The organism is Actinokineospora enzanensis DSM 44649 (genome assembly GCF_000374445.1).
Taxonomy (GTDB): Bacteria; Actinomycetota; Actinomycetes; order Mycobacteriales; family Pseudonocardiaceae; genus Actinokineospora; species Actinokineospora enzanensis.
In genome coordinates this window covers 1-57,671 of record NZ_KB894438.1, presented here as the reverse complement: position 1 = coordinate 57,671, position 57,671 = coordinate 1, and the positions used below count along the sequence as shown (strand labels likewise).

At 71.3% G+C, this 57,671-nt stretch carries 49 protein-coding genes and 2 pseudogenes (1 of these 51 running past the window's edge); 20 read left to right on the top strand and 31 right to left on the bottom strand.

Annotated elements, in window-relative coordinates:
• The 6 genes in view from tkt to pgl are tightly spaced (at most 40 nt apart) and all read left to right on the top strand, a layout consistent with a single transcriptional unit that may run on beyond the window.
• Positions 1–1,883, top strand: the 3' portion of a protein-coding gene (gene tkt / locus C503_RS0130995; protein WP_084477407.1) for a transketolase. It extends 283 nt beyond the left edge of the window; the window shows 1,883 of its 2,166 coding nt (coding positions 284–2,166); its start codon lies off the left edge, out of view; it ends in the stop codon at positions 1,881–1,883.
• A gap of 31 nt (positions 1,884–1,914) precedes the next feature.
• A complete protein-coding gene (gene tal / locus C503_RS0130990; RefSeq protein ID WP_018686121.1) occupies positions 1,915–3,036 on the top strand; it encodes a transaldolase in 1,122 nt (373 codons plus the stop codon).
• Positions 3,037–3,076: 40 nt separating this feature from the next.
• Positions 3,077–4,711 (top strand): hypothetical protein, encoded by a 1,635-nt coding sequence (locus C503_RS0130985; RefSeq protein ID WP_018686120.1) that lies wholly within the window; start codon positions 3,077–3,079, stop codon positions 4,709–4,711.
• Complete coding sequence (zwf, locus tag C503_RS0130980; protein ID WP_018686119.1) at positions 4,708–6,249, top strand: glucose-6-phosphate dehydrogenase; 1,542 nt, start codon at positions 4,708–4,710, stop codon at positions 6,247–6,249. The genes C503_RS0130985 and zwf overlap by 4 nt, the downstream gene beginning before the upstream one ends.
• Entirely contained in the window at positions 6,246–7,454 is a 1,209-nt protein-coding gene (gene opcA, locus C503_RS0130975) for a glucose-6-phosphate dehydrogenase assembly protein OpcA (RefSeq protein WP_018686118.1), read from the top strand. Before zwf ends, opcA begins: the two co-directional genes overlap by 4 nt.
• Positions 7,451–8,170 (top strand): 6-phosphogluconolactonase, encoded by a 720-nt coding sequence (pgl, locus tag C503_RS0130970; protein WP_018686117.1) that lies wholly within the window; start codon positions 7,451–7,453, stop codon positions 8,168–8,170. The genes opcA and pgl overlap by 4 nt, the downstream gene beginning before the upstream one ends.
• Before the next feature lie 47 nt (positions 8,171–8,217).
• Here pgl and C503_RS0130965 read toward each other — a convergent pair whose 3' ends face one another.
• The 5 genes and pseudogenes from C503_RS0130965 to pabB form a co-directional block, all read right to left on the bottom strand.
• Positions 8,218–8,604 (bottom strand): RidA family protein, encoded by a 387-nt coding sequence (locus tag C503_RS0130965; protein WP_018686116.1) that lies wholly within the window; start codon positions 8,602–8,604, stop codon positions 8,218–8,220.
• Positions 8,605–8,664: 60 nt separating this feature from the next.
• Positions 8,665–9,855, bottom strand: a complete 1,191-nt coding sequence (locus tag C503_RS0130960) for an esterase-like activity of phytase family protein (RefSeq protein WP_026316875.1) — start codon at positions 9,853–9,855, stop codon at positions 8,665–8,667.
• A gap of 202 nt (positions 9,856–10,057) precedes the next feature.
• A complete protein-coding gene (locus C503_RS48205; RefSeq protein ID WP_281170546.1) occupies positions 10,058–11,041 on the bottom strand; it encodes a glycerophosphodiester phosphodiesterase family protein in 984 nt (327 codons plus the stop codon).
• Positions 11,042–11,056: 15 nt separating this feature from the next.
• Positions 11,057–12,103: pseudogene (locus tag C503_RS48200) on the bottom strand (glycerophosphodiester phosphodiesterase family protein); the annotation flags it as partial.
• Positions 12,104–12,171: 68 nt separating this feature from the next.
• Positions 12,172–14,466 carry an aminodeoxychorismate synthase component I gene (pabB, locus tag C503_RS41480; protein WP_018686113.1) on the bottom strand — a complete coding sequence of 765 codons (2,295 nt, stop codon included), beginning with the start codon at positions 14,464–14,466 and terminating at the stop codon, positions 12,172–12,174.
• Between the two features lie 251 nt (positions 14,467–14,717).
• Between pabB and C503_RS0130945 the strand changes: the two genes are divergently transcribed.
• Together C503_RS0130945 and C503_RS0130940 are read left to right on the top strand one after the other, a co-directional pair.
• A complete protein-coding gene (locus tag C503_RS0130945; protein WP_018686112.1) occupies positions 14,718–15,917 on the top strand; it encodes a sensor histidine kinase in 1,200 nt (399 codons plus the stop codon).
• Between the two features lie 425 nt (positions 15,918–16,342).
• On the top strand, positions 16,343–17,956 hold the full coding sequence (locus C503_RS0130940) for a methyl-accepting chemotaxis protein (protein WP_026316874.1): 1,614 nt from the start codon (positions 16,343–16,345) through the stop codon (positions 17,954–17,956).
• 131 nt (positions 17,957–18,087) lie between these two features.
• Here the strand turns inward: C503_RS0130940 and C503_RS0130935 are convergent, their stop codons facing one another.
• The 17 genes from C503_RS0130935 to rpe form a co-directional block, all read right to left on the bottom strand.
• On the bottom strand, positions 18,088–18,429 hold the full coding sequence (locus tag C503_RS0130935; RefSeq protein ID WP_026316873.1) for an RNA polymerase-binding protein RbpA: 342 nt from the start codon (positions 18,427–18,429) through the stop codon (positions 18,088–18,090).
• Positions 18,430–18,512: 83 nt separating this feature from the next.
• On the bottom strand, positions 18,513–18,746 hold the full coding sequence (gene secG / locus C503_RS0130925; protein WP_018686109.1) for a preprotein translocase subunit SecG: 234 nt from the start codon (positions 18,744–18,746) through the stop codon (positions 18,513–18,515).
• 220 nt (positions 18,747–18,966) lie between these two features.
• Entirely contained in the window at positions 18,967–19,752 is a 786-nt protein-coding gene (gene tpiA / locus C503_RS0130920) for a triose-phosphate isomerase (RefSeq protein ID WP_018686108.1), read from the bottom strand.
• Positions 19,753–19,755: 3 nt separating this feature from the next.
• Positions 19,756–20,955, bottom strand: coding sequence for a phosphoglycerate kinase (locus tag C503_RS0130915; RefSeq protein WP_018686107.1), 1,200 nt, complete (start codon positions 20,953–20,955; stop codon positions 19,756–19,758).
• A 34-nt stretch (positions 20,956–20,989) separates the two neighbouring features.
• Positions 20,990–21,994, bottom strand: coding sequence for a type I glyceraldehyde-3-phosphate dehydrogenase (gene gap, locus C503_RS0130910; protein WP_018686106.1), 1,005 nt, complete (start codon positions 21,992–21,994; stop codon positions 20,990–20,992).
• Between the two features lie 526 nt (positions 21,995–22,520).
• On the bottom strand, positions 22,521–23,507 hold the full coding sequence (gene whiA, locus C503_RS0130905; RefSeq protein WP_018686105.1) for a DNA-binding protein WhiA: 987 nt from the start codon (positions 23,505–23,507) through the stop codon (positions 22,521–22,523).
• Positions 23,508–23,597: 90 nt separating this feature from the next.
• Positions 23,598–24,581 (bottom strand): gluconeogenesis factor YvcK family protein, encoded by a 984-nt coding sequence (locus tag C503_RS0130900; protein WP_018686104.1) that lies wholly within the window; start codon positions 24,579–24,581, stop codon positions 23,598–23,600.
• Positions 24,578–25,462, bottom strand: coding sequence for an RNase adapter RapZ (gene rapZ, locus C503_RS0130895; protein WP_018686103.1), 885 nt, complete (start codon positions 25,460–25,462; stop codon positions 24,578–24,580). The genes C503_RS0130900 and rapZ overlap by 4 nt, the downstream gene beginning before the upstream one ends.
• Positions 25,459–27,750, bottom strand: a complete 2,292-nt coding sequence (gene uvrC / locus C503_RS41475; protein WP_018686102.1) for an excinuclease ABC subunit UvrC — start codon at positions 27,748–27,750, stop codon at positions 25,459–25,461. The genes rapZ and uvrC overlap by 4 nt, the downstream gene beginning before the upstream one ends.
• Positions 27,751–27,845: 95 nt before the next feature.
• Positions 27,846–28,880, bottom strand: coding sequence for a GDSL-type esterase/lipase family protein (locus C503_RS0130885; RefSeq protein ID WP_033401231.1), 1,035 nt, complete (start codon positions 28,878–28,880; stop codon positions 27,846–27,848).
• 125 nt (positions 28,881–29,005) lie between these two features.
• Positions 29,006–29,533, bottom strand: coding sequence for a Rieske (2Fe-2S) protein (locus C503_RS0130880; RefSeq protein ID WP_245572626.1), 528 nt, complete (start codon positions 29,531–29,533; stop codon positions 29,006–29,008).
• 226 nt (positions 29,534–29,759) lie between these two features.
• On the bottom strand, positions 29,760–30,242 hold the full coding sequence (locus C503_RS0130875) for a PH domain-containing protein (protein WP_018686099.1): 483 nt from the start codon (positions 30,240–30,242) through the stop codon (positions 29,760–29,762).
• On the bottom strand, positions 30,239–30,736 hold the full coding sequence (gene ribH / locus C503_RS0130870) for a 6,7-dimethyl-8-ribityllumazine synthase (protein ID WP_018686098.1): 498 nt from the start codon (positions 30,734–30,736) through the stop codon (positions 30,239–30,241). The genes C503_RS0130875 and ribH overlap by 4 nt, the downstream gene beginning before the upstream one ends.
• Positions 30,733–32,010 (bottom strand): bifunctional 3,4-dihydroxy-2-butanone-4-phosphate synthase/GTP cyclohydrolase II, encoded by a 1,278-nt coding sequence (locus tag C503_RS0130865; protein ID WP_018686097.1) that lies wholly within the window; start codon positions 32,008–32,010, stop codon positions 30,733–30,735. The genes ribH and C503_RS0130865 overlap by 4 nt, the downstream gene beginning before the upstream one ends.
• On the bottom strand, positions 32,003–32,623 hold the full coding sequence (locus tag C503_RS0130860) for a riboflavin synthase (protein WP_018686096.1): 621 nt from the start codon (positions 32,621–32,623) through the stop codon (positions 32,003–32,005). Before C503_RS0130860 ends, C503_RS0130865 begins: the two co-directional genes overlap by 8 nt.
• Before the next feature lie 14 nt (positions 32,624–32,637).
• On the bottom strand, positions 32,638–33,633 hold the full coding sequence (gene ribD, locus C503_RS0130855) for a bifunctional diaminohydroxyphosphoribosylaminopyrimidine deaminase/5-amino-6-(5-phosphoribosylamino)uracil reductase RibD (protein ID WP_051114981.1): 996 nt from the start codon (positions 33,631–33,633) through the stop codon (positions 32,638–32,640).
• 165 nt (positions 33,634–33,798) lie between these two features.
• On the bottom strand, positions 33,799–34,461 hold the full coding sequence (rpe, locus tag C503_RS0130850) for a ribulose-phosphate 3-epimerase (protein WP_211222494.1): 663 nt from the start codon (positions 34,459–34,461) through the stop codon (positions 33,799–33,801).
• Between the two features lie 127 nt (positions 34,462–34,588).
• Between rpe and C503_RS0130845 the strand changes: the two genes are divergently transcribed.
• From C503_RS0130845 to C503_RS0130835, 3 genes are all read left to right on the top strand, one after another.
• The gene (locus C503_RS0130845; protein ID WP_018686093.1) at positions 34,589–35,065 is read left to right on the top strand and encodes an NUDIX hydrolase; all 477 of its coding nucleotides are present in this window, start codon (positions 34,589–34,591) and stop codon (positions 35,063–35,065) included.
• A 191-nt stretch (positions 35,066–35,256) separates the two neighbouring features.
• Positions 35,257–36,903 (top strand): peroxidase family protein, encoded by a 1,647-nt coding sequence (locus C503_RS0130840; RefSeq protein ID WP_018686092.1) that lies wholly within the window; start codon positions 35,257–35,259, stop codon positions 36,901–36,903.
• Positions 36,904–37,046: 143 nt separating this feature from the next.
• On the top strand, positions 37,047–37,730 hold the full coding sequence (locus tag C503_RS0130835; protein ID WP_018686091.1) for a DNA alkylation repair protein: 684 nt from the start codon (positions 37,047–37,049) through the stop codon (positions 37,728–37,730).
• 80 nt (positions 37,731–37,810) lie between these two features.
• On the opposite strand, the gene C503_RS0130830 is transcribed toward C503_RS0130835, so the two are convergent.
• From C503_RS0130830 to pheS, 5 genes are all read right to left on the bottom strand, one after another.
• Complete coding sequence (locus tag C503_RS0130830; protein ID WP_026316872.1) at positions 37,811–39,454, bottom strand: alpha/beta hydrolase; 1,644 nt, start codon at positions 39,452–39,454, stop codon at positions 37,811–37,813.
• Between the two features lie 298 nt (positions 39,455–39,752).
• The gene (locus tag C503_RS41470; RefSeq protein ID WP_169514630.1) at positions 39,753–41,051 is read right to left on the bottom strand and encodes an Rv3212 family protein; all 1,299 of its coding nucleotides are present in this window, start codon (positions 41,049–41,051) and stop codon (positions 39,753–39,755) included.
• 39 nt (positions 41,052–41,090) lie between these two features.
• Positions 41,091–41,621, bottom strand: a complete 531-nt coding sequence (locus tag C503_RS41465) for a MauE/DoxX family redox-associated membrane protein (protein ID WP_156893637.1) — start codon at positions 41,619–41,621, stop codon at positions 41,091–41,093.
• A 544-nt stretch (positions 41,622–42,165) separates the two neighbouring features.
• Entirely contained in the window at positions 42,166–44,679 is a 2,514-nt protein-coding gene (pheT, locus tag C503_RS0130815; protein WP_018686087.1) for a phenylalanine--tRNA ligase subunit beta, read from the bottom strand.
• A complete protein-coding gene (gene pheS, locus C503_RS0130810) occupies positions 44,679–45,746 on the bottom strand; it encodes a phenylalanine--tRNA ligase subunit alpha (protein ID WP_018686086.1) in 1,068 nt (355 codons plus the stop codon). The genes pheT and pheS overlap by 1 nt, the downstream gene beginning before the upstream one ends.
• A gap of 301 nt (positions 45,747–46,047) precedes the next feature.
• Between pheS and C503_RS0130805 the strand changes: the two genes are divergently transcribed.
• Entirely contained in the window at positions 46,048–47,871 is a 1,824-nt protein-coding gene (locus tag C503_RS0130805; RefSeq protein ID WP_026316871.1) for an HSP90 family protein, read from the top strand.
• Positions 47,872–47,884: 13 nt separating this feature from the next.
• The gene (locus tag C503_RS0130800; protein ID WP_018686084.1) at positions 47,885–50,734 is read left to right on the top strand and encodes a hypothetical protein; all 2,850 of its coding nucleotides are present in this window, start codon (positions 47,885–47,887) and stop codon (positions 50,732–50,734) included.
• Here C503_RS0130800 and C503_RS0130795 read toward each other — a convergent pair whose 3' ends face one another.
• Positions 50,735–51,406: an SDR family NAD(P)-dependent oxidoreductase gene (locus C503_RS0130795; RefSeq protein WP_018686083.1), complete on the bottom strand. Its 672-nt coding sequence runs from the start codon at positions 51,404–51,406 to the stop codon at positions 50,735–50,737.
• Positions 51,407–51,480: 74 nt separating this feature from the next.
• Between C503_RS0130795 and C503_RS0130790 the strand changes: the two genes are divergently transcribed.
• Positions 51,481–52,089 (top strand): TetR/AcrR family transcriptional regulator, encoded by a 609-nt coding sequence (locus C503_RS0130790; RefSeq protein ID WP_033401232.1) that lies wholly within the window; start codon positions 51,481–51,483, stop codon positions 52,087–52,089.
• A gap of 266 nt (positions 52,090–52,355) precedes the next feature.
• Here C503_RS0130790 and C503_RS0130785 read toward each other — a convergent pair whose 3' ends face one another.
• Positions 52,356–52,730, bottom strand: a complete 375-nt coding sequence (locus C503_RS0130785) for a DUF1844 domain-containing protein (RefSeq protein ID WP_018686081.1) — start codon at positions 52,728–52,730, stop codon at positions 52,356–52,358.
• Positions 52,731–53,073: 343 nt separating this feature from the next.
• Here C503_RS0130785 and infC point away from each other — a divergent pair, with 343 nt between their 5' ends.
• From infC to C503_RS48195, 6 genes and pseudogenes are all read left to right on the top strand, one after another.
• A complete protein-coding gene (gene infC, locus C503_RS0130780) occupies positions 53,074–53,622 on the top strand; it encodes a translation initiation factor IF-3 (RefSeq protein WP_425393542.1) in 549 nt (182 codons plus the stop codon).
• An 84-nt stretch (positions 53,623–53,706) separates the two neighbouring features.
• Positions 53,707–53,901 carry a 50S ribosomal protein L35 gene (rpmI, locus tag C503_RS0130775; protein WP_018686079.1) on the top strand — a complete coding sequence of 65 codons (195 nt, stop codon included), beginning with the start codon at positions 53,707–53,709 and terminating at the stop codon, positions 53,899–53,901.
• Between the two features lie 70 nt (positions 53,902–53,971).
• Positions 53,972–54,349, top strand: coding sequence for a 50S ribosomal protein L20 (gene rplT / locus C503_RS0130770; RefSeq protein ID WP_018686078.1), 378 nt, complete (start codon positions 53,972–53,974; stop codon positions 54,347–54,349).
• Positions 54,346–55,170: a TrmH family RNA methyltransferase gene (locus C503_RS0130765; protein WP_026316870.1), complete on the top strand. Its 825-nt coding sequence runs from the start codon at positions 54,346–54,348 to the stop codon at positions 55,168–55,170. Before rplT ends, C503_RS0130765 begins: the two co-directional genes overlap by 4 nt.
• Positions 55,171–55,319: 149 nt before the next feature.
• Positions 55,320–55,454 (top strand): helix-turn-helix domain-containing protein, encoded by a 135-nt coding sequence (locus C503_RS48970; RefSeq protein ID WP_425393541.1) that lies wholly within the window; start codon positions 55,320–55,322, stop codon positions 55,452–55,454.
• A 52-nt stretch (positions 55,455–55,506) separates the two neighbouring features.
• Positions 55,507–55,887: pseudogene (locus C503_RS48195) on the top strand (transposase); the annotation flags it as partial.
• 489 nt (positions 55,888–56,376) lie between these two features.
• Here C503_RS48195 and C503_RS45120 read toward each other — a convergent pair.
• Together C503_RS45120 and C503_RS48185 are read right to left on the bottom strand one after the other, a co-directional pair.
• Positions 56,377–56,769, bottom strand: a complete 393-nt coding sequence (locus C503_RS45120; RefSeq protein WP_169514629.1) for a Hint domain-containing protein — start codon at positions 56,767–56,769, stop codon at positions 56,377–56,379.
• 258 nt (positions 56,770–57,027) lie between these two features.
• Positions 57,028–57,339 (bottom strand): RHS repeat-associated core domain-containing protein, encoded by a 312-nt coding sequence (locus C503_RS48185; protein WP_245572625.1) that lies wholly within the window; start codon positions 57,337–57,339, stop codon positions 57,028–57,030.
• Positions 57,340–57,671: the final 332 nt, after the last annotated feature.

Below are 57,671 nucleotides of genomic sequence, written 5' to 3'. Positions count from 1 at the left end.
ACTGGATCGGCCGCGACCGGTTCGTGCTGTCCGCGGGCCACTCCAGCCTGACCCAGTACCTGCAGCTGTTCTTCTCCGGCTACGGCCTGGAGATCGAGGACATCCAGGCACTGCGCACCTGGGGCTCCAAGACCCCCGGCCACCCCGAGGTGAACCACACCAAGGGCGTGGAGATCACCACCGGCCCGCTTGGCCAGGGCCTGGCGTCCGCGGTGGGCATGGCCATGGCCGCCCGGCGCGAGCGCGGGCTGTTCGACCCGGACGCCGCCCCCGGGCAGAGCGTGTTCGACCACCACGTGTTCGTGATCGCCTCCGACGGCGACATCGAGGAGGGCGTCACCTCCGAGGCCTCGTCCCTGGCGGGCCGCCAGGAGCTGGGCAACCTCGTGGTGGTCTACGACGACAACAAGATCTCCATCGAGGACGACACCACGGTCGCCCTGTCCGAGGACACCGCCAAGCGCTACGAGGCGTACGGCTGGCACGTGCAGACCGTCGAGGGCGGCGAGAACGTGGCGGGCATCCTGGCCGCGCTGGAAGCGGCCAAGGCCGAGACCTCGCGCCCGTCGTTCATCCTGCTGCGCACCGTGATCGGCTTCCCGGCGCCGAACCTGATGAACACCGGCAAGGCGCACGGCGCCGCGCTGGGCAAGGACGAGATCGTCGCGGTCAAGAAGATCCTGGGCTTCGACCCGGAGCAGGACTTCGCCGTCGAGCCCGAGGTGCTCGCGCACGCCCGCGAGGTCGGCAAGCGCGGCGAGGCGGCGCACGCCGAGTGGCAGCAGGCGTTCGACGCCTGGAAGGCCGCCAACCCGGAGCGCGACGCGCTGCTGGAGCGCGCGCAGGCCTACCGGCTGCCCGAGGGCTTCGACGACGCGCTGCCCACCTGGGAGCCGGACGCCAAGGGCGTGGCCACCCGCAAGGCCTCCGGTGATGTGCTCAACGCCATCGGCGGGCTGCTGCCGGAGCTGTGGGGCGGCTCGGCCGACCTGGCCGAGAGCAACAACACCACGATCAAGGGCGCGGACTCGTTCGGCCCGCCGTCGGCCAGGACGGCGCACTGGAACACCACCCCGTACGGGCGGACCCTCCACTTCGGCGTGCGCGAGCACGCGATGGGCTCGATCCTGAACGGCATCGTGCTGCACGGCCCCACCCGCCCCTACGGCGGCACCTTCCTGGTGTTCAGCGACTACATGCGCCCCGCGGTCCGGCTGGCGGCGCTGAGCAAGCTGCCGGTGACCTACGTCTGGACGCACGACTCCATCGGCCTGGGCGAGGACGGCCCGACGCACCAGCCGATCGAGCACCTGGCCGCGCTGCGTGCCATCCCGGGCCTGATCGTGCTGCGCCCGGGTGACGCCAACGAGACCGCGGCCGCGTGGCGGGCCACCCTGACCCAGTCCACGGCGCCGGTCGCGCTGGCGCTGACCCGGCAGAACCTGCCGGTCCTGGCGGGCACCAAGGAGAAGGCGCGCGAGGGCGTGGCCAAGGGCGGCTACGTGCTGGCCGACGCCGAGGGCGACCCGCAGGTCGTGCTCATCGGCACCGGCTCCGAGCTGCAGATCGCGGTCGAGGCCCGTGAGGTGCTGGCCAAGGACGGGATCTCCGCGCGGGTGGTGTCGATGCCGTCGGTCGAGCTGTTCGACGCGCAGGACAAGTCCTACCGCGACTCGGTGATCCCGCCGTCGGTCAAGGCGCGCGTGGTCGTGGAGGCGGGCATCGCCCAGCCGTGGCACCGGTTCGCTGGCGACGCGGGCGAGATCGTGTCCATCGAGCACTTCGGCGCGTCCGCCGACTACCAGACCCTGTACCGCGAGTTCGGCATCACCACCGAGGCGGTCGTGGCGGCGGCCCGCCGCTCGGTCGGCGCCGCCGAATAGCCGCCAAGCAACCGCAGCAGGAGGTATCCCCGTGAGCGACATCCTCAAGACCCTCTCCGACGCGGGCGTCTCGATCTGGCTGGACGACCTGTCCCGCGAGCGCCTGACCTCTGGCAACCTGGCGGACCTGATCCGTGACAAGCACGTGGTCGGGGTGACCACCAACCCGACGATCTTCGCGGGCGCGCTGTCCGACGGCGCCGCCTACGACGAGCAGGTGCGCGGCCTGGCCGCGCGCGGCGCGTCCGTCGAGGCGGCCGTGCGCGAGCTGACCACCACCGACGTGCGCAACGCCTGCGACCTGTTCCGCGACGTGTACGAGCAGTCCGGGCACGTGGACGGCCGGGTGTCCATCGAGGTCGACCCGCGGCTGGCAGCCGACACCGAGGCCACCGCGGCCGAGGCGCTCGACCTGTGGAAGACCGTGGACCGGCCGAACCTGCTGGTGAAGATCCCGGCCACGGTCGAGGGCCTGCCCGCGATCACCCGCACCATCGCCGAGGGCGTCAGCGTGAACGTGACGCTGATCTTCTCGGTGCAGCGCTACCGCGCCGTCATGGACGCCTACCTCGCCGGCCTTGAGCAGGCCAAGGCGAACGGGCACGACCTCGCCGGGATTCACTCGGTCGCGTCGTTCTTCGTGTCCCGTGTGGACAGCGAGGTGGACAGGCGGCTGGCTGCCATCGACACCGACGAGGCCACGGGTCTGCGCGGCAAGGCGGCGGTGGCCAACGCCCGACTCGCCTACGCCGCCTTCCAGGAGACCTTCGCCGGTGAACGCTGGGAAGCCCTGCGTGGCGCAGGGGCGAACGCGCAGCGTCCACTGTGGGCGTCCACCGGGGTGAAGAACCCGGACTACCCGGACACCCTGTACGTGGACGACCTCGTGGTCGCCGACACGGTCAACACGATGCCGGAAAAGACCCTGCACGCGGTCGCCGACCACGGCAGGATTACCGGCGACACCGTCACCGGGCGGGCGGGCGAGGCGCAGGAGGTCTACGACCGGCTCGCCGCCGCCGGGATCGATGTCGACGACGTGTACCGCGTCCTGGAGACCGAGGGCGTGGAGAAGTTCGAGAAGTCCTGGTCGGAATTGCTGGAGACGGTTCGCGGCCAGCTCGACGGCGCCGACGACGGCGACCGCGGCTGAGCGGCCCAAGACGGGATACCAGGAGAGGCTGACGCCACACATGGCCGAGCACCCCGGAGAAGTCGCAGTAACCATCGTCGACGAGCGGCTCGCCCAGGAGGCGGCGCCGCTCGTCGGCCGACTGGTCGAGGAACAGGTCGCGTCCAAGCTCACCGCCGGTGACCCCACCCTGTGGGGGCCCGCGGCGGAGTCCGAGGCGGCCATCCGGCTGTCCTGGACCACGCTCGCGGAGACCTCCCGCCCGCTGTTGGCCGAGATCGACGCCCTGCGCGCGGAGCTGCGCGCCGACGGCGTCGACCGGGTCGTGCTGGCGGGCATGGGCGGGTCGTCGCTGGCCCCCGAGGTGATCACCGCCACGGCAGGCGTGCCGCTGGTGGTGCTGGACACCACCGACCCCGGCCAGGTGGCCGACGCGCTGGCGGGCGAGCTGTCCCGCACGGTGCTGGTGGTGTCCTCCAAGTCGGGGTCCACTGTGGAGACCGACAGCCACCGCAGGCTCTTCGCCGCCGCGTTCGCGGCCGAGGGCATCGACGCGGCGGCCCGGATCGTGGTGGTGACCGACCCCGGCTCGCCGCTGGAGCGGCTGGCGACCGAGGCGGGCTACCGCCGGGTGTTCCAGGCCGACCCGGACGTGGGCGGCCGGTACTCGGCGCTCACCGCGTTCGGCCTGGTGCCCGCCGGGCTGGCGGGCGCGGACGTGGCCGCGCTGCTGGACGAGGCAGCCGCGGCCGCCGCCGTGCTGTCCCAGGACAGCACGGAGAACCCGGGCCTGCGGCTGGCCGCGGCGCTCGGCGCGGCACACGCCACCGGCGCGGAGAAGGTCGTGCTGGCCGACACCGGCTCCGGCATCAAGGGCTTCGGCGACTGGGCCGAGCAGCTGGTGGCCGAGTCGACCGGCAAGGAGGGCACCGGCTTGCTGCCGGTGGTCGTGGAGAACCCGGACGCCCCCGGCTTCGCCGACGCGGGCGACGACGCCACCGCCGTGGCGATCGGCCCGGCGGGCGGCGGCGCGCAGGTGTCCACCGCGGGCACGCTGGGCGGCCTGATCCTGTTGTGGGAGTACGCCACCGCGGTGGCCGGGCGCCTGCTCGGGATCAACCCGTTCGACCAGCCGGACGTGGAGGCGGCGAAGAAGGCGGCGCGCGCGCTGCTGGACTCCCCCGGCGGCGACGAGGCCGCGCCCGCGTTCGTCGTGGGTCCGGTGGAGGTTCACCCGTCCGAGGGCCTGCTGCACTCCGGGATCGACTCGCTGGCCGGGGCGCTGCACTCGTTGCTCGCCGCCGCGCCCGCGGCAGGCTACCTGTCCGTGCAGGTCTACCTGGACCGCCTGGACGACGCCTCGGCCGTGCTCCTGCGGCCGGAGCTGGCCCGCCGGTCCGGCCTGCAGACCACCTTCGGGTGGGGGCCGCGGTTCCTGCACTCGACCGGCCAGTACCACAAGGGCGGTCACCAGAACGGGGTGTTCCTGCAGGTCACCGGCGGCGCCGAGGAGGACCTGCAGGTGCCCGACCGCCCCTACACGCTCGGCGTGCTCCAGCACGCGCAGGCGCTGGGCGACGGCCAGGTGCTGATCGACCACGGCAGGCCGCTGCTGCGGCTGCACTTCACCGACCGCGCGGCGGGCCTGGCCCGGCTGGTCGAGGCCATCGCCGAGGTCACCGAGGTGACCAGGTGAACACGCTGGCCTCGGACTGGCACAACCCGCTGCGGGACCCCAGGGACAAGCGGCTGCCGCGGATCGCGGGCCCGTGCGGCCTGGTGATCTTCGGCGTGACCGGTGACCTGTCCCGCAAGAAGCTCATGCCCGCCATCTACGACCTGGCCAACCGCGGCCTGCTGCCGCCGGGCTTCTCGCTCGTCGGCTTCGCCCGCCGGGACTGGGAGGACCAGGACTTCGGGCAGGTCGTCTACGAGGCGGTCAAGCAGCACGCGCGCACCCCGTTCCGGGAGGCGGTGTGGGACCGGCTGGCCGAGGGCTTCCGGTTCGTGCAGGGCACCTTCGACGACGACGACTCGTTCGACCGGCTCGCCGAGACCGTGCGCGACCTGGACGAGCAGCGCGGCACCAGCGGCAACCACGCGTTCTACCTGTCCATCCCGCCCGGCGCGTTCCCGGTGGTCACCAAGCAGCTGGCGCGCTGCGGCCTGGCCGAGCCCGCGGGCCCGGACGAGTGGCGGCGGGTGGTCATCGAGAAGCCGTTCGGGCACGACCTGGCCAGCGCCAAGCAGCTCAACGGCATTCTCAACGACGTCTTCCCCGAGGAGTCGGTGTTCCGCATCGACCACTACCTCGGCAAGGAGACGGTGCAGAACCTGTTGGCGCTGCGTTTCGCCAACCAGCTGTTCGAGCCGATCTGGAACGCCAACTACGTCGACCACGTGCAGATCACCATGGCCGAGGACATCGGCCTCGGCGGGCGCGCGGGTTACTACGACGGCATCGGCGCGGCCCGCGACGTGATCCAGAACCACCTGATCCAGCTGCTGGCGCTGACCGCGATGGAGGAGCCGGTCTCCTTCCAGCCGCGGGCGCTGCGCACCGAGAAGATCAAGGTGCTGGAGGCGACCAAGGCCGTCGGCCCGTTCGGCGAGACCACCGCGCGCGGCCAGTACACCGGCGGCTGGCAGGGCGGCCAGAAGGTGTCCGGCCTGCTGGAGGAGGAGGGCTTCGCCAAGACCTCCACCACCGAGACCTACGCCGCGATCACCCTGGAGGTGAACACCCGGCGCTGGGCGGGCGTGCCGTTCTACCTGCGCACCGGCAAGCGGCTGGGCAGGCGGGTCACCGAGATCGCGGTGGTGTTCAAGCGCGCCCCGCACCTGCCCTTCGACGACACCGCGACCGAGGAGCTCGGGCAGAACGCCCTGGTGGTGCGGGTACAGCCGGACGAGGGCGTGACCATGCGGTTCGGCTCCAAGGTGCCGGGCAACTCCATGGAGGTCCGGGACGTGTCCATGGACTTCAGCTACGGCCACGCGTTCACCGAGTCCTCCCCCGAGGCCTACGAGCGGCTGCTGCTGGACGTGCTGCTCGGCGAGCCGTCGCTGTTCCCGGTGAACGAGGAGGTCGAGCTGTCCTGGGAGATCCTGGAGCCGGTGCTCAAGCACTGGACCCAGTCCGGCAAGCCGGAGGGCTACCCCGCGGGCACCTGGGGACCCGACTCCGCCGACAAGATGCTGTCCCGAACCGGCAGGCACTGGAGGCGGCCGTGATCATCGATCTCCCTTCGACCACCACCTCGCAGGTCAACTCGAAGCTGGTGCACCTGCGCGAACAGGGTGGCGCGACCGCCCTGGGCCGGGTGCTCACCCTGGTGATCGTCACCGACGACGGGGCGCGCACCGAGGACGCCATCGACGCGGCCAACGACGCCAGCCGCGAGCACCCCTGCCGGGTGATCGTGGTGGCCCGCGGCGCGCGCAAGGCCGCCGCCCGGCTGGACGCCCAGATCCGCGTCGGCGGTGACGCGGGCGCCAGCGAGGTCGTGGTGCTGCGGCTCTACGGCGCGCTCGCCGACGAGGGGGCGGGCTGCGTCATCCCGTTGCTGCTGCCGGACGCGCCGGTGGTGGCCTGGTGGCCGTTCGAAGCGCCCGCCCGGCCCGCGGACGACCCGATCGGGCGACTGGCCCAGCGCCGGATCACCGACTCGGCCGCCGAGCGCAACCCGATCAAGGCGCTGGAGGTGCGGCAGAAGAACTACGCCGCCGGGGACACCGACCTCGCCTGGACCCGCCTCACCCTGTGGCGCGCGGTCCTGGCGGCGGCCCTCGACCTGCCGCCGCACGAGAAGGTCACCGCGGCGACGGTGCTCGGCGAGTCCGACTCGCCCTCCACCGACCTGCTGGCGGGCTGGCTGGCGGCCCGGCTGCGGATCCCGGTGAAGCGCGCCAAGGCGGCCTCCGGGCAGGGGATAGTGTCGGTGGAGCTGGAGCGCCGGTCCGGCGCGGTGCAGCTGGTCCGGCCGGACGGCAAGGTCGGCACGCTCACCCAGCCGGGGCAGCCGTCCCGCCGGGTGGCCCTGCAGCGCCGGGAGATCCGCGACTGCCTGGCCGAGGAGCTGCGTCGACTGGACCCGGACGAGCCGTTCGAGGAGACGCTCAAGGGCCTGGGCAAGGTCACCCGGGGGCGCACCCCGGTGAAGGCGCCGAGCAGGCCCGCGCCGACCTCGAACGACCAGCCGGTGGTGTCGGCGGCGGAGGCCGCGGCCTCCTTCAACGAGGCGGAGGCGGCCGAGGCGGCGGCGAAGCCCGCGGCGGGATCGGCCAAGTCGACCGGCACGGCCACCAAGACCCGCCAGGCCAAGCCGAAGTCGACGCCTGCCAAGACCACGGCGGACAAGACGGCGGCGAACAAGACGGCGGCGAACAAGACGGCGACCGCCAAGACCGCGGCGAAGACCGCCAAGGGGAAATCATGACCGACCCCATGGTGGTCGTCTACCGCGACGCCGCCCTGGTCGCGTCCGCCACCGCCGCCCGCCTGATCACGGCCGTCACCGACCTGCAGGCGGCCCGGCGCCCGGTCTCGATCGCCCTCACCGGCGGTCGGACCGGCACGGCGGTGCTGGAGCAGATCCGCGCCAGCCCGGCCGGGGCCGCGGTCGACTGGTCCACAGTGGACTTCTACTGGGGCGACGAGCGGTTCCTGCCCGGCGGCGACCCGGAGCGCAACGAGACCCAGGCACGCGCGGCGTTACTCGACCACATCCCGGTCACCGAGTCCCGCGTCCACCCGATCCCCGCCTCGGACGGCGAGTTCGGCGACGACCCGGACGCGGCGGCGAAGGCCTACGCGGACCGGATCGCCGGGGTGACGCTGGACATCCTGCTCGCGGGCGTCGGCGAGGAGGGGCACACGCTGTCGGTGTTCCCCGACTCCCCGGCCGTGCACGACTCCCGGGCCACGGTGATCGCGGTCCGGGACTGCCCGAAGCCACCGCCGACCCGGGTCTCGCTGACCCTCGCGGCGGCCCGCAAGGCGACCCAGACCTGGCTGATCACCGCAGGCGAGTCGAAGGCGGAGGCCGTGACCGCGGCCCTGTCCGACGCCGCCGAGACCGACATCCCGGCGGCGGGCCTGCGCGGCAGGCAGGCCACCCTGTGGCTGCTCGACAAGGCGGCCGCCGGACGCTGACCGACCAGGCCCCCTCCCGGACTCCGTTCGGGAGGGGGCCTTCGTCGTCAGTCGGCGGCCAGTACCTCGATCTCCACCAACCAGTCCGACTCCAGCGTCTCCACGACGAGGGCGGTGGTCGGCACGACCCGCCCGCCCAGCGCGGCCTTGCGGGCCTCGGCATTGGCCGCCGCGTACTCGCGGTCACGCAGATAGCTGGTAACCCGGACGATGTTGTCCACGGTCATCCCGGCCGAACCGAGAATCGCCCGAACGTTGCCCCACACCAGCTCCAACTGCTCCCCGAGATCCGCACCCGGCTTGCCTACGGGGTCGAGCCCCATCGTCCCGGCCACGAACAGCAGCCGCCGGGGCTCCCGTACTTCCAGTGCGTGCAGATAGTCCCCACTGGCCGGATAGACGCCTGCTACCGACTCGTGTGCGACAAGTTCCATTGTGTTCCCTCCCAGTCAGCGCTGTGCATACCAGCTCGGGACCGTTGTGGGAACCGGGTTTCAGTCGTGCAGGGAGCGCGGGTCCGGGTGCAGGCTCTGGCTCAGGCGGACGGTGATGAACTCGTCGTTGTCCGGCTTGCCGGGGTTGCGGCCCGAGGAGAACGGGAAGTTGTTGTCGTTCAGGATCGCCAGCGTGCGGTCGTCGAGCACGGCGACGTCCTCGATGGTCTGGAACGGGAAGCGGAACGTCTCGTCGAAGCCGCCCAGGTGCCGGGGGTTGGCCAGGTCGAGCAGGTCGGCGACGAGGGTCTTGTCGAGCTTCCCGTCGTGGTCGCGGTCGCGCTTGTCGACCAGATACACCTTCTTGACCTTGGCATCGGCACCCTGGAACCCGTCGCGCTCGATGACGAGCAGCCGGTCTCGGTCCACTGTGGTCAGATCGCCGATGGCGTGCGAGGGGTCGTCGAGCTGGTAGGTCCAGCGCTTGCCGGTGTAGGAGTCGCGGGCGATATCGAACTCGTTGAGCCGCAACGATCCTGCCGGATCACCCGCCACCGTCCCTTCGAGCAGCGCGTTCAGGGTTCGGCGGTCCGGGGAGATCGCCAAACCCTCGAAGCCCTTGCTGGAGGGGAGGTTGGGGGTTCCCGAGGGGTTCTCCGGGGCGAAGACACCGGGGAGCGGGACCGGGGCGGCGAGGAGGCGGCCGGTGCGGTCGAAGTGCAGCAGGTACGGGCCGAACTCGTCGCCTACCCAGTAGGTGTTGTCCTTTGCCCGGACGATGGACTCCACATCGAAGTCGGCGCCGGTGAGGACTCGGTCGGGGCGGGTGAGGGGGAACGGGACCTTGTGGTCCGGGTCGGTGAAGTCGATGCCGCCCAGGACGTCGATGTCCGTGCCGTTGGGGGCTATGCGGTGGAGTCCGAGGGCGAAGTCGGCGCTGTTGGCCTTGGTGCCGTAGCCGTTGTCGGAGAGCACTTCGAAGGTGCCGTCCTGGTTGCGGACTATGCCGCTGAAGCCTTGGACGGGTTGGTCGGCGAAGGGGAGCTGGATGCCGTTGACGGGGGTGGTGCCCAGGGCCGCGCCTGACGGTTCGCTTGCCGGGACGTAGGTTTCCGCAGGCAGAGCGGCGAAGGTGGTGAGTGTTGCCCTGCCGAAGCCGCGCTCTGTCTGCTGGGCCGGTTCGGCCGCGCCGGGCAGGGTGAGGGTCGTGATGGCCAGGGCGGTCACGGCTATGGCGAGTGGTCTTCTCATGGCTCCCCTTGTGCTCGTGTCTGGTACGGCGCACGGTAGGGGTGGGAGGTGAACGGCGAGTGGATCATGGGCGGTCGGCGGGATGGAATGACCGGGGGCTGCCCTCGGGGGCAGCGAAGTTCGCCCGGTCGGCTCAGCAAGGCCCCGACGCCCGCGCGGAAGACGCCGACGTCGGGGCCACTGTCCGAGGAACGCGAGCAGATCAGCGCAGCCCGTTCCGCTTGGCCACGGCGACCAACAGGTCCGGATCGTCCGAGATCAACCCGTCCACCCCGAGATCCATCACCCGCTGCATCGTCGCCTCGTCATCCACCGTGTACGGCACGACCTTGAGCCCGTCCCGATGCAGCCCACCGACGTCAGGCCCGTGGAAGTAGGCGGGATCCTGCCGCAGATACCAGTCCGCGGAGGCGACCACGCCCTGCCGAGGATCGTGCACCTGCCAGTTGGCCGACACCGTCCCAGCCCCGGACTGCCGCACAAGCCGCCCCAGGTCGCGGGTTCGCCACCAGTCCAGGCCGCCGGTCCACGGTGACTTCACCGAGGGATCCCCGTACACGGCCTCCAACGAGCACTCGTCCGCGACGGTCTTGCACTCCTCCGGTCCGTACTGCCACACCAACGCCACGGTCTCCAACCGAGGCTGCAAGCGCTTCGACAGCTGGATCGTGCGCCAGTCGAACGACTGCAAAGTGGCCCGTCGGGTGAACCCGGCCCGATCGATCTCGCCGACGACCTTGCGGGTGAACACGTCATACGGTGCGGTATCGGCGACCGTCGGACTGATCTTGGTCTCGATGTCGAGCCGGATGTCCTCCCGCCCGCCTGCTCGCACGGTCGCGAACACCTCGGCCAGCGTCGGGATCCGCTCGCCCGGCTGGGCCACCTGACGCGGGAACTCCGGCAGGGTCTTGCTGCCGCAGTCGATCGTCTTGATCTGGGCCAACGTCAGGTCGTGCACCAGCTTGCCCACATACGGGAACTGCGGATCCCCCGCCCGCACCGGCGCCGTGTCGACGCAGTGGCTGCCGTTGATGGCCCGGTCGTGCAGCACCACGACCTGCCCGTCCCGGGTGATCCCGGTGTCGAGCTCCAAAGTGGACACCGCGGGGTTCGCCAGCGAGTATCGGAACGCGGCCAGCGTGTTCTCCGGCCGGACCGCGCGAGCGCCGCGGTGGCCCTGGATGTCGAACGGGGACGCGTAGGCCTTCGGCAGCCGGAAGCCGCGCTGGGCCAGCAGGTCGCGGAGCCGGTCCGGGTAGTCGGTGATCAGGCCGTCCACGCCGTCGTCGATGAGCTTGTTCATGGTGGGCAGGTCGTCCACGGTCCACGGGATGACCTTGATGCCCTCGTGGTGCGCGTGCCGGACCATCTCGGCTGTCACGTACGGCTTATAGCCGGGGTCATTGACGCTGCCGCCCTGTGGGAAACCGTGCACGGGCGAGAAAGCCGAGGCGCCGAAGGACTTGATGGCGGCGATCGGGTCGCCGCCGAAGTCGTCGATGTCCAGGCCGCCGAGCCAGGGGGACTTGCCCGGTTGGCCGGTCTGGAGGAAGTCGTAGTTGGTCAGCGCGACCAGTGGCAGCCGGGGCGCCACCTGGTGCATGCGCATGAGCGAGCCCCAGTCGAAGCTCTGGATGGTGACCTGGCGGCTCACCCCCGCCGCGGCGATCTCGCGGGCTGTGATCTGCACGAACTCCTCGCGCGGGGCGGTCTCGCTCGGCGCGCCCGCCTCGACCTTGGTTTCGACGTTGAACTTCACCTCGGTCGCGCCGTAGCGCTTGGCGAGCGCGAAGACCTCGCTCAGCAGTGGCATCCGCTGGCCGGGCGTCAGTTCCTGCTGTGGAAAGTCCGGCAGGCGCTGGGAGCCGCAGTCGAGGGTGCGGACCTGGGCGAGGGTCAGCGTGTTGACGAACCTGCCGACGTACGGGAACGCCGGATCGCCGGGGGTGACCGGGGCGGTGTCGCGGCACTTGCGGCCGTCGAGCTTGCGGTCGTGGGTGACCACGGCTTGGTGGTCCTTGGTGATCTGGACGTCGAGCTCCAGCGTGCTCACGCCGAGCCGGAGCGCGTTGCCGAAGGAGCTGAGGGTGTTCTCCACGCGGAGACCGATGCCGCCGCGGTGGGCCTGGAGATCGAACTCGCGCGGCCACGGCGGGTGCGCTGCAGCCGTACCGGGAATGGCGACCAGACAGGCGAGCGCGGCGGCCGCCGCGACACCTGCGCGCAGGGACGCTGATGGGGTCATGGCGGGGATCGTGGCCCTCGGAAAGGGCATTCCAGTGACCACCGCATTGCGCGGAGTCGAACCTGTGCTCATTTACTCCCGCCACCCACCCCCTCTTCCCCGCCCGGCATCGTTCCCGACCTGGTGAGCACGCCGTCACCAATGCGTCGAGCAGCTTTTGCGCAACTAGGTGCCTCGGTGACCGAAACCCGCCCGGGGAACTCGGCGCCGAGCAGGTCCAGGAACGCGGTGGCCTTCACGGCGGTCTCCTCGAACTCCTCGTCCGGGTCCGACAACGCGATCACCGCGCCGCCCACGCCGAAGGTCAGCTCACCCGGCCGCAGTACCAGGGTCCGGATCACCACGCTCAGGTCGGCCGCGCCGGTGAGCGAGAAGTAGCCGATGGCGCCCGAGTAGACGCCGCGTGGTCCGCGTTCCAACCGGTCCAGGATCGACATGGTGCGGATCTTCGGCGCGCCGGTCATCGAGCCCGGCGGAAAAGCCGCGCGCACGCACCTGACCGTCGTGGCGTCAGGCGCGAGGCGGGCGCGCACGGTGCTGACCATCTGGTGCACGGTCGCGTACGTCTCCACCTCGAACAGGCCGGGCACGCTCACCGAGCCGATCTCGGCGTGCACCCCGAGGTCGTTGCGCACCAGGTCGACGATCATCAGGTTCTCCGCGCGGTCCTTCTCCCCCGTGGCCAGCTGGTGCCGGAGTAGCACGTCCTCCTCGGGGGTGCGCCCGCGCGGCCGGGTGCCCTTGATCGGGCGGGACTCGACCTCACCCGCGGCCGACACGGACAGGAACCGCTCCGGCGACGTGCTCAGCACCGACAGCCCGTCGAACCGCAGCAGCGCGCCGAACGGGGCCGGGCTGGCGCGGCGCAGGTGCCGGTAGGTCTCCCAGACGTCGACCTCGGCCACCGCCGCGGTGACCTCGTTGGTCAGGCACACCTCGTAGGTCTCGCCGTCGGTGATGGCGACCTGGCAGGCGGCGATCATGTCGAGATAGCTCGCGCGGTCGTGCCGGGCGACGAGCTGTCCGGCCTGGACGGCGGGCGTCGTCGATCGGGACGGCGCGGGGTCGTCGGCCAGCGACTCCAGGCGGGCGAGGGTCTCGGCCTGCCACGCCTCGTCTCCGGCGAACGCGAGCAGGTGCACCTCGCCGGTCTCATGGTCGAACGCGAGCGCGCGGTCGGCGAACACGAGCCGCGCGTCCGGGTCGGTGGCGTGGTGCGCGCGTGTGCCGCCGCACTCGGCCTTCAGCTCGTAGCCGAGGTAGCCGACCCAGCCGAGCGCGAAGCCGAACGGCAGTTCCGGCGCGGTCACCGGGTGCGCGGCGAGATCCGCGTCCAACCAGTCGAGGAACCCGCTCGCCACCACGCTCGTCCCGGCCGCGGACTCGACGGTGACCGTGCCCGCCCGCACGTCGGCGGTGGCGACCCTGGCCAGCGGACCGCTCGCGTCGCCCAGGAACGAGAACCGCCCGCGTACCGCGCTGTCGAGCCAGAACGCGTGCGGCGAGTCCCGGTACAGCGCGGCGAACGCCTCCTCCGCGGTCACCGCCAGGGTCCGCCGCACGGCCACGACACGCCGGGCAGGCATGGCAGGCATGGTCACCGGGACGGACACAATGGACGAAGTGGACCGGTCCGGCGCACTCGGCGCAGGCGGTGTGACGACGATCTCCCGGGGATGTTTTTCCCACCAGCGCCGGGCCAGATCCGCGAAGTTGGCCAGCAGCGCGGTGCCGTGCTCGGTGGCGACCGACTCCGGGTGGAACTGCACGCCCCAGACGGGCCGTTCGCGGTGGCGCACCCCCATGAGCACCCCGTCCTCGCTCCACGCCGTCGCCACCAGCTCGTCCGGCAGCCCGGTCACGGCCAGCGAGTGGTAGCGCACCACGCGCAGCGGCGATGGCAGTCCGGCGAACAGGTCGCGGCCGTCGTGGCGGATCGCGGAAAGCCTGCCGTGGCGCGGTCGCGGCGCGTGCGCGACCCGGGCGCCCGCCGCCAGGCACAGGCCCTGGTGTCCGAGGCAGACGCCCAGCAGCGGCACCCGCGCGGCGGCCAGAACCGCGCGCCCGAGCCGGAAGTCGCCCGGTACGCCCGGATGCCCCGGGCCGGGCGAGAGCACCACGGCGTCGAACCCGCGCAGCCACACCGGGTCGGGCGCGCCGTCGGCGTCGAAGTCGAGGTCACCGTCGCGCACCACGGTGGGCCGCACGCCCGTGACCCCCGCCAGCGCCTGGTGGAGGTTGTAGGTGAACGAGTCGTGGTTGTCGACGATCAGCGTGCGCAGCGGCGTGCTTCCTCTCGGTGCTCCGAACGGGGCCGGTCCGTTTGCTCCAGCAATGTTGTTGCCCGGGTCGCGTCCGGGCACCGGCGTTGTCTGGGTTGATGGAGGTCGACAGCCGACAACGCTGCCGGGTCGTCCGGTCACCCTCGGGAACCGGCGGCCACCCCGACTCCGAGCCGCCGCGGCGGGAAGGCCGTTCCATGCCACTGCGCCCGCGCGGCCCGGCCCGCGACCGGGAGAATGCTACAACCCGTGCGCCGGTCCCGGTCCGCCGATCGGGAGCGCACGACCAGGTCGAGATCGGTCCCCCGGTCCCCCGCGAAGGAGGTGGCACCGTGGCCACGCCCATGCTCACCCCGGACGCGGTGGTCCCGGCCCGGCCGGTGCACCCGCCCCGGCCGTCCCGGGTGCGGCTGCCGCGCGCGCTGGCCGCGCTGTGGGCGCACCGGCGGTTCCGGGAGATCGGCTCGGACGTGCTGGCGCTCGTGGTGGCGACGCTGGACGTGTGGCTGGTGGTGCCCGAGCACGTGCCCGGCTACTCGATCTACCTGTCCTGGCTGGCGCTGCCCGCCATGCTGCTGCGCAGGCACCTGCCGTTCGTCGCGGTGCTGGTCACCATCCCCGGCTTCTTCGCTGGCTGGGCGCAGCTGGCCGCGATGATCGCGCTGGGCACCCTGGCCAGGCGCCGGATGCTGGGTTGGCGCACGATCACCGCCGCGCTGCTGGTGGCGCTGAGCCGGGCGGTGCTGTGGCCGTGGTCGGACTTCCTGGCGCAGACCTGGGAGGAACACGTCCTGGACGCGATCTACGGGGTCGCCGTCGCCGGGATGCCGATGACCATCGGGATGCTCATCACCATGCGGCAGGAGCTCGCCGCCCGCATCCGCGAGCTGGCCCGCAGCCGCGAACGGGAGAAACGGCTCTACGCGGCCACCGTCCGCTCCGCCGAGCGGGCCAAACTGGCCAGGGAGATGCACGACGTGGTCTCCCACCAGGTCACCCTGATCGCCATGCAGGCGGGCGCCATGCAGGTCGACCTGGCCGACCCGGAGGCCACCCGCCAGGCCGCCGAGACCATCCGCGCCCTGAGCACCAAGACCCTGGAAGAGCTACGCGAGCTGGTCGGCGTACTGCGGTCCGGCGTGGACGACGAGGACACCCAACCCGGCCTGGAACACATCGCCGACCTGGTCGACGGCGACGAGGTCCACCTGGCCATGGACGCCTGCCCCCTGGACCTCCCCGGCCCGATCTCCCGCGCCGCCTACCGCACCGTCCAGGAAGCACTGACCAACGTCCGCAAACACGCCGCAGGCTCCCCCACCTCGGTCCGCGTCCAAGCCGCCGACGGCACCCTGGTCATCGAGGTCCACAACGACCCACCCCGCCTACGGCAACCACGCAACCTCCCCTCCGGCGGCCACGGCCTCCTAGGACTAAGGGAACGTGCAGGCCTCCTAGGCGGCAGCCTCCAAGCAGGCCCCACCTCAGAAGGCGGCTTCTCAGTCCGCGCCAGCTACCCCCTCCCCCGCTAGCCTCCTTCCCTCCTTCACGCCTCCCGCCCCCCTTGCTCTCCACCACGCCCTCCCCCCTCTACCTCCATCCCCCCTCTCCACCTCACACCCCCCACCTCGACCACCCCCACCCCAGCCACCCCAAACCCGACCACCCCAAACCAGCCACCCCTAACTCAGCCGCCCCTAACTGGACCACCACGCGGGATCGCGCCGGTCTCTTCCCACCCGATCCCAGGAGGCCCCCAGGGCCGAGTGGGATCGGGTGGGAAGAGACCGGCTAAAGGCGATCCCGCCGCCTCGGCGAAGCCGAGGCCAATTAACACAGCCGGGTGATTCTCCGCCCCATACATGGCTGACCTCGCCCGGAAGCCGCAGGTTCAACTCAAGCCGCGTCGAAGCCCGAGGTGGCGTACATCACCGACCGCGGACGGGAATGGTGTCGGATGCTGAGGCGAATCAGGGATCTCCGGGTCGGCGCGCGAGTGGGCGCCTCGATGGCGGTACTGCTGGTGCTGCTCTGCGCGCTGGCCGTGGTCGCGGTGTCCAGCATGTCCCGCGAGCGCGACTCGGCCGACCAGATCTCCCGCTCGCGAGAGCTCACCCAGCTCGCCATGCAGGTCAAGTTCCGCTCCGCCGACTTCAACGGCTGGCAGACCGCGTATGCGTTCGACGTGCAGCGCGGTGTCCAGGGCGCCACCGCCGACACCGCATCGGCGCGCGCGGCCTTCCTCAAGTCCTCCGACGCCTTCCGCGCCGAGCTGGCCACTCTGGAGGCCTTCAGCCTGGACGGTGACCAGGCGAACTACGCCACCGAGATCGGCGCCCAGTTCGACGAGTTCATGAAGCTGGACGGGACGATCATCGGCGAGTACCGGACCGGCACGCCGCAGACCATCGACGCGGCCAACCAGTTGGTCGCGGTGGACGAGATCGCCCTGTTCAACAAGATCGCCGCGCAGATCGACAACCTGGTGAACGACACCCAGGTGGAGGCGCGCGCCGCCACCGACCTGGCGCGGGAGCGCGCCGACAGCGGCCAGTTGACCACCCTGGTGCTGGCCATCGCCGCGTTCGCGCTTGGCGCGGTGCTGACCCTGCTGCTGGTCCGTTCCATCACCCGCCCGCTGCGCGCGCTGAGCGCGGGCCTGACCGATATCGCGGCAGGCGACCTGACCCGCCGGGTGCCCGCCGACCGCGGGGACGAGCTGGGCACGGTGGCGGCGGGCTTCAACCGGCTGGCCGAGCGCACCCAGGAGCTGATCAGCCGGGTGGCCGACCGGGCCCAGGAGGTAGCGGGCGCCTCGCGCGAGCTGAGCGAGGTCAGCGGCAAGCTGGCCGAGACGGCGGGCGACACCAGTGCCGAGGCGTCCACCATCAACGGCACCGCCGAGGAGGTCTCGGCCATGGTCACCGCGATGTCCGGGGCGGCCGAGCAGATGCGCGCCGCCATCGACGAGATCACCCAGAACGCCAGCCGGGCCGCCGACGTGGCGGGCGAGGGCGTGCGGGACACCGAGGTGGCCAACGCCGCGGTCGCCGCCCTCGGCGAGGCCACCGCGGAGATCGGCACGGTGGTGAAGCTGATCAGCTCGATCGCCGAGCAGACCAACCTGCTGGCGCTCAACGCGACCATCGAGGCCGCCCGCGCGGGCGCCGCGGGCCGCGGCTTCGCGGTGGTGGCGGGCGAGGTCAAGGAGCTGGCCCAGCAGACGGCCACGGCCACCGAGGACATCACCAACCGGATCAAGGCCATCGAGGCGGGCAGCGCGGACGCCACCGCGGCCATCCACCAGATCGCCTCGGTCGTCGGCTCCATCTGCGACACCCAGACGGTCATCGCAGCCGCGGTCGAGGAGCAGACGGCCACCACCGGCGAGATGAGCCGCAACGTGCGCGAGACGGCGGGCTCGGTGGTGCAGATCGGCTCCGGCATCGCGGGCCTGGCCCGCGCCACCGAGGACACCAGCGCCGCCGCCTCCGCCGCCCAGCGCACCGCGGCGACCCTCAGCGGCGCCGCCGCGGACCTGCGCACGCTGATCAGCGAGTTCCGCTACTGACGAGAGCGCTCGCCGGCGGGCGCGGTGACCCAGTGTCACCGAGGACACCAACGCCGCCGGACAGCCGGGACCGTGCGAACACCCGCGTCCCCTCGGGAACGCGGGTGGCGCCGGGGTCGGCCGCGGCGGGCTCAGCCCTCGCGCTTGGCGCGGAGCTTGGCCAGGGCCTCGGCCAGGATGGCCTCGCCGTCGGCGTCGGAGCGGCGCTCCTTCACGTAGGCGAGGTGGGTCTTGTACGGCTCGTTGCGCGGCGCCTTCGGCGGCGCCTGCTCGTCCAGGCCCGCCGGGAGACCGCAGCGCGGGCAGTCCCAGGACTCGGGCTTCTCCGCGTCCAGCGCGAAGGACGGGCGCGACTCGTGCCCGTTGGCGCACCAGTAGGACACCCGCTGGCGCGGCGCGGACTCGCCGCGCTCGGACTCTCCCATGGGACCAGCACCGACCCGGGTACCCCGGATCGCGTTACCACCGGCCATCGATGTTCACACCCCCACCACGTGGTTCGACGCGGTCGGCGCCGCGTCGTCCTTGTCGTTCAGGCGCACGACGAGCGCGCACGTCAACCGATCTTCGCCATCAGCCCGAGGCCGACGACGCAGATGAGCCAGATCGCGCCGACGAACAGCGTGACCCGGTCGAGGTTCTTCTCGACCACGCTGGAGCCGGACAGGCTGGACTGCATACCGCCGCCGAACAGCGAGGACAGGCCGCCACCACGGCCCCGGTGCAGCAGCACCAACAGGATCAGCAGAAGGCTGGTCACGATCAGAGCGATCTGCAGGGTCAGAATCATGTGGTCCTCGCGGTCGTCGGTTGAGGCCTCAGATTACCTGGTGATGTTGGCCGGTTCGACCACCGGCCCGACTTGGCGTGCCGGGTCGGTTACCGGTTTTACCGGCATCGCGGGCGATGATCGCGTCCGCACGTGCATTCGCATGATCAGCACCCGGCCGATTATCCGCGAAAGCGCCGGAGAGAATATCTCTCCGGCGCCTCCACCAGCGGAAACGCGGTTACGGGAGCGGTCCGCCCGCGGCCATCGCACACAGTTTGGTGAACTCGTCCGCCTGCAGGCTGGCACCGCCGACGAGCGCGCCGTCGATGTCGGCCTGGGCGACCAACTCGCCGATGTTGCCGGATTTCACCGACCCGCCGTACAGCACGCGCACGGTGTTCGCGATCTCCTCGCCGTACTTCTCGGCGAGAGCCGCGCGCAGCGCCTTGCACACCTCCTGCGCGTCGGCGGCGGTGGCGACCTTGCCGGTGCCGATGGCCCACACCGGCTCGTAGGCCACGACCACCTTGGCCACCTGCTCGGTCTTGAGCCCCTTGAGCCCGGCGATCAGCTGGGCGACGCAGTGCTCCACGTGCGTGCCCGCCTCGCGCACCTCGACCCGCTCGCCGAGGCACAGGATCGGGGTGACCTCGTGCTTGAGCGCCGCGCGGACCTTGGCGTTGACCAGCTCGTCGGTCTCCTCGTGGTACTCGCGCCGCTCGGAGTGCCCCACGGTGACGTAGGAGCAGCCGAGCTTGGCCAGCATCGGGCCGGAGATCTCGCCGGTGTAGGCGCCGGAGTCGTAGCGGGAGATGTCCTGGGCGCCGTAGCGCAGCAGGAGCTTGTCGCCGTCGACCATGGTCTGGATCGACCGGATGTCGGTGAACGGCGGCAGCACCGCCACCTCGACCTTGGCGTAGTACTTCTCCGGCAGCGAGAAGGCGATCTTCTGCACCAGGGCGATGGCCTCCAGGTGGTTCAGGTTCATCTTCCAGTTGCCCGCGATCAGCGTCTGGCGCGCCATGGGTCAGCCCTCCCGCGCGGTGTCGAGGACGGTGACGCCGGGGAGGTCCTTGCCCTCAAGGAACTCCAGGGACGCGCCGCCGCCGGTCGAGATGTGCGAGAAGCCGTCCTCGGGCAGGCCGAGCAGCCGCACGGCCGCCGCCGAGTCGCCGCCGCCGACCACGGAGAACGCGGACGAGTCCACGATCGCCGCGGCCACGCCGCGGGTGCCCTCGGCGAACGGGGCCAGCTCGAACACGCCCATCGGGCCGTTCCAGAAGACCGTGCCCGCCGCCTTGAGCACGTCGGCGTAGCGCTCGACCGTGATCGGGCCGATGTCCAGACCCTTCCAGCCCTCACGGATCTGCGCCGCCAGGACCGTGGACGTGTTCGCCTCGGCGGAGAAGTCGTCGGCGATGACGACGTCCTCCGGCAGGGCGATCTTGCCCGGGTTCTCGGCCAGCAGCCGCTTGCAGGTGTCGATCATGTCGGCTTCCAGCAGCGAGTCGCCGACGCCGTGCCCCTCGGCGGCCAGGAACGTGAAGCACATGCCCCCGCCGACCAGCAGCGCGTCGACCTTGGGCAGCAGCGACTCGATCACCGCCAGCTTGTCGGACACCTTCGAGCCGCCCAGCGCCACCACGTACGGGCGGGCCGGGTCGGTGGTCAGCCTGCGCAGCACCTCGACCTCGGCGAGCACCAGCCCGCCCGCGTAGGCGGGCAGCCGGGTGGCCACGTCGTAGACCGAGGCCTGCTTGCGGTGCACCACGCCGAAACCGTCGGAGACGAACGCGTCGGCCAGCGCGGCCAGCTCGTCGGCCAGCGCGCCGCGCTCGGCGGCGTCCTTCGAGGTCTCGCGGGCGTCGAAGCGCACGTTCTCCAGCAGCGCCACGCCGCCGTCGGCCAGCCCGGCCACGGTGGCCTTCGCCGAGTCACCGACCAGGTCGGCGGCCAGCGGCACCTCCCGGCCGAGCAGCTCGGACAGCCGCGCGGCGACCGGGGCGAGGGAGTACTTGGCCTCCGGGGCGCCCTTGGGGCGGCCAAGGTGCGCGGCCACCACGACCCGGGCGCCCGCCTCGGCGAGCCGGGTGATCGTGGGCAGCGACGCGCGGACCCGGCCGTCGTCGGTGATGGTCGCGCCGTCGAGCGGGACGTTGAGGTCGGCGCGCACCAGTACGCGCCGACCCGTCACGCCCTCGGCGATCAGGTCGTCGAGAGTCTTCACGGGGTTTCCCTGTACCGGCCCTGTTCCCCGGGCCTCAGAGCTTCGAGGCGACGAGCGCGGTCAGGTCGGCGAGGCGGTTGGAGTAGCCCCACTCGTTGTCGTACCAGCCGACGACCTTGACCTGGTCGCCGTTGACCTTGGTCAGCGGCGCGTCGTAGATGCACGACGCCGGGTCGGTGACGATGTCGGCGGAGACGATCGGGTCGGTGTTGTAGCGCAGGATGCCCTTGAGCGGGCCCTCGGCGGCGGCCTGGTAGGCGGCCTGCACCTCGTCCAGGGTGACCTCGCGGCCCAGGCTCACGGTCAGGTCGGTGGCCGAACCGGTGGGCACGGGCACGCGCAGCGCGTAGCCGTCGAGCTTGCCGTTGAGCTCCGGCAGCACCAGGCCGATCGCCTTGGCGGCGCCGGTCGAGGTGGGCACGATGTTCAGCGCGGCGGCGCGGGCGCGGCGCAGGTCCTTGTGCGGCGCGTCCTGCAGGTTCTGGTCCTGGGTGTACGCGTGGATGGTGGTCATCAGGCCGCGCTCGATGGTGAACGCGTCGTGCAGCACCTTGGCCAGCGGGGCCAGGCAGTTGGTGGTGCAGGAGGCGTTCGAGATGACGGTCTGCGAGCCGTCGTACTGGTTCTCGTTGGCGCCGAGCACCACGGTGAGGTCCTCGCCCTTGGCCGGCGCGGAGATGATGACCTTCTTGGCGCCGCCCTCGTCCACGTGCTTGCGCGCGTCGCCCGCGTTGGTGAAGAAGCCGGTCGACTCGACCACGACGTCCACGCCGAGGTCCTTCCAGGGCAGCTTGCCCGGGTCGCGCTCGGCCAGCGCCTTGATGGTGGTGTCGCCGACCTTGATGCCCTCGGCGGTCACCGACACGTCCTGGGGCAGCCGACCCAGGATGCTGTCGTACTTGAGCAGGTGGGCCATGGTCGAGACGTCACCGAGGTCGTTGAAGGCCACGATCTCGATGTCGTGGTCGCTCGCCTGCACGGCGCGCCAGAAGTTGCGACCGATCCGACCGAAGCCGTTGACGCCAACGCGAACCGTCACCTGAATATCTCCTCGTTCTCGCCAGTGCCGCGCGTCACCGCGCGCCGTATGTCCGAAACGTCTTCCAAGTACAAACCGAGCCCTCATAGAACCCTAGCGTTCACCCGGTCGGCCGCAGGTCAGGAGGTCAGCGGTGTCTCTTTATCGAATCAGACCGGAGGGCACCCGGACAACTGTTCGACGGACACACAGTCGGAAGCCGGAGAACCCCGGACGACGGCCGCGACGCGAGAACCGGTCATAACGGCCAGGAAAACAATTAACGGAGTGAAGTCCGCCAGCCCCCACGCCGGGCGGACTCCACTCCGTCACCCCCTCGATCCCCCCTTCACGGGATGCCCCTCCCCCAAGCGGCATCCCGCGCTTTCACCAGAGAAGAGCGGCCCGCGGCGCCGCAGATACGTGGAGAGACCCAGATCACAACGACTGTTTGGTGGGTTATTCGCCAACGATCACCAAGAGACGCGAGGACCATTCGCGATATCGCCCGCGCTACCGGGACCTCGCGATATCCCGAGGAGCCGGATCACGCATCCGCTTCGAGCATGTCCGGGGTGACGGCGGATTCGGTGTCGGGCAGGCCCATGTCCTTGGCGCGTTTGTCGGCCATGGCCAGGAGTCTGCGGATGCGGCCCGCGACCGCGTCCTTGGTCATCGGCGGGTCCGACAGCTGGCCCAGCTCCTCCAGCGAGGCCTGCTTGTTCTTCAGCCGCAGCTCCCCCGCCGCGGTCAGGTGCTCTGGCGCGTCCGGGCCGAGTATCTCCATCGCCCGCTGCACCCGGGCGGCCGCGGCCACCGCGGCGCGCGCGGAGCGGCGCAGGTTCGCGTCGTCGAAGTTGGCCAGCCGGTTGGCGGTGGCGCGGACCTCGCGCCGCATCCGCCGTTCCTCCCAGTTGAGCACGCTGGCGTGCGCGCCAAGGCGGGTCAGCAGCGCGCCGATGGCGTCACCGTCGCGGACCACCACCCGGTCGGCGCCGCGCACCTCGCGGGACTTGGCCTGGATGCCCATCCGCCGGGCGGCGCCGACGATGGCCAGCGCGGCCTCCGGTCCGGGGCAGGTGATCTCCAGCGAGGACGAGCGGCCGGGCTCGGTGAGCGAGCCGTGCGCCAGGAACGCGCCGCGCCAGGCGGCCTCGGCGTCGCACACCCCGCCGGACACCACCGGCGCGGGCAGCCCGCGCACCGGGCGGCCGCGCGGGTCGAGCAGGCCGGTCTGCCTGGCCAGGCCGTCGCCGTCCTTGACCACGCGCACCACGTACCTGGTGCCCTTGCGCAGCCCGCCGGAGGTGATCACGTGCACGTCCGCGTGGTGCCCGTACAGCTCGTGGATCTCCTTGCGCAGCCTGCGCGCCGCCGAGCCGGTATCCAGCTCGGCCTCCACCACGACCCGGCCCGCGACGATGTGCAGCCCGCCCGCGAAGCGCAGCAGCGAGGACACCTCGGCGCGACGGCAACAGGTCTTGGACACGGCCAGCCTGCTCAGCTCGTCCTTCACGGCGGCGGTCATCGCCACAGGGTCCTCCTCTCCCGGCCCGGGTGGTGCGGGCGGGTCGATCCCGTCCGGTGCGGGCGGGGTACATCCCATCACGTCGGCCGCGCGGCTTCAGCGTCCCCTCACCGAGGTGATCGCCCGGCGCAGGGCGGCCGCCAGTGCCGCCGGGTCGTGCCTGCCCGGCCGCCGCGCCGACCCGACCGAGTCCAGCCACATGTCCGCGCCCAGCGCCGACGCCGCACGTCGGAGCCGGTCCGGGGTGGGCACCGAGTCGGCGTCGGCGATGACCGCGTCGACCCGCAGCCGGGGTGCGTGCTCGCAGAGTACGTCGAGGTGGCGCTCCGGCGAGAACCCCTCGGTTTCGCCCGGTTGGGGGACGAGATTGAGCACCACGACCCTGGCGGCGGCCGTCGCCACGAGTGCCTCGTGCAGTTCGGGGACCAACAGGTGCGGCAGCACGCTGGTGAACCAGGAGCCGGGGCCGAGCAGCACGACGTCCGCGCCCAGCACCGCGTCCACTGCCTGCGGGCAGGCCGTGGGCGGTTCGAGCCGTCGGACGGCCGGGCGGCCCGCGCCATGCAGGCGGATCCGTTGCACGTGCCCCGGAGTCGTGGCCACGGCGACCTGGCCGCGGATGCGGCGGACCGTGGTCGGGTCCTCCTCCAGGCCGGTCACGTCGGCCTCGATGTCCAGCGGCTCGGTGGACATCGGCAGCACCCGGCCGGTGACGCCGAGCAGCCGGGCCGCCTCGGCCAGCACCTCGACCGGGTCGCCGAGCACCTCCAGCAGCCCGGCCAGCACCAGGTTGCCGACCGCGTGCCCGGCAAGCGCGCCGGTGCCGCCGAACCGGTGCTCGAACACCTCGCGCCACGGGCCGTCCGGGCCCGCGAGCGCGGTCAATGCCTTGCGCAGGTCGCCGGGCGGCAGCAGACCGAGCTCGCGGCGCAGCCTGCCGGAGGAGCCGCCGTCGTCGGCCACGGTGACCACGGCGGTGACGTCCGGGGTGATCAGCCGCAGCGCGCTGAGCGTGACGAACAGGCCGCGGCCGCCGCCGAGCGCGACCGCCTTGACCGGTACGGGTTCGGGTTCGCTCACTCGCGCCCCAGGTCGCGGTGCACGACCTTGACCGCCAGCCCGTCCTCGTCGGCGAGCCTGCGGGACAGCTCCTCGGAGATGGCCACGCTGCGGTGCTTGCCGCCGGTGCAGCCGACCGCCAGCGTCAGGTACCGCTTGCCCTCGCGCCGGTAACCGGCGCCGATCAGCCGCAGCAGCTCGTGGTAGCGGTCCAGGAACTCGTCCGCGCCCTCCTGGCTGAGCACGTAGTTGCGCACGTCGGTGTCCCGGCCGGTCTGGTCCTTCAGCTCCGGGATCCAGAACGGGTTGGGCAGGAACCGCACGTCCATCACCAGGTCGGCGTCCATCGGCAGGCCGTACTTGTAGCCGAAGGACAGCACGGTGACCCGGGTGGCGGCGGCCGCGTCCGAGCCGAACGCGTCCTCGATCTTGGCGCGCAGCTGGTGCACGGACAGCGTGGAGGTGTCCAGGATCAGGTCGGCCTCCTCGCGCAGCGGGCGCAGCAGGTCACGCTCGGCGCCGATGCCGTCGATCAGCCTGCCCTCGCCCTGCATCGGGTGGCCGCGCCGGACGTGCTCGAACCGGCGCACCAGCACGTCCGTGGTGGCCTCCAGGAACAGCACCCTGGGCCGGTAGCCGCGCGCGTCCAGGTCCTTGATGATCGACGACAGGTCCTCGGTGAAGGCCCGGCTGCGCACGTCCATCACCACCGCGACCTTGGTGATCGCGCCGCGGGCCCGGGAGCCCAGCTCGACCATGGTGGAGATCAGCTCGGGCGGCAGGTTGTCCACCACGAACCAGCCGAGGTCCTCCAGGCACTTGGCGGCGGTGCTGCGGCCCGCGCCGGAGAGTCCGGTGACGACGGCGACCTCGATGCCGGGTCCGCCCTGTTCGGTGTTCACTGCTGCGGTTCCTCCGCGTTCGCTGTGCTTGCGGTGCCTGCCGGTGCGGCGGCGTTGTCCGCGCTGCCCGCGTTGTCCGTACTGCCCGGCCCCGGCAGGCGCGTCGTGTCGGTATCGACCGTGCTGTCCGTGTTGTCTTTGCCGGCAGCGCTGTCGATGTCGGTGGCGCTATCGGTTTCCGTGACGCTGTCCGCCTCGCCTGCGCTATCGGTAGTGCTGTCGGTCCGAGTGGCGTCGTCGGTGTCGCCTGGATTCTCGGGGGCGTCCGGTCCGGCCGCCGCGCGGGGTGCCTGGGCCGCCCCGGACAGCGCGGCGTGCACGGCCCGCGCGGTGGCCGGGCCGATGCCGGGCACGGTCGCGATTTCCTCGACGCCCGCCGCGCGCAGCCGCTTCAGCGAGCCGAAGTGCTTGATGAGCACGGCCTTGCGGGTCTGGCCGAGACCGGGCACGTCGTCGAGCACCGAGGTGATCAGGCTCTTGGACCGCTTCTGCCGGTGGTAGGCGATGGCGAACCGGTGCGCCTCGTCGCGCACCCGCTGCAACAGGTACAGCGCCTCGCTGGTGCGCGGCAGGATCGCCGGGTCCGGGTCGGCGGGCAGCCAGACCTCCTCCAGCCGCTTGGCCAGCCCGACCACGGCCACGTCGGTGACGCCGAGATCGGCCAGCACGTCCGCGGCGGCATTGGCCTGCGGGCCCGCGCCGTCGACCACGAGCAGGTTGGGCGGGTAGGCGAAGCGCTTGGGCCTGCCGGTGTCCGGGTCGATGCCCGGCCGGGGGTCCTGGCCGCCGGACTCCCCCGCGTACTTGGCGAACCGGCGCCGCACCACCTCGGCGATCGAGGCCACGTCGCCCTCGGTGGCGGCCTCGCGCAGCGCGAACCGGCGGTACTCGGACTTGCGCGCCAGCCCGTCCTCGAACACCACCAATGAGGCGACCACGTCGGCACCCTGGTTGTGGCTGATGTCGACGCACTCGATGCGCAGCGGCGCGGTGTCCAGCCCGAGCGCGTCCTGCAGTTCCTGGAGTGCGGCCGAGCGGGCCGTGAGATCGCCCGCGCGGCGCAGCTTGTGCTGGGTGAACGCCTCCTTGGCGTTGCGCTCCACGGTCTCCATCAGCGCCCGCTTGTCGCCGCGCTGGGGCACCCGCAGCGCCACCTTGCCGCCGCGCAGCCCGCCCAGCCAGACGGCCACCGCGTCGGCGTCGTCGGGCAGCTCGGGCACCAGCACCTCGCGCGGCACCGGCGAGGTCTCCGCGTCCGGCGCGGACGTGCCGGTGCCACCATCCGATCCGCCCGACCCGGTCGATCCGTCCGGCTCGGCGTCGAAGGTGGCCTGGTCGCCGTAGAACTGGCTGAGGAAGCGGTCGACCAGCCCGGCCACCGGGCTCTGTCCTTCCTCGACCGTGCCGTCCTCGATGCGGTCGATCACCCATCCGCGCTGGCCGCGAACCCGCCCGCCGCGCACGTGGAAGACCTGGACGGCGGCTTCCAGCTCGTCGAAGGCGAAGGCGACGACGTCCGCATCGGTGCCGTCGCCGAGCACCACCGCCTGCTTCTCCATCGCCCGGCGCAGTGCCCCGATGTCGTCGCGCAGCCGGGCGGCCCGCTCGAACTCCAGGTCCTCGGAGGCGGCGGCCATCTCCTTCTCCAACCGACGCACCATGGCGTCGGTCTTGCCGGAGAGGAAGTCGCAGAAGTCCTCGACGATGGCCAGGTGCTCGTCCGCGCTGACCCGGCCGACGCACGGCGCCGAGCACTTGCCGATGTAGCCGAGCAGGCAGGGGCGGCCCATCTGGCCGTGCCGCTGGAACACGCCCTTGGAGCAGGTGCGCGCCGGGAACACGCGCAGCAGCAGGTCGAGCGTCTCGCGGATGGCCCAGGCGTGCGCGTACGGGCCGAAGTAGCGCACGCCCTTCCGGCGCGGACCGCGGTAGACGTGCAGCCGCGGGTAGTCCTCGTGCATGGTGGCGGCGAGGACCGGGTAGGACTTGTCGTCCCGGTAGCGGACGTTGAACCTCGGGTCGAACTCCTTGATCCAGTTGTACTCCAGCTGCAGCGCCTCGACCTCGGTGGACACCACGGTCCACTCGACGCCGCCCGCGGTGGTCACCATCTGCCTGGTGCGCGGGTGCAGCGAGGAGATGTCGGCGAAGTACGAGTTCAGCCTGGAGCGCAGGCTCTTCGCCTTGCCGACGTAGATGACCCGGCCACCAGGATCGCGGAACTTGTACACGCCAGGCGCGTCCGGGATGGTGCCGGGAGAGGGTCGGTAGGTGGACGGGTCGGCCACGTGGACAACCCTACGGCCGCCCACCGACAACCCCGCCCACCGGGCTCCGCCACCCCCCGGACCCGCGCCGTCGGCACGGCTCGGGACAGATCAGCTCAGGACACGGCGTGCAGGTTCCCGTCGGCGCCGACCAGGCAGCGCGCGGAGGTCGCCGAGCCGGTCAGGAACTCGGTGACGCAGCGGCCGAGCTGGGCGTGGCCGCGGGCGTTCGGGTGGAAGGACTGCTGTGCCATGTGGATGCCGAACGCGTCCAGCCCGCCGAACACCCAGGCGTACGGGTCGACGGTGACCCGGTTCTGCCACTCGCTCGCGGTGCTCCCGCCGCCGCTGCACGCCTCGTGGCCCTCGGTGGCGCGCGAGAAGTCCAAGTAGGACAGTCCGGCACGGGCGGCGATGCCGCGGAAGGCGTCGGCGAACTGGGGCACGGCCTCGGTGCGGCCGTAGGCGGCGTCGGGCAGGCGCAGCGGACAGCCCTGCGGACCGTGCTGGATCGGGTCCATCTTCTCGGTCACCGGCGAGGCGTAGGAGGTGATCACGAACCGGTAGTCCCCGTCGGCGTACCCCGCCTGGCGCATGGCCGAGCGCACGTCGGCGACCGCCGCCTCCACCTTGGGTGCCATCGCGGTCAGCCGCTGCGGCCACTGCCTGCGCAGGTCGCTCGCGCAGCCGGAACCGAACGGGTTGAACCAGCGTTTGATGCAGTCCAGGACGGTGTTCGCGAACTGGGGGTCGTCGTTGGCACCGATCTGGAGCACGACGGCGGTGACCCGGTTGGCGCGGGCGACGTCGATGAGCCTGCGGGCCTGCGAGCCCTCGGTGTAGTGGGTGGTGTCGGCTAGGGACACGTTGGATGCGTCCGCGCCGGAACAGGCGAGGTTGATCGTGCGCTGCGCGACGTGCGTCCGGTGGATGAGCGCGTTGGCCGACCGGTGGCACCAGTCGCCGTTCTCGCCGCGGGTGCCGGGTTCGTAGTCGCCCGCGCCCTCACCGGAGATGGCGCTGTCGCCGAGCGAGACGACGGCGGTGGGCCGGTCGTCGGCGGGGGCCGCGGCGGCGGGGAGGGCGAGCGCGATGGCGGATAACGCGCCGAGGGCCAGGCCCACTACGCGTCGGGACGTCCTGGACGGCATGGCGGCCTCCCGGATCGGTGGCGGTTGACCTTGACTCAACCACCACCGATCCGGTGAATCCATAACCCGAACGGCCGCAGTCGGACCGGGGTCCGCTCGGCCGGGCCAACTCAGGCGAGCAGGACTCAGGCGAGCACGACGTTGTCGCCCTGGACCTTGACGTTCACCGTCTTGAGGCCGGTCTGGGCCGGGCCGCCGGTGCGCGCCCCGGTCGACGCGTTGAAGGTGCTGCCGTGCCGGGGGCAGGTGATCACGCCGCTCTTCGGCGGGTCGACCGTGGCGCCCTGGTGCGGGCAGCTCGGGTCGAAGCCGGTGACCGTGCTGCCCGAGCGGACCAGCAGGATCTGGTTGCCGGACGGGCCCGCCACGAGCACGCCGCCGCCGTCCGGGATGGCCGAGACCGTGCTCAACGCCCCGCTGGTGCCACCTGACGAGCCCCCCGTCGTGGCACCGGAACCGCCGGTACTGCCCGAACCGCCGGTCGTGGTGGTCGTGGCCGGTTTGTCGGTGTCGGACGACCCGCACGCGGCGAGCACGCCCGGGGCGACCAAAGCGACCATGAGTCCGCACAGGACCTGCCGCCTGCTGCGTCCCGCCGGGCCTGGCTCGGCTGGGAATTGCGCGGTGGACTGGGTGGTGGGCTCCACTGTCACGCCGTTGCCTCCTCGGGTATCAGTTCAGGGATACACCGGGGGCTACGTGATCGCCTGCCAGCGGGTTCAAGCAGACCGGACACTCACAGCCCATACACAGAATCCACTCTCTCCCGCCGCCTGCCCCCTCATCCCCACCCGGCACGGTCCCCGACCTGGCACCGTCACTGCCTGCCCCGATACCGGCGGCCGCATCGAACAGAAGGCATCAGCCTCCGAAACGGACCTACACCGCCCCGCTGTCCTGGTCGGTATCACCCGGGCGGGTGGCGGCGGCGTGCAGGGCGCGGAGGTCGCGGATGGCGGAGACCGCGCGCGGGCCGTCCACCGCCTGCACGGCCATGATCGGCACGTACTCGTCGTCCGGCAGCTCCAGCCGGGCCCAGGCGGCGCCATCCGGGAAGCTGATCCGCTCGACCGACGCCCACGGGTAGCGGGTGCCGCCGAGCAGGTTGCGCACGGTCACCCCGCCCTCGTCCGCGCTCACCTTGGGCCAGGTCAGCCACAGCACGCCGCAGGCCAGCAGTACGCCGATGCCGACCATGGCGACCTGGTCGGACACCTGGAACACCGCGCCCGTGTCGCTGCCCCGCAGCAGCACCGCCACCACGGAGAACACCGCGACGAACACCACCGCGAACGCGCCGGAGACGAGCCGGACCCGGCGCGGCCGGGCGGTCACCCGGGCGGCGGCGGTGCGGGCGTTCACTGGAAGTCCCGTTCGGTCCACGGCTGGCGCAGGCCGCGCAGCACGAGCGCGGTCTCCAACGCGGCCGCGCACGCCTCGTAGCCCTTGTCCTCGACCGACTCCGGCAGCCCGGCCCGGTCCAGCGCCTGCTCGTCGGAGTTCACGGTGAGCACGCCGTTGCCCACCGGGGTGCCCTCGTCCAGCGCCACCCTGGTCAGGCCCGCGGTGACCGCGTCGCACACGTACTCGAAGTGCGGGGTGCCGCCGCGCACGACCACGCCGAGCGCCACCACGGCGTCGTGGTGCTTGGCCAGCTCCTGGCAGACCACCGGCAGCTCGACCGCGCCCGGCACGTGCACCACGGTCGGCTCCTCGACCCCGGCCTCCACGGCCGCGGCGAGCGCCCGGTCCAGCAGCTGCTCGGTGATCTTGCCGTGCCACCGGGTGGCCGCGATGCCCAGCCGGATGCCCTCGCAGCGCGGCACGGAGGTGCCCGGCCTGCCCGTCCCGCTCACGCGTCGCCCTCCTCGGTGCCCGCGGCCACCGCGCCGACCTCGTACTGCTCCAGGTTGCCCAGGTCGTGGCCCATCCGGTCGCGCTTGGTGCGCAGGTAGCGCAGGTTCTCCGGATTCGGCCACACCGACAGCGGCACCCGGTCGACCACGGTCAGCCCGTAGCCCTCCAGGCCGACCCGCTTGGCCGGATTGTTGGTCAGCAGCCGCATCGACTGCACGCCGAGGTCGACCAGGATCTGCGCGCCGGTGCCGTAGTCGCGGGCGTCGGCGGGCACGCCAAGCGCCAGGTTGGCGTCGACGGTGTCGGCGCCGTCGTCCTGCAGCTGGTAGGCCTGCAGCTTGTGCAGCAGGCCGATGCCGCGGCCCTCGTGGCCGCGCATGTAGAGCACGATGCCGCGGCCCTCGGCGGCCACCGCCTCCAGCGCGGCGTCCAGCTGCGGGCCGCAGTCGCAGCGCAGCGAGCCGAACACGTCGCCGGTGAGGCACTCGGAGTGCACCCGGACCAGCACGTCCCGGCCGTCGCCGAGGTCACCGTAGACCAGCGCCACGTGCTCGATGCCGTCCAGCAGGCTGTCGTAGCCGACCGCGCGGAACACGCCGTGCGCGGTCGGGATGCGCGCCTCGGCGACCTTGGCCACCTGCTGCTCGGTGCGCCGCCGGTAGGCGATCAGGTCGGCGATGGTGATGATCGTCAGGTCGTGCTCGGCGGCGAACACCTTCAGCTCGTCGTAGCGGGCCATGTCGCCCTCGTCCTTCTGCGAGACGATCTCGCAGAGCACGCCCGCGGGCCGCAGCCCGGCCATCCTGGCCAGGTCGATGGCGGCCTCGGTGTGCCCGGGTCGGCGCAGCACGCCGCCCTCCTTGGCGCGCAGCGGGACCACGTGCCCGGGGCGGTTGAAGTCCTTGGCCGTGGAGTCCTCGTCGGCGAGCATCCGGATCGTGTGCGCGCGGTCGGCGGCGGAGATACCGGTGCTCACGCCCTCGGCCGCGTCCACGGTGACCGTGTAGGCGGTGCCGCGCGCGTCCTGGTTGGTGTGGAACATCGGCGGCAGATCGAGCCGGAGGCAGTCGGCCTCGGTCAGCGGCACGCAGATGTAGCCGGAGGTGTAGCGCACCATGAACGCCAGCAGCTCCGGCGTGCACTTCTCGGCGGCGAAGATGAGGTCGCCCTCGTTCTCGCGGTCCTCGTCGTCCACCACGACGACCGCCTTGCCATCGGCGATGTCGGCGATGGCTCTCTCGATGGCTGCGGCACCAGTGTCGACGTCACTCACCCGCGGTCTCCTTCCCGGCCGCCAGGTGCGGTCCGACCAGCTTCTCCACGTACTTGGCGACCACGTCCACCTCCAGGTTCACCTTCTCCCCCGGCTGCCGCACGCCCAGCGTGGTGGCGCGCAGCGTCTCCGGGATGAGACTGACGGTGAACCAGTCCCGGCCGACTTCGACGACGGTCAGCGACACCCCGTCGACGGTGATCGAGCCCTTCTCCACCACGTACCTGGCCAGCTCGGCTGGCAGGCCGAAGCGGACCACGTCCCAGTGCTCGGAGGGGTCGCGGGACAGCACGACCCCGGTGCCGTCCACGTGCCCCTGCACGATGTGCCCACCGAGGCGGCCGCCCACCGCGGCGGCGCGTTCGAGGTTGACCGGGTCGCCTGCGGCGATCCCGGCCAGGCTGGAGCGGGTCAGCGTCTCGCGCATCACGTCGGCGGTGAAGGTGCCGTCGGCCAGCTCGACCACGGTCAGGCAGACGCCGTTGACCGCGATCGAGTCGCCGTGCCCGGCGTCGCTGGTGACCAGCGGCGCGGCGATGGTGACGCGCGCGGCGTCGGCGAGATCACGCACCGCGACGACCTCGCCGCGTTCTTCCACGATCCCGGTGAACACCGGTGGTTTCCTCCCTAGTTCCGCGCCGGGACGGCGGAGATCCGCACATCCGGTCCGCTCATGGTGACCCCCTCGACCACCAGCCGGTGGGCCGCGGTGATGGTCGACACGCCGGATGCGCCCAACGCCACAGGACCGGCCCCGAGGAGGGTCGGCGCCACGTAGGCGAGCACCCGGTCGACCAGCCCCGCCGCGGCGAACGCGCCCGCGAGCGTGGGGCCCCCTTCCAACAGCACGTCGACCACGCCGCGGGCGCGCAGCACGGCCAGCACCTCGGCCGGGTCGTGCGTCCGGACCCGCAACGTCTCGGCGCTGTCGTCCAGCACCCTCGCCCCCTCGGGCAGGTCTCCGCGTCCCACGACTACCCGCAACGGTTGACGGGCCGCCGCTGTTCCGTCCGCGGCGCGCGCGGTCAGGGCCGGGTCGTCGGCGAGCACGGTACCGCGCCCCACCACGATCGCGTCGGCCTTTCCGCGCAGCTCGTGCACCTCCGCGCGGGAGTTCGCGGAGCTGATCCACCGACTGGTCCCGTCGGCTGCGGCCACCCGGCCGTCCAGACTGGCGGCGTACTTCCAGGTCACGTGTGGCCGGTCACACCGGACGTGGTGCAGCCAGGCGCGCAGTGGCCCGCGCGCCACCTCGTCGGCCAGCAATCCGCTCGCGACGTCGATTCCCGCGCCGGCGAGCACCTCGGCACCCCCGGCGGCCACCGGGTTCGGATCGGACACCGCGTGCACGACCCGGACGATCCCGGCCGCCCGCAGCGCGTCGGTGCAGGGTGGGGTGCGGCCGTGGTGCGCGCAGGGTTCCAGCGTGACTACGGCGGTGCCGCCGCGCGCCCGTTCGCCCGCGTCGGCCAGCGCCATCACCTCGGCGTGCGGGCCGCCCGGCGGCTGGGTGGCGCCACGGCCGACGAGCACGCCGTCGGCGTCCAGTACGACGCACCCGACCGGCGGATTGGGACTGGTGGTGCCCCGAACCCCTTCGGCCAACGCCACCGCGGACCGCATCGCCGCGGCCAGGCTGTCCTCCACCCGCCCAGTCTGGCAGCCCCACCCGACAGTCCGGCGCCGGGGCGAGCCGCACCGGCCGGAACCCGACACTCCACAATGGACTGTGATGATCGGACGTGTGCCGACCGTCCGCCCGGACCGCGGGACAGTGTCCGGGTTCGGTCAGGCGAAGCGGTGGTTGGCGTTGCGGGCCTGGTCGCGCAGCGCGGCCACCGCCCTGGCCGGATCCGCCGCCCCGTACACCGCCGAGCCTGCGACGAAGCAGTCCACACCGGCCTCCGCCGCCTGGTCGATCGTGTCGGCGTTGATCCCGCCGTCGATCTCCACGAGCAGCCGCAGGTGCCCGGTGTCGACCAGGTTCCGCGCCGTGCGGACCTTGTCCAGCACCTCGGCGATGAAGCCCTGCCCGCCGAACCCCGGCTCCACCGACATCACCAGCAGCGTGTCGTACTCCTTGAGCACCTCGACATACGGCTCAAGCGGCGTCCCCGGCTTGATCGACAGCCCCGCCTTGGCACCCGCGGCGCGCAGGTCACGGGCGATCTTGACCGGGTCGGTGGCGGCCTCCACGTGCACCGTGACGTTGTGCGCGCCCGCCTCCGCGTAGCCGACCGCCCAGCGGTCCGGGTCGGAGATCATCAGGTGGCAGTCGAGCGGGATGTCGGTGGCCTTGAGCAGCGACCGCACCACCGGCAGGCCCAGGGTCAGGTTGGGCACGAAGTGGGCGTCCATCACGTCCACGTGCACCCAGTCCGCGCCCGCGACGGCGGTGAGCTCGTCGGCGAGCCGGGCGAAGTCGGCGGACAGGATGCTGGGCGCGATCATCGGCTGGGTCGACACGGGTCACCAGCCTAGGACAAGGGCAGGAAGACGCCGAAACGTGCTCGGAATGACGCACCGGAGTGGGTTAGGTTCGTCGGGTGATGGCTTTACCGGACCGCGCGAGTGCGGCATGAGACAGAGCACCAGGATCGCGGCCTACGTCGTGTGTGTGGAAGAGGAGCGGATGCTGCTCGCCCGCTGGGTCGCGCGCGACGGTACTAAGAAGTGGACACTGCCCGGCGGCGGTATCAACCACGGCGAGGACCCGTTGGACGCCGCCATGCGCGAGGTGACCGAGGAGACCGGTTACACCGTCCACATCGATTCGTTGCTCGGCATCGATTCGATCCGCCGCACATTCCCCGCCCGTGGCCTGCGGAAGGCATTGCAGCGTAACGGCGCGGCTACGGACTGGCACGGCGTGCGCGTCGTCTACGCGGGCCGGATCGACGGTGGCGAGCTGCGGTTCGAGGAGAACGGCTCCACCGACATGGCCGCGTGGATCGAGCTGGCCGAGGTGTCCACCCTGGACCGCACGGACCTGGTGGACCTCGCGCTCGACCTGGCCACGCGTCGCCCGCCGAATGGCCGCGCCGAACGGCGGTAATTATTAATAAAACGCGGGAATTCGCCATGCGGCAAATTCCGCCGACCCCGCGCGCCCGGTTCCGGTAGCCTCGGTCGCGGGGAGGAATCGTTGGGGGGCACCGGTTCTCTGGGGAGGGAACTCGGTACGGTGCGCGCACACGGTCCTTCCGCGTCATTCGATGTGCGGAAACGGATTGTGGGGGTTCAGCCATGCAGAGCCATGCCCGGAACAGCTTCTTCGTCGTTGGCGAGGGGGTGCTTGAGGCCGACGCCGACGGCGAGCCGATCACCCGGGAGCCGTCCACCACCGAGGAGCTGCGCCGCTTCCGCTTCTCCCGGCTGGGCCCCAAGGGCCCGCGCGTCGACGAGGAGCTGCGGATCGCGCTGGCGGGCGCGATCACCGACCAGTCCGCCGCGCAGCCCGACGGCGACCTGCCCGCCGGGTTCACCTACCTGGGCCAGTTCGTCGACCACGACCTGACCATGGACCGCACCCAGACGCAGCTGGGCACCGATGTCAACATCGACGACCTGCTGCAGGGCCGCTCGCCCGCGCTCGACCTGGACTCGCTCTACGGCCGCGGCCCGCTCGACCGCGACGACCGCGTGTTCTACGCCGACGACCGGGTCAAGCTCAAGGTCGGCAGCACCGCGGGCGTACCGGTCCCGGACGACCGCACCAACGTCGACCTGGCCGGGTTCGACCTGGCCCGCAAGGGCGGCACCGGCACGCTCGCCGACCAGCGCTCGCCGCTGGTCCCGGACCCGCGCAACGACGAGAACCTCGCCGTGGCGCAGACGCACGGGGCGTTCCTGCGCTTCCACAACCGGGTGGTCGACCAGCTCGCGCTCACCGGCATCCACGAGCGCAGGCTGTTCGATGCGGCCCGCGACACCGTGGTGCGGCACTACCAGTGGCTGCTGCGCACCGACTTCCTGCCGCGGATCGTCGACCCCACGATCGTCACCGACGTGTTCACCAACGGCAGGCGGTTCTTCGAGCCGCACGCGCACGGCGGCCAGGTGCTGCGGCCGACCATGCCGATCGAGTTCGCGGTGGCCAGCTACCGGCTGGGCCACAGCATGGTGCGCGACCATTACCAGTGGAACCGGGTGTTCAACAGCGCCTCGCCGCTGGGGATCGCCAGTCTGCTGCAGCTGTTCACCTTCACCGGGGTGGCGGGCAACTTCCAGCCCGGCTCCACGGTCGAGCAGCTCGACGACCCCAACTCGCCGGGTCTGCTGCGGCTGCCCACGAACTGGATCGTGGACTTCCGCAGGCTCTACGACTTCACCGAGGCGGGCCGCGGCGACCTGGTGGCGCCGGAGGGGCACCCCAACCGGGCCAAGCGGATCGACTCGCTGCTGGTCGACCCGCTCGCCCAGCTGCCTGCGGGCACGTTCGCCGGTCGGGGCAGCACGTTCCCGCCGGTGCAGCGCAACCTCGCGTTCCGCAACCTGACCAGGGCGAGCATGATGCGGCTGGCCACCGGCCAACAGCTGGCGGCCAAGTTCGGCGCCGCGCCGCTCACCAGGGACCAGGTGCTCGACGGGGCGGGCGGGGCGAACCTGTCCGGCCTCGCCGACGCCCAGCGCGACGAGGTGGCCGCGAACACGCCGCTGTGGTTCTACATCCTGCGCGAGGCGGAGCTGGGCGGCGGCAGGCTCGGCGCCGTCGGCGGCCGCATCACCGCCGAGGTGTTCCACCGCGCGATGGAGGGCTCCCGCACCTCGATCGTGCGCGAACCGGCCTGGCGCCCCACCCTTGGCCCGGACGCGAACACCTTCCGGATGACCGACCTGCTGCTGTTCGCCTTCGAGGGCAAGCTGGACCTGCTCAACCCCCTGGGCGACTGACCGCTCACCGACGGCCGGGCGTCCTCTCCGGGGAGGCACCCCGGCCGTCGGCGCGCCTGTGGACAACCGTTTGAACAGGTGTTCGGTCACTGCTTGAATGGCGCCCAGACGCGATGGGACGGGCGACGGGTGGTGAGGCCGGAATGGACGGAGCGGGGTTGGTCGCGGCGGCGCGGTCGGGGCTGGCCGAGGTGGCCGACCCGCGGCGGGCGCCGGAGATGCAGCGGTACATGAAGTCCGACATGCCGTTCCGGGGCGTGCCGAAACCGGCCCGCGCCAAGCTGGTGCGCGCGGTGTTCACCGACCACCCGGTGACCACGCGCGACGAGTGGGCGGCCGCGGCCGCCGAGCTGTGGCGGGAAGCGGAGTACCGCGAGGAGCGCTACGTCGCACTGGACCTGTTGGGCCACAAGCCGTACACGCGGTGGCGGGACGTGGCGCTGCTGCCGCTGTACGAGGAGTTCGTGCTCACCGGGGCCTGGTGGGACTTCGTCGACGAGCTGGCCAACCGGCACATCGGGGCGCTGCTGGCGGCGCACCCGGACGAGCTGACGCCGATCATGCGGGCCTGGGCCACGGATCCCGACCGGTGGAAGCGCCGGGTCGCGGTGATCTGTCAGCTGAGCGCCAAGGACGACACCGACCTTGACCTGCTGACCCACGCCATCGAGTCCACGACGGACGATCCGGACTTCTTCCTGCGCAAGGGCATCGGCTGGGCGCTGCGCCAGTACGCGCGGGTGGACCCCGGCTGGGTCCGGCACTTCGTCGACACGCACCCGGACCTGTCCCCGCTGTCCCGCCGGGAGGCGCTCAAACACCTGTGACCCCGGAGAACGACACCGGGGCGGATGTCCACCATGTACTTCCACAGTGGACACCCGCCCCGGTGGGCCGGGGCAGGAGCCTAGCCTCGGACGCCGAGGATCAGCTTCTGCAGGTCGGCCCGGCTGAGGTCGGAACCGGCACCCGGGGCGGGAGCCGCCGCCGCGCGCGCCGTCGGAGCCGCCGCCGGGGCCGGGACGGGCTGCGGCACGCCGGTGCACTTGACGTCCGACTGCCTGCCCGACTTCCGAGCAGGCAGCTTGCCGGTGCTCAGGTAGTCGGCGATCAGGTCGTCCGTGCAGGCCACGCCGTTGAGCGAACCGGCGTGCGTGGTGCCGCCGACACCCTCGATCAGCGCCGACTTCGGGAACCGGCTGCGCAGCTCAAGGCTGCCCTCGAACGGGGTGGCGGCGTCCAGGGACTCGCTGATCAGCAGCATCGGCGGGGCCTTCGAGCCGTCCACCTTCACCGGCGTGCCCGGCTTGGCGCCCCAGTACACGCAGGGGGCGTTGAACCAGGCGTTGCCCCAGGTCTCGAACGGGGCGCGGATGAAGGTGATCCAGTTGTCGATCTGCCACCGGGTCCACTGGGTCGGCCACTGGACGTCGGTGCACTGGGTGGCCAGGTACATGGCGAAGCTGTTGTCCGCGCCGGGGCCCTGGGCGTTGGAGGCGTCGTAAAGGTCCTTGAGACCGCTGTAGTCGCCGTTGTTGATCCAGGCGGAGAACGCGTTGGCCACGTCCTCCCAGCCGAACACGTAGTACCCGGCCTGCAGGAAGATGTCGGTCCACTCGTCCGGACCGATGATCCCGCCCGCGGGCTTGGCGTTGAACTTGAGCTGCTCGCGGTAGAACAGCGCCTCGACGTCCTTGCCGGTCTTGCCGAGGTGGTACACGCTGTCGTACTTGGCGACCCAGTCGAAGTAGATCTTGATGTTGCGGTCGAAGGCCACGTCCTGGTCCAGGTTGGCCTGGTACCAGACCTTGCGCGGGTCGACGTTGCCGTCCAGCACCATGCGCCGCACCCGGTTCGGGTAGAGCGTGGCGTAGACCTGCCCGAGGTAGGTGCCGTAGGAGAAGCCGTAGAAGTTCAGCTTGTCCTGGCCCAGCGCCTTGCGCAGGACGTCCATGTCGCTGACCGTGTCGGTGGTCTTGACGTGGTCGAGCAGATCGCCGCCCGCGGTGGTGCAGGCCTTGGCGTAGCCCTTCGTCCGGTCCAGCCAGGTCTTCTCCAGCTTGGACGTGATCGGCACGTAGTTCGGCCGGTTGTAACCGAAGTACGACCCGTCGCAGGACAGCGACGGCTGGCTGGAGCCGACGCCGCGCGGGTCGAACCCGATCCAGTCGTAGGCCGCCCCGGCGTTGTTGGGTACATACTCACCCAGCACCGAGAGGGTCAGGCCGGAACCGCCGGGGCCGCCCGGGTTGGTCAGCATGATCCCCTGGTACTGCTCGGCCGGGACCTTCGCCTTGATCCGCGAGACCGCCAGCTTGATCTTGGTGCCGGTCGGTTTCGCGTAGTCGAGCGGGACCTCAAGGAACCCGCACTGGGCGCCCCGTCGCGCCAGTCCGGGGCTGGCGCAGGTGCCCCACGCGATCGGCGCGGGGTCGTAGCTCACCTGGGCGGGCGCGGGCTGGGCGGCGGGGGCGGCCTGCGCGCCCGGAGCGAGCACCGCGCCCCCCACCACGAACCCCGCCGCGGCGAGCGCCGCCACGATTTTCTTCACATTGCCCCATTTCATCACGCGATGTCCGGAACGGGTTGTCGTTCGCGGACCGCACGATGCTGCCCCGAAACCGTCCGATTGGGAACACCGACCGGCCGGTCTTTGCGAACGCGAAACGGATCCCCGGGGCCAACGGCGGAATCGACCAGGAATCACTCGGCAGGCACCGACGATCGTCGTGGCCCGTTCGTGGCTCCGTCGACTGTGGATCGAGAAGGGCCGCACCCCCGGTCACGAACGGGGCGAAAGTCCCCCGGTCGGGTGGAAAGTCGTGAGTGGATCTTTCCAGGACCGGGATTCAGCGCAGCGCGACCAGGGTGGGGCCGCGCTGTTCGAGCACGATCGGCCCGAGCGCGGACAACGCCACCGGCCCGGTGTAGTCGCCGCGGTCGACCGGGACCCGCGCGAGGGTGGCCCCGGAGGCCGGGTCGAACACCGCCAGCTCACCCGGCCGGGGCAGCAGCAGCCTGCCCGCGAACACGGTGCCCGCGCCGAGCGTGCCGTCCACACTCCACAGTGGACGAAGATCCTGGGTGCCGAGGGCGACCGTGCGGCCGCCGGTGAACCAGTAGACCGCGTCGTTGCCGAGATAGCTGCGCTCGGCGCGGCCGGGCGGGTCGGTCCGCAGCTCCTCGTCGGGCACCGGCAGCGGGTACTGCCCCAGCTGCTGCCCGTCCTCGCCGAACACCACCAGCCGCGCCGGACCCGGCACGGCGACCGCGACCAGTCGCTCGGTCACCGCGACGACCCGGGCACCCGGCCCGACATGCACGCTGAACACCTCGTCGACCTCGTCCGGGTCCTTGCCGTCGGGCACCTGCGCCCGGTAGAGGGTGATCCGGTCGTCGGTCTCCCCCGGGCACCGCTCGATCACACCGATCTTGCCGGTGTCGACCGCGACCGACCCGTACGTGCAGCCGTGGCGGAGGCCGGCGCGGTAGTTCTGCGGGGCGGGCTTGGTGCCGTAGTAGGAGGAATACACCAGGTCGGAACGCCAGGTGGTGAGCAGCCGCTGGCCGGTGGTGGTCATGTACGACCCGTCGGTGAGCAGCTCGGTCCCGATCTCGGCGTCGGAGTCGCGGCTGTACTTGCGCTCGCCGGTGGCCCCTTCCAGCCCGGTGATCTCACTGCACCCACCCGCCGAGTTGGGGTCGCTCGACGGCAGCAGCCGCCCGTCGGTCCGGTAGGCGGCGATCACGGTCCCCGGGATCTCGCCCCGGTTCGGCGTGTCCCGGGTGTAGGTCGCGACGGTGCACAGCGGCTCGGGCCGGGTGTAGCGCCACCGCACGTCCCCGGTGATCGGATCACGCCCGACCACCTCACCACCGTTCCCGGTCACCACGGTCGGCCCGGTCACCACCGGCCGCGACGTCGCCGCACTCTCGGCCCGCCACGTCTCGGCCAACGACGGCGGGAACTCCGCGGGCGGCGATGGCACGGCCGGGGTCCCGTCAGCCCGCTGCAGGGAGGCGGCCCGGAAGTCGCTCCCCGACCAGCAGACCACCGCGAACCCGACGACGAGCACCACGATCACCGCCGCGGCCACCCAGTCCCGCCGCCGGGTGAAAGTCCGCCGCCCGATCCGTGGCTCCGCCATCGCCATTCCCCTCCCTGCGAGCGCGCGCCAGCCTAGCGATCAGCGCCCGGCAGGCGTGTGAAGGCCCGACCCGAGGTCCAGCAGATCGTCGAACAACACCGCCACCGCACCCACCACGGTCGCCCCCGCCACCGCCACCAGCCCACTCTCGAACGAAACCCCACCCCCCGTGTCGACCACGACCGCCACCCCGGCGATCACCCCCAACGCCACATCCCGCACCGCATGCGCGTACCCAAGCGGCCGACTCCCCCCACCGAAACAAGCACACGGCGCCCGCACCCCCCGCCTGCGCGCACTCACCGCCAGCCCCGCGAACCCCAGCAACGCAACCCCCGCCACCCCGAGCCCCACCCGATGCGTCCCCGACACCCCCACGCCCACGGCGACGCACCCCTCCAGACCCAGGGTCCCGACGGCGACCGCCCGCGTCACGCGCCCAGGAACCACCCGCAGCGCCTCGATACTCACGACAAACGCCCGCCACCGCCGCCGAGACGCGACCTTGCCCACGACGGCGGCGGCGAACAACACCACCATCAGTGCCCGCGCGAACACCACAAACCCCATGTCCAGCACCGAACCACACGCGCCCGGCCCCCGGAAGATCACACCTGGTCCGCCCCCGGACGAATCCCCCCTCACCCACCAGACGCCCCCCGTCACCCACCGCCGCTGCGGAGGACCGACGAACCGGTAGGCGTTCTCGCGACGGGCGTTCTCGCGGTAGGCGTCGTCGTAGGGGGCGCAACCGTCGGACGGGCGTAGCCGTCGATGGGGCCGTCGGGCCCTGCCCGTCGCTCCCGACGTCCCTCGCACTCGGCACGGCACCGCTTCATCGGCACGGCACGGCTTCAGCCGTGCCTACCGCTCCCGTCCCCCATCCCCTCCAGCCGCAACGTCCAGTTCAGATCCGCCCCGCGCCCCGCGTCCCCCGCGCTCACGTTTGCTTTCCCTCGCGCTCGCACAACCTCAACTCGCAACGAACGACACGCCCGGGATCGTTCCCCATCCACAGGCCCCGATCGACTGAATCCCCGTACGACTCTCCGTAGCGAAAAGCAAAGGCCGGGCTGGAAACCAGCCCGGCCTCACCCACAGCACGTCACCCAACTCAGCTACGGAGCGCGGCCCCATGACGTTCGGTAGCCGCGGCCACCGCCGTGTCCCGTACGGCCGTCGCTTCCTCCACGGTCAGCGTCCGGTCAGGCGCACGGAACCGCAGCGAATAAGCCAATGACCGCTTGCCCTCCCCGACCTGTTCCCCCGTGAACACGTCGAACAGGCTCAAGTCCTCCAGCAGCTCCCCACCCCCCTCACGAAGCGCGAGAGTCAGCTCCGCGGCAGGCACGTCCGCATCCACGACCAACGCCACATCCAGCAGCACCGGCGGGTAAGGCGACACCTGCGGCACCGGCTTCCGATCGACCAACGGCAACAGGTCCAGGTCGATCTCCATCGCGCAGGTCCGCTTCGGCAGCCCCAACGCCTCCACGACCTTCGGGTGCAGCTCCCCCGCGTGCCCCACCGGGAACCCGCCCACGCTCAACCGCGCGCAACGCCCCGGATGCCAGGGTGCCAACGCATCGGCGGTCACCGTCAGAGTGACCCCCGCCGCCTCGGCGACCACCCGGGCCGCCTGCACAGCGTCAGCCCACCCGGCAGGCTCCCCCGCACCCCACCACCCGGCACGCTGACGGTTGCCCGCCAACACCACCGCGGCGTGCGTCGGCTGCGCGGGCAGAGCCGCGTCGAGCGAGGCCACCTCGGCGTCCGATGGCCGAGAAGCCACCGCGACCTCGGGCATCGGCACAGCACCGGTGCGCGGCAGCACGACCTGTCCGATGTGGAACAACGACAGGTCCCGCGCCCCTCGGGACACGTTGCGCACCAACGTATCCAGCAGACCGGGCAGCAACGTGGTCGCCAGCTCCGACCGCTCGGCCTCCAGCGGGTTCAGCACCCGCACGGTCTTCCGTCGCACGTCGTCCGCGGCGAGTCCGAACGCGTCCCACACCGTCGGCGGGATGAACGGGAACGGCAGCACCTCGACATATCCGTGCTCCGCCAACGACCGCGACACCGCGCGGCGGCGACGCTGCGCCGACGACAGCCCACGACCGGCCGGTGCGGGCGGCAGCACCGACGGGACCGTGTCGTACCCCTGCAGCCGCAGCACCTCCTCCACCAGGTCCGCGGGCTGGACCAGGTCCGCGCGCCAGGTGGGCGGGAACGCGGTCACGACCGGCGTCCCGTCCTCGGCCGCGCCGACCTCGACCCGGCAGCCGATCTTCTGCAGCCGGGACGCGGTGACGCCGCGCGCGTACCGGGCGCCCGCGACGCGGTCCGGCAGGTCCATCGCCATCACGACCGGGTCGGGCGCGACCGGGTTGCCCTCGTCCGTGCGGCCGGGCTGGATGCGGCCCTCGCCGTAGTCGCGCAGCATCCGCGCGGCGCGCTCCAGCGCCACCGGCGGCAGCGCCGGGTCCACGACCCGCTCGTACCGACGCGAGGCCTCGCTGGGCAGCTTGTGCCTGCGCACCGCGCGGGCGATCGAGGCCGGGTTCCAGATGGCGGCCTCAAGCACGATGTCCGTGCTGTCCGGCCGTACCTCCGTGCTCGCCCCGCCCATCACGCCCGCCAGGCCGACCGGGCCGGACTCGTCGCACACCACGACGTCGTCCGGGTCCAGCACGCGCTCGACGTCGTCGAGGGTGACGAGCTTCTCCCCGGCGCGCGCGCGGCGCACGGTCAGGCCGCCGCGCAGGCGGGAGGTGTCGTAGGCGTGCATGGGCTGGCCGAGTTCGAGCATCACGTAGTTGGTGATGTCGACGGCCAGCGAGATCGAGCGGATGCCCGCGAGCATCAGCGTGCGGCGGATGTGCCACGGCGTCGGCGCGGTCGGGTCGACGCCGGTCACCCGGCGGACCGCGAAGCGGGTGCACGCGGTCGGGTCCTCGATGGTCACCGGCACCGAGCGGCCGTCGGCGCCGGGCACCTCGATGGCGGCCGGGTCGATGTAGCCGAGGTTGAGCGCGCAGGCCAGCTCGCGGGCCAGGCCGCGCTGGGAGAAGCAGTAGCCGCGGTCGGGGGTGATGGACAGCTCGATCACCGCGTCGTCCAGGCCGAGCAGCGAGATCGCGTCGTCACCGGGGGCAACGTCGTCGTCCGAGGGCAGCACCAGGATGCCGGAGTGGTCGCCGCCAAGGCCCAGCTCGTCGGCCGCGCAGATCATGCCGTTGCTGACCCGGCCGTAGGTCTTGCGCGCCGCGATGGTGAAGTCGCCGGGCAGCACCGCGCCCGGCATCGCCACCACGACCAGGTCGCCCTCGACGAAGTTGGTCGCCCCGCAGACGACCTGCGTGGTGGCCGGGTTCTCGTCGTCGGCATCCTCCGGGTCGCCGATCTCGACCGTGCAGAACCGGATCGGCTTCTTGAACTCGGTGAGCACCTCGATCTCGGCGACGCGGCCGACCACCACCGGACCGGTCACCGGGCCGAGCGGGCTGACCTCCTCGACCTCCAGGCCGACCCGCACGAACGCGTCCGCGATCTGGGTCGGCGTGAGGTCCCGCAGGTCCTCGGTGAGCTCAAGCTGCTGGACGAGCCAGCTGACGGGGATCCGCACTACGCCTCCGTGCCGAAGGGAAGGGTGAACCGGACGTCGCCCTCGACCATGTCGCGCATGTCCGGGATCCCGTTGCGGAACTGCAGGGTCCGCTCCAGGCCCATGCCGAAGGCGAACCCGGAGTACACGTCGGGGTCGACGCCGCAGGCGCGCAGCACGTTCGGGTGGACCATGCCGCAGCCGCCCCACTCGACCCAGCCCGCGCCGCCCTTCTTCTCCGCGAACCACACGTCCGGCTCGGCGGAGGGCTCGGTGAACGGGAAGAACGACGGGCGCAGCCGGATGCGGGCCTCGGCGCCGAACATGGCCTTGGCGAACGCGTCCAGGGTGCCCTTGAGGTGCGCCATGGTCAGGCCCTTGTCGATGGCCAGCCCTTCCACCTGATGGAACACCGGGGTGTGCGTGGCGTCCAGCTCGTCGGTGCGGAAGGTGCGCCCGGGGCACACCACGTACACCGGCAGGTCGCGCTCCAGCAGGGCGCGGATCTGCACCGGCGAGGTGTGCGTGCGCAGCACCTGGCCGGAGCCCTCCGGCGCGACGTAGAAGGTGTCCTGCATGGTGCGCGCGGGGTGGTCCTTCTGGAAGTTGAGCGCGTCGAAGTTGAACCACTCGGCTTCCAGCTCGGGGCCCTCGGCGACCTCGTAGCCCATGCCGACGAACACGTCGGCGATCCGCTCGGACAGCGTGGTCAGCGGGTGCCGGGCGCCGCGCGGCACCCGGTCCCAGGGCAGCGTGACGTCGACGCCCTCGTCGCGCAGCACGCGTTCGTCGCGCTCGACCTGCAGCTGCGCGCGGCGCTCGTCGAACGCGGCCTTGACCAGCGCCTGCACCTCGTTGACCCGCTTGCCCGCCTCCGCGCGCGCCTGCGGCGGCAGCGCGCCGATCTCCCGGCGGGCCAGCAGCAGCGGCGACTTGTCGCCGAGGTGGGCGGGCTTGACCGCGGCCAGCGCGTCGAGGTCGGCGGCGGAGGAGAACTCCTCGCGCGCCTTCTCGACCGCGGCCTGGAGGATGTCCGGCGCGAGCGCCGCGACCTCCTTGGGGTCGTACGAGTCGTTGGCTCCGGACATGGTGTGTGGACAGCTCCCCGGGGTCCGTTCGCGGACATGCGCGCACCCGGATGGCCGGGTGAGCAGGGTCGATCCTAGGTGATCGGCGCGCGGACCCGACACCGAGTTGCGCCCGGGGGCCGCGGCCCGCCGCCGGACGGTCGTTCCGCCGGGTGGCGGCGCGGGTTCGCGCGGCCGGGTGAAGCCGCCACCGGGCATCCGGGACGCCTGTACTGTGAGCTCGGCTCGGTCCGGCGCCCCCGGCGCGGCCGTTCCCGCCCGACGTGCCCGATACCAGCCTATCCAGCCTATGAGGTCGAACTTGGCTCAGACATTCGGCGTCAACCTTCGCGGCGTCATCGACCTGCTGAGCCACCACCTCTACAGCAGCCCCCGGGTCTACGTGCGGGAGCTGTTGCAGAACGCGGTGGACGCGGTGACCGCGCGGCGGCTGTTCGCCGAGGCGGACGGGCAGGCCGGGGAGCGGGTGCCCGCGCGGATCACGCTGGAGTGCCCGGAGCACACCGGCGACGGCACGCTACGGGTCCGCGACACCGGGATCGGCCTGGCCGAGGCCGAGGTGCACACGCTGCTGTCCACCCTGGGCGGCACGTCCAAACGAGACGAGCTTGGCTTCGCCCGGCGGGATTTCCTCGGCCAGTTCGGCGTGGGCCTGCTGTCCTGTTTCCTGGTGGCCGACGAGGTGCGGCTGGTCAGCCGGTCGGCCAGGGGCGGGCCCGCGGTGCGCTGGACCGGCCGCGCGGACGGCACCTACACGGTGGAGGTCGACGACTCGGCGCAGGACGAGGTCGGCACCACGCTCACGCTGGTGCCGCGCGCGGACGGCGCGCACTGGACCGAGTACGACACGGTGGCGCCGCTGGCCGCGGAATACGGCTCGCTGCTGCCCTACGAGGTGCGCGTGGTCGGCGCGGCGGGCCCGGCGGTGATCACCGCGGCCGAGCTGCCGTGGACGCGCGCCGCGGTGGAGACCACGGCCGGGTACCGGGAGCGGCTGGCCGGGTACTGCCGCGAGGTGTTCGGGTTCGCCCCGTTCGACTCGGTGCCGCTGGAGTTCGGCGCGGTGGGATTGAGCGGGGTGGCGTTCATCCTGCCCGCCGGCGCGCACCCGGGGGCCAAGCAGGCGCACCGGGTGTATCTCAAACGGTTGTTGGTGGGCACCTCGATCGAGGGGCTCCTCCCCGACTGGGCGTACTTCGTGCGCTGTGTCGTGGACACCTCCTCGCTGCGGCCGACCGCCAGCCGGGAGGCGCTCTACGAGGACGAGACGCTGCTGGCGGTGCGCGACGCGCTGGGCGAGCGGCTGCGCGACTGGCTGGTGCGGCTGGCCGCGGCCGAGCCGGACCGGGCGGGCGCGCTGCTGGCCGCGCACCACATGGGCATCAAGTCGCTGGCCTTGGTCGACGACGAGCTGCTCGGCCTGGCCGAGCGCTGGCTGCCGTACGAGACGACGCGCGGGGTGATGCCGCTGCGCCAGTTCCGCCGCAGCCACCCGACCGTGCTGTTCACCCCGGACGTGGACGAGTTCCGCCAGCTGGCCCCGGTGGCCGCGGCGCAGGACATCGGTCTGGTCAACGCGGGCTACGCCTACGACACGGACCTGCTGCGCAGGCTGGGCGAGCGGGACGGCCCGAGCACCGCGCGCCGGGTGGAGCCGCGCGAGCTGCTGGCCGCGCTCGGCCGCCCGGACGAGGCGACCGCCGCCGCGCACGCGCGCGCCCTGGCCGCGGCGGGCAGGGTGCTGGCCGAGCACGACTGCGAGGCGACGCTGCGCGAGTTCGACCCGATGTCGCTGCCCGCGCTGCTGATCGCGGACGCGGACGGGGCGCGCAGGCAGGACGCGGCCGCGGCCCGCGCCGAGGCCGCCGCCGATCCACTGTGGAGCGACCTGCTCGGGCTGCTGGCCGACGACGGCTCGGGCGCCGCGCAGCGGTTGGTGCTCAACACGCGCAACCCGCTGGTGGCGCGGCTGGCCGAGGTCGACGACGCCGCGCTGCTGGAGTCGGCGGTACGCGCGCTCTACGTGAACGCCCTGCTGCAGTCGCACCGGCCACTGCGGCCCAGGGACACCGCCGCCCTCACCGGGTCCTTCCTGGACCTGCTCGACCGCGCCATCGGGCGCTGACCGGAGGAGACCCTTGTCCGCCGCGGACGACCAGCACCCCGCGCCCCTGCCGGGCGAGGACGAGCCGCACGAGCGGCTGACCCGGATCATCGCCGAGGCCGACGACCTGCCCGCGGGCGGCGCCAAGTGCGAGGCGCTGGAGCGCGCGGTGCGCGGCGCGGACGCGGCCGGGTTGACCGATCTCGGCGTGGCCGGGCGGTTGATCCTGGTCAACGCCTACCGCGAGGTGCGCCGCTACGACCTGATGCTGACCCCGTTCGCGTGGCTGCGCGCGACCGAGCAGCGGCACCCGGAGGCGTTCGACGACTGGGCGGTGCACCAGTTCACCTGGATGCACAAGTGGCTGCCGACCGGGTTGCTCGGCGACCCGCGGTTCAGCCTGGCGCAGATCACCGCGCTGGTGGACCAACTGGAGGAGCGCTACCGGTTGTACGGCTACTCGCCGCACCCGGTGCACGACAAGCGGCGCGCGCTGGCGCACCACGTCGGCGACACGGCCGCGGCGGACGCGTACTTCTCGGCGTGGCGCGCGGCCGAGCCGGACGAGATGAGCGACTGCGCGGCGTGCGTGGTGGACAGCCAGGTCGGCTACTTCGTCTCGCGCGGGCGGCACGACGAGGCGATCGCGGTGGGCATGCCGGTGCTGGAGGAGCCGTCGGACTGCGCGGAGCAGCCGCACGGCGTGTTGACGTCGTTGATCCAGGCCTATCTGGCGACCGGGCAGCTGGAGGAGGCCGCGCGGGCGCACCTGATCGCGTACCGGATCGTGCGCGGCACGCCGCAGAGTCGTTCCGCGCTGCACCGGCACCTGCGGTTCTGCGCGGTGACCGACAATGCCGCGCGCGGTGTGGACATCCTGCGCGACAACCTGGACGTGCTGACCGACGCGCCCAGCCCGCACGTGCTGCAGGAGTTCGCCGCCGCGTCGGCGCTGGTTCTGGGTCGGGTGCCGGACCGCGCCGAGCACGAGTTCGCCGTCGGCGAACGGGTTTTCGACGGCGAGGCCTTGCGCGCGCACTGCGAGACCATCGCGCGGGAGACCGCGGCCGCGTTCGACCGCCGCAACGGCACGGACGCGGTCAGCAAGCGCGTCGCCCGCACGCTGTCCCTGCCCGAGATCGGGCCGGTCGTGGTCGCGGTGCCGACCACCGCGACGCCGAGCGGTCCGGCGCGCCCGTCCCATGGCCCGGTGATCCCGCCGGTCGAGGTGGCCGACCCGGTGGCGGCCGCGAACGCGGTGTGCGCCGCCTTCGAGTCCGGCGAGGTGCTCGCGGGCGCCCGCCTGCTCGCCGCCCTGCCGTCCACTGTGGACGACCGGCTGCCCGCGCTGCTGGCCGCCCGCACGGCGGTGTGGCGGCTGCGCACGCACGGCCCGCGCAGCCGCCCGCGCGACCACGTGGACGCCCTGCTCGCCCTGCTCGAACCGCTGGCGGACAACGACGCCGCGCTGGCCCACCTGCACACCGAGATCGCCGACGCGCTCCAGGTCGCCGACGAGCCGGACGCCGCCGCCGAGCACGCCCGCACCGCACTCGCCATCGCCGAACGCGCGGGCCTGCCCGCCCGGATCGTCGCCGCGCACCTGGCGTTGGGCAAGATCCTGCTCACCGCTGGCGACCTCACCGCCGCCGTCGAGGCGGTCAACGAGGCCGAGCGCGTGGTCCGCGAGCACCTCCCGCACCGACTCGGCGGGGTGACCAACGCCCGCGCGATCACCCTGGCCGCCGCAGGCGAGCTGAACGCCGCGCTGGCCGTGCTGGCCCCGGTGCTGGAGGGCACCTGGCCGGAGCTGGACCGGGTGGCGATCTGGAACAACCAGGCCCAGCTGCTCAACACCCTCAACCAGCCCTGGCCCACCGTCGCCGCCGCCCTGGACCGCGCGCGGGCGCTGACCGAGGGCACCCCCGGCCCGTGGCACGCCGACGTCCTGCTGCGCTACACGGCCGCCGCCGAACGCGCGGGCGTCATCGACGAACACCTGCCGCTGGCGCTGGACGCGGTCACGGCCGCCCGCGCCCACCTGTACCCGGTGGCGGTGGCCCGGTCCTGCCTGCACCTGGCGGCGGGCTACCTGGCGTCCGGCCGGGCCCTTGAGGCGGCGGAGACCCTGGAGGAGGCGCTGCGGCTGGTCCCGGCGGACCGGCTCGACCTGGCCCGCGACATCCAGTACCGCTTGGCCGTGGCCTGCTGCCACATCGACGAGCACGAGGCCGCCACCCGGCACTTCTCGGCGGTCCTGGCCACGACCGCGGACAGCGAACAGGCCTTCCGCGCGCACACCTACTACCAGCTCGGCGACTGCCACCTGCACGACGACGACAACACCGCCGCCGCCCCGGCCTTCCGCGCCTCGGCCGACCTGTGGCGCGCCCTGGACCGCCCGATCCCGGCCAGCGAGGCCCTGGTCCGGCTGGCCCAGGCCACCGGCCTGCCCGACCTGCCAACGGGCCTGGTCTGCCTGGACGAGGCGACCGCCCTGGTCGCCGACGACTCCGACGACGCGCTCGCCCAGCGCGCCAACATCACCAGCTTCCGCGCCGCCCTGCTGGCCCAGCACGGCCACTACCCGGAGGCGCTGGCCGCCAACCACGACGCCGAGACCCTCGCCGTCCGCCTCGGCGACATCGACGGCCACGCCTTCCTGGCCCGCCGCGCCGCCCTCATCTACCTGGACCTGGACGACCCGACCACCGCCGAGGCGCACATCCGCCGCGCCGCCGCCCTCATCACCGACGACACCGACCCGGGCATCATCGGCGGCGTCCTCGGCGTGCTGGCCCGAATCCTGGAGGAACAGGGCAAACAGGCGGACACCGACCCCGTGGTCCGCGCCCTCACCGACCGCCTGGAGAACGAGGACTGATCACCACGGCACGGTCTCCCCGTGCCGGTCCAGGAACCGCAGCCCCGGCGACCCGGCCTGCTTCTCCAGCACGTCCACCACAGCCGTCATGCTCTCCTCCGGCTCCAACGGCGCGTCCGGCCCACCGAGCCGTGTCCTGTTGTGCCCGGGGTCGATGAGCAACTTGGTGTGCCCGTCGCCCGCGTGTCTGGTCGCGTAGCTGCGCATCAGCTGATTCAGCGCGGCCTTGCTCGCCTTGTACAGCTCGTACCCGCCCTCGGTGTTGAGCGAGACACTCCCCTGCTCGGACGACATGACCGCAACCGTCCCACCCGGCACGACAAGGTCCCGCAAGGCTTCCAACACCCGCAACGGACCTAACGCGTTGGTGACCATCACCTCGGTGAACATGTCGGTCGGCACCTGATCGATGGGCAGATCCCCCCGGTCGATCGCCGCATTCACGAACAACAAATCCAACGAACACCCCGCCAACCGCTCCCTCAGCGCCCCAACCTCCCCAACGTCATTCATCTCCAACGACTCGATGCTCATTCGCTCCCCCGCCCGCAACTCCCCACGCTCCTGCCGCACCGTGGCGATGACCCGCCAACCCCGCCGCACCAGCTCGTTCGCCAGCACCAGCCCCAACCCCCGCGAGGCCCCCACGACCAACGCACACCTGTCCGCCATGCCCGCTCCTTGCTTAGACGAGACGTTGCGTCTAGACAATAGCACGCCCCCGACCGGCGGATATCGTGTCCACCATGCCCCGCCCCCGCTCCGGCAACCGCCGCGACGAGACCGCCCGCCAGTCCGTCCTGCACGCCGCCGACGACCTCCTCGTCGAGCACGGCTTCAGCGGCCTCACCATCGAGTCCATCGCCCGCCGGGCCGGAGTGGCGAAGCAGACGATCTACCGCTGGTGGCCGTCGAAGGTGGAGATCCTGCTCGACACATTGATCGAGGACACCGGGAAACGCCTCCCCGTCCCCACGGATAACCCCACAGCGGCCACGATCCGCACTTATCTAGGCGACTACGCTCGATTCCTCACCGAGGATCCGGCGGGCAAGGTTCTCCTGACCCTCATCGCCGAGTCCCAGCACAACCCCACCACGGCGGAAAGCTTCCACCAGCGCTACCTGATCCCCCGCCGCACCCAGGAACGCGCCATGCTCACCCAGACAACGGCCACCGGCGAGATATCCCCCAAGCTCCCCGACGAGGACACCCTGGACGCCCTGATCGGCCCGATCACCTATTGCGCCCTGACCGGCCGCCCTATCTCCGATCCGCTACTGAACGCGCTCTTCGAAGACCTACTCAACCCCACCTCAAGCAACGCCGGCCAGCCAAGGCAACCAGCCCTCTAAACAGGAACTTGATCCCACACCCCACAAACCCGACACCCCAACGCAGGACCGGCCAGCACCAGACGGCAGCCGGCCAGCGCGAAAAGCCACCCGATCAAGCCACAAGCGAGACTCGCGTCCCAGCGCAATGCCGCAGGCGAGAAGTCTCGAACGCAATGCCGCAGGCCCAGGTCGGCGCCACGTACAGGGTGCGTGGGCCAGCCGTGGACTTGCTGACGAACTCGCCCGGTTCGACCAGGACCGTTGACAAGGCGGGGCAGTGACCGTCAGTAGACCGGGCCGGTGTACTTCTCGCCGGGGCCCTGGCCCGGTTCGTCCGGGTAGGCCGAGGCCTCGCGGAAGGCCTTCTGCAACGACTGCAGCCCGTCGCGGATCGGGGCGGCGTGTGGGCCGAGGTACTCGACCGACGCGGTGACCAGGCCCGCGAGTGCGGTGATGAGGCGGCGGGCCTCGTCCAGGTCGCGGTGAGGGCTGGTGTCGGGGTCGGGGTCGGCGAAGCCGAGGCGTTCGGCGGCGGCGGACATGAGCATGACGGCGGCTCGGCTGATCACCTCCACGCTCGGAATGTCGCCCAGGTCTCGGGCGTTGTCCGGGAGGTCCTCGTTCGCGGCGGGACCGGGCTCGGCGGAAGCGTCGTTCACGGTCTGCTACCCTTGCATGCGCGACCAGCCCCCGTTAGCGCGGGGGCGGCAAAGTGGAGCCCCCGCTCCCACCCGAGATCACCGCGCAGGTGGCCGGGTCCGGTTGCCACGCCCTCGCCGGGCGACCATCCGGCGGGTGTCGTGGTGTCCCGACGTGTCGGGAATCGGTCGGAAGCGGGCCCCGTGTGCCATCAGGCAGCGGGGCTCGGTGCTGTTCATGGGGACCTCACCTGCCGCGCACGTCGCACGCAGGACGTGTGAAGCGTCCGCCCGTGGGGGCGGGCGGGGATCGCAACCGGACCAAGGAGGCCCCATCAGCACGGAGACACGCATCAACGACCGCATCCGCGTGCCGGAGGTCCGACTCGTCGGGCCCAACGGCGAGCAGGTGGGCATCGTCCGTATCGAGGACGCGCTCCGCCTGGCGCAGGAAGCGGATCTTGATCTCGTCGAGGTCGCACCCCAGGCCCGCCCGCCGGTCTGCAAGCTCATGGACTTCGGGAAGTTCAAGTACGAGAGCGCGCAGAAGGCCCGCGAGTCCCGGCGCAACCAGGTGCTCACCGTCATCAAGGAGCAGAAGCTCCGGCCGAAGATCGACTCCCACGATTACGAGACCAAGAAGCGCAATGTGGTGCGCTTCCTTGAGCACGGGAACAAGGTCAAGGTCACGATCATGTTCCGCGGCCGCGAGCAGTCCCGCCCCGAGCTGGGCTTCCGACTGCTCCAGCGGCTCGCCGAGGACGTGCAGGAGCTGGGCTTCGTGGAGTCCTCGGCCAAGCAGGACGGCCGCAACATGATCATGGTGCTGGCGCCGCACAAGAACGTGAAGCCCAAGCCGAAGCAGACCTCGGCGAACTCCGACGAACCGAGCGAAGGCTCCACCGAGGAGTGACCCGGGCCGGGACACCGGCCACACCCCCGAAGGTCGCCCGCGTGACCAGGTACGCGCGGGCGGCACGACGATGAGGATCGAACGATGCCGAAGATGAAGACCCACTCCGGGACCGCCAAGCGCGTGCGGATCACCGGCAAGGGCAAGCTGCGCCGCCAGCAGGCCGGTCTGCGGCACAAGCTGGAGAAGAAGCCCAGCACGCTGACCCGCAGGCTCGCGGGCACCGAGGAAGTCGCCAAGTCCGACGTGCGCCGTCTCAACCGGCTACTCGCCCGCTAGGCCTTCCCGCACCCCTTGACCAACCTGGGCGCGCGCCACCGCGCGTCCACCAGATCGACAGGACGGATCCGTGGCACGCGTCAAGCGGGCGGTCAACGCCCAAAAGAAGCGCCGCACGACCCTTGAGCTCGCCAGCGGCTACCGCGGCCAGCGCTCGCGGCTGTACCGCAAGGCCAAGGAGCAGGTGCTCCACTCGCTCAACTACGCCTACCGGGACCGTCGTGCCCGCAAGGGTGACTTCCGCAAGCTGTGGATCCAGCGGATCAACGCCGCGGCCCGGCAGAACGGCCTGAGCTACAACCGCTTCATCGAGGGCCTGCGGGTCGCCGGGGTCGACGTCGACCGCAAGATCCTCGCCGAGCTCGCCGTCAGCGACCCGACCGCGTTCACCGCGCTGGTCGACCTGGCCCGCGGCAACGCGGGCACGCAGGGCAAGGCCGCTTCCTGAGCACGCGCTTCCCACGACCCGGGGTCGATCCGTTCACCGAACGGACACCCCGGGTCGTTGCTGCTCGGGCCCTGGTGCGGCGGGCGGGACGGGAGAAGGCCGGACGGTTCCTGGCCGAGGGGGCGCAGGCGGTGCGGTCGGCGCTGGGGCACGGGGTCGTGCATGAGTTGTTCGTGACGGCCGCCGCGGCTTCGCGCAATGAGGACTTGCTGGAGGCGGCTTCGTCCGCCGGTGTGACGGTCTCGTTCGTGACGGAGAAGGCAGCGGCCGGACTGTCGGAAACCGTGACGCCGCAGGGGGTTGTGGCGGTGTGCTCGCTTGTGGACCGGCCGGTCGAGGCTGTGTTGTCGGGTGGGCCTTCGTTGGTGGCCGTGCTGGTGGGGGTGTCCGATCCCGGGAACGCGGGGACGGTGACGCGGGTGGCTGACGCGGCCGGGGCCGGGGCGGTGTTGTTCGCGGGGGAGACGGTGGATCCGCACAATGGGAAATGTGTGCGGGCGTCCACTGGGAGTGTTTTTCATGTGCCAGTGGGGCGGTCTCGGGATGTTTCCGCCGTATTCGCGGCATGTCGGGCGGCAGGGCTTCGGTTGGTTGCCGCGGATGGGTATGCGGAGCGGGATCTCGACGCCGTGATTGATGCCGGGGAGTTGGGGGCTCCTACGGCTTGGGTGTTCGGGAGTGAGGCGCATGGGTTGGATGCGTCTGTGTTGGACGCGGTGGATGATGTGGTGAAGGTGCCGTTGTATGGGGCGGCGGAGAGTTTGAATCTGGCTACTGCGGCTGCGGTGTGTTTGTACGCTAGTGCGCGGGCTTTGCGGTAGTTCTCTGGAACTTCTCGCCTTCGGCATCGCTGGGGGCATAAATCTCCCCGGTTGTAGACAACTCGCCGGAGAACCTTGACCTCAATGGGTCGATGCGCCGCCTGTGAGATGATCTCCGTGGGTTCATGAGTTGATCGGAGATTGTCTCGGTGGGGTGTCGTGTGGTGTTGGGTTCGGAAAAGCGGGAGACGATTTCGCGGGAATTATGCACGGGAAGATCGTTCCGGTGTATTGGCCGGTTGCTGGGTCGACATCATTCGGTGATCGCTCGCGAGGTCGCGTAACGGCGGCCGCGAGGAGTACCGCGCACGCAAGGCGGCGCGGCGGGCGCGCCAAACATGTCGCAGGCCGAAGGCCCGAAAATTGGAACGGGCCGGCAGATTGCGGGATTACGTGATGGCCGGCCTGGACGAGCGGTGGTCGCCGTGGCAGATCGCGACCAGGTTGAGGATTGACTTCCCGACGGACCCGGAGATGCGCGTGTCCCACGAGATGATCTATCAGACCCTGTTCGTTCGGGGAAAGGGCGAGTTGAGGGCGTTGATGTACAAGGCGTTGCGCTCCGGCCGGGCCAAACGCGTGTCCCCGTCACGGAAGACTTCCCGGCGGGACCCGCTGGTGGGCATGGTGAACATCAGCGAACGGCCAAAAGAGGCAGATGATCGCGCGGTCCCGGGCTTCTGGGAAGGCGACCTCATTCTCGGATCGTCCGTGTAAATCCCAGATTCTCACGCTGGTCGAACGGCAGACCCGTTTTGTCATGCTCATCCGCGTCCCGCACGACCGGTCGGCGGAGCGTGTCGCACTTCTGTTGGCCGAAAAGATGAAGACAACACCAACCGACTGCTACGCCAGTATTTTCCGAAGGGAACCGACCTGTCGGTCCATTCCCAGGCCCACCTCGACGCGGTCGCCCGTGAACTCAACGGCCGCCCTCGCGAGACCCTCGGCGGCTACAAACCCGTCGAGAAGATGAACGAACTCCTGCTTAGACACAGTGGCGCAATGACCATATGAGGTCAAGGACCTCCAGGATGGTTGTTCAATGCTGCTACTTTCGCATCAGCTTCCGCTATTTGCGCGTCGTCCCAGTCGTCCATGTATTTTAGTTTGAGCTCGGCGCAATTATGGACAAGAATTGAGTCGGAGCTTGCGACCACAAAGTAGACATGGTCGCAATAAATGGTAAGATTGTATGCCCGGGTGCTAGCTGTTCGATGTCGAATCTGCGAAATTGTGACCGGTTCGCCGCGCGTCGAGGACTCGCGTTCCCGGAAAAAGTTGACCTGCAGCAACCCAATGCCCACTTGTCGCGGACCAGAATGGGTGACCCTCCGTCGCGGTGAGGGTCGCACCACTGTCAATAGTAATGTCGACAAGTCTCTTGTTGCCCTCGCCGGTGATTACGGCGACTACCGCCTGGGGTCGCATCTCGCCGGACTGAGGATCGGTGGCCAATACCCGATCGCCCAATTGGACTTGCTCGATCGGCCGCGCATTACCGTCGGCAAGCAGTACCAACGTTCCAGGGATGAAACTGTTGCAATCAGCGGAAGCCAACCTACGTTCGACGTCTTCGACGCGGCGGAGGTCGGCCATGGCTCGGTCGCGGCGGCGGAGCCAGTCTTTGGCGCCGCGGATGGCGTCGATGATCTTGTCGACGATTTTGCCCGCTTCGAGAAACTTCGACCAGGGCAGCGCGGAGATGATCTCGACGCCGCAGTCCAACAGGTTGAAGTCCTTGATACAACTGTCGATGATGCCCTTGACGCCGATGATCTCCTGGCATGATCACAGGGAAGAACAGGCCCATGATGTAGGTCGTGGTCAAGAAAGTCGTGGCAGCGACCCGTTCAGCTACCGAGATGGTCTTCCAATAGAGACCGGACGGGTCGGAATTGGTGACGGCGAGTTGTTGGCGTAGGCGTAGCCGTTCATCTGCTGGGGGTCGTCGGTATCCAGCACCGGGTCGACCGAGGTGAACCTGCCTGTTGCCGGGTCGTACTGGCGGGCGCCGAGGTTGGTCAGGCCCGTGTCGTCCTTGGTGCCGCCGACGAAGCCTTTGTCGTCAGGCCAGGCCGAGGGGCACGAACACGCCTGCGGAAATGTGACCTTCCAAGGCTTGGTCCTCGGAGAGTCGAGAGTCCCAAGTGTCCTGGTCGGTGACACCGACAAACCACTCCGGCTGCCATAGCGCACACAACCCGCAGTCGGTCCTGACTACGTGTCGCACATCCAATTCGATTTGAACCATGGCTTAACTCCCACATGCGCGGATCGTCACACTGCATAACTTATCATCCGGCGAAAACATCGACCTTGGGACAGTGTCACGGCCCGAGTTGGGCGGAACAGCTTTGGCGCACAGGGGTGGTGCGTGAGACCCTCATCTCACGCACCACCCTCACATGATCCCGCCTTGAATTGCCGGCAGACTATAGAGGCCGATCCAACTACGGCTGCATGCTTACATTTCGAGCGGTTCGCGCTAGGGAAACGAT

Coding starts and splice junctions, on each gene's coding strand:
- C503_RS0130985 (WP_018686120.1), top strand. CDS start 3,077: ATGGCCGAGCACCCCGGAGAAGTCGCAGTAACCATCGTCGACGAGCGG.
- pgl (WP_018686117.1), top strand. CDS start 7,451: ATGACCGACCCCATGGTGGTCGTCTACCGCGACGCCGCCCTGGTCGCG.
- C503_RS0130965 (WP_018686116.1), bottom strand. CDS start 8,604: ATGGAACTTGTCGCACACGAGTCGGTAGCAGGCGTCTATCCGGCCAGT.
- C503_RS0130960 (WP_026316875.1), bottom strand. CDS start 9,855: ATGAGAAGACCACTCGCCATAGCCGTGACCGCCCTGGCCATCACGACC.
- C503_RS0130940 (WP_026316874.1), top strand. CDS start 16,343: ATGCTGAGGCGAATCAGGGATCTCCGGGTCGGCGCGCGAGTGGGCGCC.
- C503_RS0130935 (WP_026316873.1), bottom strand. CDS start 18,429: ATGGCCGGTGGTAACGCGATCCGGGGTACCCGGGTCGGTGCTGGTCCC.
- secG (WP_018686109.1), bottom strand. CDS start 18,746: ATGATTCTGACCCTGCAGATCGCTCTGATCGTGACCAGCCTTCTGCTG.
- tpiA (WP_018686108.1), bottom strand. CDS start 19,752: ATGGCGCGCCAGACGCTGATCGCGGGCAACTGGAAGATGAACCTGAAC.
- C503_RS0130885 (WP_033401231.1), bottom strand. CDS start 28,880: ATGCCGTCCAGGACGTCCCGACGCGTAGTGGGCCTGGCCCTCGGCGCG.
- ribD (WP_051114981.1), bottom strand. CDS start 33,633: ATGCGGTCCGCGGTGGCGTTGGCCGAAGGGGTTCGGGGCACCACCAGT.
- rpe (WP_211222494.1), bottom strand. CDS start 34,461: ATGATCGCGCCCAGCATCCTGTCCGCCGACTTCGCCCGGCTCGCCGAC.
- C503_RS0130845 (WP_018686093.1), top strand. CDS start 34,589: ATGAGACAGAGCACCAGGATCGCGGCCTACGTCGTGTGTGTGGAAGAG.
- C503_RS0130840 (WP_018686092.1), top strand. CDS start 35,257: ATGCAGAGCCATGCCCGGAACAGCTTCTTCGTCGTTGGCGAGGGGGTG.
- C503_RS0130835 (WP_018686091.1), top strand. CDS start 37,047: ATGGACGGAGCGGGGTTGGTCGCGGCGGCGCGGTCGGGGCTGGCCGAG.
- C503_RS41470 (WP_169514630.1), bottom strand. CDS start 41,051: ATGGCGGAGCCACGGATCGGGCGGCGGACTTTCACCCGGCGGCGGGAC.
- C503_RS41465 (WP_156893637.1), bottom strand. CDS start 41,621: ATGGGGTTTGTGGTGTTCGCGCGGGCACTGATGGTGGTGTTGTTCGCC.
- pheS (WP_018686086.1), bottom strand. CDS start 45,746: ATGTCCGGAGCCAACGACTCGTACGACCCCAAGGAGGTCGCGGCGCTC.
- C503_RS0130795 (WP_018686083.1), bottom strand. CDS start 51,406: ATGGCGGACAGGTGTGCGTTGGTCGTGGGGGCCTCGCGGGGGTTGGGG.
- C503_RS0130790 (WP_033401232.1), top strand. CDS start 51,481: ATGCCCCGCCCCCGCTCCGGCAACCGCCGCGACGAGACCGCCCGCCAG.
- rpmI (WP_018686079.1), top strand. CDS start 53,707: ATGCCGAAGATGAAGACCCACTCCGGGACCGCCAAGCGCGTGCGGATC.
- C503_RS45120 (WP_169514629.1), bottom strand. CDS start 56,769: ATGGCCGACCTCCGCCGCGTCGAAGACGTCGAACGTAGGTTGGCTTCC.